Source organism: Achromobacter sp. 2789STDY5608615 (genome assembly GCF_001298995.1).
Taxonomy (GTDB): domain Bacteria; phylum Pseudomonadota; class Gammaproteobacteria; order Burkholderiales; family Burkholderiaceae_B; genus Achromobacter; species Achromobacter insuavis.
In genome coordinates, this window is the sequence record NZ_CYTY01000004.1 from 1 (window position 1) to 54,228 (window position 54,228).

Here is a 54,228-nt window from a genome sequence, read left to right on the forward strand (position 1 = left end):
CCCGGACACGATTGCGCCCTCGTGGCCGGCCACTTGCAACTCGAACTTACCGACATCGACCCCAATAAAGCAGCCAGATATTTGCATGATGGCTCTCCCTGCGATACGTTTAGTCCGCTGGGGTAGCCTCGCCTCGGGCGTTACCTTGCGATCAATCGGCGGTCCTAGGCCGCTAGATTCCTTATCGACGCTGTGAGGCGGGGTGGGATGCTCTCGTTGTGGCAGTCCGGGTGCTACCGGCTGATGGTTGAGCACGTCCCTACCCCAGCACCCTCCCACTGCGGAAGGTGCACCCACACCATACAAGGTTGAGTACGGGGAAGTCCGGAGCGAACGCTCCGGACCGCAATCGTAGGCGCGCCCACCCGTGCGCCCACCGCCCCGGGCGGCCTACGAAGAAAAAAATCAGCTCTTGACCGACCGATGCCGACTAATGCTCATCATGATCCCAAACGCAATCCCCATGGTGAACAAGGCTGTCCCCCCATAGCTCATGAACGGCAATGGCACCCCGACCACAGGCAGAATCCCCGTCACCATGCCCACGTTCACAAATACATAGATGAACAGCATCATCGTCAACGCCCCGGACAGCAGCCGCCCGAACTGCGATGATGCGCGCGAAGCGATGGTCAGGCCGCGGGCCATCATCAGGCCGTACAGCACCAGGATGGCGATGCCGCCGTACAGGCCGAATTCCTCGGCGTAGACGGCGAAGATGAAGTCCGTGGTGCGCTCGGGGATGAAGTCCAGGTGGGTCTGCGTGCCCTTCATGTAGCCCTTGCCGTAGACGCCGCCCGAGCCCACCGCGATCATCGACTGGATCGTGTGGAAGCCCTTGCCGAGCGGGTCGGAGCTGGGGTTGAGCAGCGTGCAGACGCGGTGCTTCTGGTAGTCGTGCAACACCACCCAGTTGACGTCCGGCTCGCACAGCTGGTCTTCGTAGTAGACCAGCGTGCCGATGCCGATGATGCCGGCCAGCATGACCGGGACCAGCAGCTTGAACGACAGACCGGCGAAGTAGATGACGAAGAAGCCGGCGCCGAACACCAGCAGCGCGGTGCCCAGGTCGGGCTGCAGCACGATCAGGCCGAAGGGGGCCGCCAGCATCGCGGCGGCGGCCAGGAAGTCGCGGATGCGGACCGCGCCCTCGTGGCGCTGGAAGTACCAGGCCAGCATCATGGGCACGGCGATCTTCATCATCTCGGACGGCTGGATTCGGGTCACGCCCAGGTTGAGCCAGCGCGTCGCGCCCTTGCTGGTCTCGCCGAAGAATTCCACGCCCAGCAGCAGCACCACGCCGACCACGTAGAACGGCAGCGCCAGCTTCATCAGCCACTTGGGCGGAATCAGCGCCATGGTCCACATGGCGAAGAAAGCGATGATGAAATTGCGCGACTGCTCGGCAAAACGCCAGTCGGTGCCGCCCACCGCCGAATGCATGACGGTCAGGCCGAGCGCGGCGAACATCATCAGGATCGCCAGCAGCGGCCAGTCGAAGGCCGTGAAGACGCGCAGCAGGATCAGGCCGAGACGCTTCATTGTTGGCGCACCAGGTCGGAGGTGATGTTTTCGACCGAGGCCGTCGATGCGTTGCGCTCAGGGCGCTGGATCTTGTCCTGGCGATCCTTGGCCAGCCAGTAGTCGAACACCTTGCGCGCCACCGGCGCGGCCACGCTGGCGCCCCAGCCGGCGTTCTCGACGATCAGCGCCACGGCGATGCGCGGGTGTTCGAGCGGCGCGAAGCCCATGAACAGCGCGTGGTCGCGCAGGCGTTCGTCGATGGCGCTGGCGCGGTAGTGGCCGCCGCGCAGGCTGAACACCTGGGCCGTGCCGGTCTTGCCGGCGGCCTGGTAGGGCGCGTTGGCGAAGGCGCGGCGCGCGGTGCCGGCGCGCACCACGTCGGCCATGGCGTTCTTGATGACGTCGACGTTGGCCTGCTTGAGCGGAATGCGGTAGTCGGGCGCGGACTCGGTGGGCTTGGCCACGCCCGAGCGCGGATCCCGCACCGCGTGCACCAAGTGCGGCCGGCGATACAGGCCGTCGTTGGCCAGGGTCGAAGTGCCCTGCGCCAGCTGCAGCAGGGTAAAGGCGTTGTAGCCCTGGCCCACGGCGACGGAGATGGTCTCGCCGGCGTACCAGCGCTGGCGTTCCTTGTCCTTGTAGGCCGAACGCTTCCAGTCGGTGGACGGCAGCACGCCGCGCTTTTCGCCCTCGAGGTCGATGCCGGTGATCTGGCCGAAGCCGAACTGCTTGGTGAAATCGTGCAGCGCGTTCACGCCGATCTCGGGGCCGAGCGAATAGAAATACGTGTCCGACGACACCACGATGGCCTTGTGCATGTCGGTCATGCCGTAGGCGGCGCCGCCGGCGTTGCGGAATTTCTGGCCGCCGAACTCGAAGTAGCCGGGATCGGAAATGCGGTCGGTGGCGCGGCGCTTGCCCAGCTCCAGGGCCGCCAGGCCGACGAAGGGCTTGTAGGTCGAGCCGATCGGATAGGTGCCGTACAGCGGGCGGTTGATCAGCGGGTGGTCCGGCGACTCGTTCAGCATGCGCCAGTTGTCCACGTCGATGCCGTCGACGAACAGGTTCGGGTCGAACGAGGGCTGCGACACGAACGCCAGCACCTCGCCGGTGTCGGGGTCGATCGCCACCAACGCGCCGCGCTGGCCCACGAAGGCTTCCTCGGCCACTTTCTGCAGGCCCAGGTCGATCGACAGCATGATGTCCGAGCCCGGCACCGGGTCGATGCGGCGCAACGTGCGCATGGGACGGCCGCCCGCGGTCACCTCGACCTCTTCCAGGCCGGTGCGGCCATGCAGCGCTTCTTCCCAGGTCTTCTCGATGCCCTTCTTGCCGATGACGTCGGTGCCGCGGTAGTTGCCCAATTGGCCGGCGCGCTCGAGTTCCTCGATGTCGCCCTCGGCGATACGGCCGATGTAGCCGACCACGTGGGCGGCGGACTGGCCTTGCGGATACTCGCGCACCCAGCGCGCGCGCAGCTCGACGCCCGGGAACTGGAAGGCGTGGGCGGCGAACCAGGCGGCTTCGGTCTCGTTGAGGTTGTTGCGCAGCTGCAGGCTGGCGTAGCGGCTGGATTCGGCCGCGCGGCGCTTGAAGCGGCGCTGATCGGCCGGGCTGATGTACACCACCTGCGTCAGCCGCTCGAACAGCGCGTTCATGTTGCCGGCCTGGGCCGGCACCACTTCAAGCGTGTAGGTGCGGTAGTTGCGCGCCAGCACCTCGCCGTTGCGGTCGAGGATCTCGCCGCGGCGCGGCGGGATCGGCACCACGGCGATGCGATTGCGGTCGGCGCGCTCGGACAGGCCCTCGTAGCGGTCGACCTGCAGGTACCAGAACCGGCCCACCAGCACGCCGAAGCAGGCCAGCGCGAACACGCCGCCCACCCAGGCGCGCAGGCGGAAGCGCTGCTTTTGCTGCTGGCCGGTTTTCTTGAATTCGAACATGTGACGCGGCGCCGCCGTCAGGCGGAGGAAGATTCGGCGTCATCGGCACCGCGCTGCGGCAAGTGCAGCACCCAGCCCGCCAGCGGCCACAGGGCGGCGGTGATGGCCACGCTGATGCCCCAGTCCCAGCCCGGCCACTTGCCGGCCAGCCAGGCGTGGATGATCTGGGTGAGGAAGCGGGCGATCAGGAACACAGGCAGCATGTGCATGGCCTGGCTCCAGAGGTCGAAACGTTGCAGGCGGCGGTGCAGCACCACGGCGCCGTAGGCGACCAGGGTGTAGGACAACGCATGCTCGCCGAGCAGGCCGGCGTCGTGCACGTCCATCAGCAGGCCGAAGCAGAAGGCGGTGAACAGGCCGACGCGGCGCGGCTCGTGCACGCACCAGAAGGCGATGATCAGGATCAGGACGTCGGGCGCGCCCTGCCACAGGCGCCAAGGCAGCAGCGATACCAGCCAGACCAGCAGGATGGTGCCCCAGACGAAGACCCCGTGCGCGGGGCCCGACAGGCGTTCCGGGTGCACGTTGCTGGGCGTGCCCAGCCGGCGCCGCGGTTGCCCGGATGATTGTTGATTAGTCCGATCCACCGGAATCGACCTCCTGACGGTTGGACTCGGCACGTTCCACGTCCACCTGCAGGACCAGGAAGTGGCGATAACGTTCAGGGTGGGCCAGCGGTTCGCAGACGGCTCGCGCGAAGCCGGAAGCGGTATCGCGCTCGACCGAGGTTACCTTGGCCACCGGCAGGCCGGCGGGAAACAGCCCGCCGACGCCACTGGTGACGATAGTATCGCCTTCCTTGATGTCGGCATTGGCCGCGAGGTAACGGACCTCCATCTTGCCGGGAGAGTTCCCGCCAAAGGCGATCAGTCGCAAACCATTGCGCAGCAGCTGCACCGGGATGGACACCTGCTCATCGGTGACCAGCGCGGCTTCGGCCGTCATGGGCGTCACGCGCACGATCTGGCCGACCACGCCGCCTTCGTCGATCACGGGCATGCCCGGCGCCAGGCCGGCCTTGCTGCCCTTGTTGAACACCAGCCGCTGGTTGAAGGCGTTGGTGGGCTCGTACAGCACTTCCACCACCACGGCCGACTGCGCCACGGTATCGGTCACGCCGAGCAGGCGGCGCAATTGCGCGTTTTCGGCGGCCAGCTGCGCCGCATGCGTGGCCACCTGGGCCAGCTCGATGCGCTGGCGCTGCAAGGCTTCGTTTTCAGTGCGGATGAGGTTGGCGGCGTTGACCCACTCGTTGACCTGTTGGACCAGATCGCGCGGCGCCATGACGGCGCGCTGGAAGGGATACAGCGCCACGGACATCGCGCGGCGCGCCGGTTCCAGCATGCGCCACTGCGAATCCATGATGATCAAAGCCAGTGCCAGGACGACCAGGATGACCAGCCGCACCTCCGCCGGAGGGCCGCGCCTGAATAGGGGGGGAGTCCCTTGTCGTTGCATGAATCTCAGCCCGGGCGCCCGCGCCCGCAGCCCCCCGCAGCGGCCGGAGCCGTGAAAAAGCGGGGCTCCGGGCTGGCGGGCAGGATTAGTCGTTGATGAAGATCGCGCCCAGTTTCTCAAGGTGTTCCAGCGCCTCGCCGCAACCGCGCACGACGCAGGTCAGGGGATCATCGGCGACCACCACCGGCAGGCCGGTTTCTTCCTGCAGCAGGCGGTCGAGGTCGCGCAGCAGCGCGCCACCGCCGGTCAGGGCGATGCCCTTGTCGGTGATGTCGGCGCCGAGTTCGGGCGGGGTCTGTTCCAGGGCGATCTTGACGGCCGAGACGATCTGGTTGAGCGGGTCGGTCAGCGATTCCAGGATCTCGTTGGACGAGACCGTGAAGCTGCGCGGCACGCCTTCGGCCAGGTTGCGACCCTTGACCTCGATCTCGCGGACTTCGGAACCCGGGAACGCCGAGCCGATTTCCTTCTTGATGAGTTCGGCGGTGGGTTCGCCGATCAGCATGCCGTAGTTGCGGCGGATGTAGTTGACGATGGCCTCGTCGAACTTGTCGCCGCCGACGCGCACCGAACCCTTGTAGACCATGCCGCCCAGCGAGATGACCGCCACTTCGGTGGTGCCGCCGCCGATGTCGACGACCATGGAGCCGCTGGCGTCGGAGACGGCCAGGCCGGCGCCGATGGCCGCGGCCATGGGTTCTTCGATCAGGAACACGTGCGAGGCGCCGGCGCCGAGGGCCGATTCGCGGATGGCGCGGCGTTCAACCTGGGTGGAGCCGCAGGGCACGCACACGATGATGCGCGGGCTGGGCGCCAGCATGTTGCGGGGGTGCACCATGCGGATGAACTGCTTGAGCATCTGCTCGGTGACCGTGAAGTCGGCGATGACGCCGTCCTTCATGGGCCGGATGGCCTCGATGTTGCCGGGCACGCGGCCGAGCATCTGCTTGGCCTCCTGGCCGACGGCCTGGATGATTTTCTTGCCGTGAGGCCCGCCTTCATGACGGATAGCGACCACGGAGGGCTCATCGAGCACGATGCCCTTGCCGCGGACGTAGATCAGCGTATTGGCGGTACCGAGGTCGATCGCCATATCGCTGGAAAAATAACTGCGCAGGAATCCGAACATGGGAGCTCAGCTAAATTCTGGGGGGAATTGGGGTCATGCCGCGGGGCGTACGGCCCAGGAAAGCCTGGGTGCGCCTGTCATCACGGCGATTAAACCGTGAATCATAACTTATAATTTCCCCGGAAATAGCGCATAAATGCAGGCTATTCAAGCTTTGTAACGGGTTTGGCATGTGCATACTGCCCAGTCCCGCCCCTCGGCCTCCGCTTCTCGATATTTGCAATCCCCATGGCGCTCAATGACACAGATGTGGCCCGCATTGCCAAGCTGGCCAGAATCGAACTGACCCCGGACCAGCGCGAACACGCGCAGGCCGAGCTCAATGGCATCCTCCACCTGATCGAACGGCTGCAGGCCGTCGACACCCAGGGCGTCGAACCCCTGGCCCACCCGCTGTCGGCCCACGAAGACATCGTGCTGCGCCTGCGCCAGGACGCCGTGACCGAAACCGCCTCGGAGGCCCGCCGCGCAGAGCTGCTGGCCAATGCCCCCGACGCCCAGGACGGTCTTTTCCTGGTCCCCAAGGTTCTCGACTAAGCCATGACCCAACCCGCCCTGCACACCCAATTCGAGGGGATCGCCGCCCTGCGCGCGGCCCTCGCCCAACGCCAGGTCAGCGCCGTCGAGCTGGCGCAAAGCTCGCTGGCGGCCGCCGACGCGGCCAGCGGCCTGAACGCCTTCTTACATATTGACGCCGAATTGACGCTGGCCCAGGCCCGCGCCGCCGACGCCGCGCTGGCCGCCGGCAATGCCGGCCCGCTGGCCGGCGTGCCCATCGCCCACAAGGACGCCTTCGTCACCCGCGGCTGGCGCACCACCGCCGGCAGCAAGATGCTGGACGGCTACGTCAGCCCGTTCGACGCCACCGTGGTCGAACGCCTGCAGGCCGCCGGCGCCGTGTCGCTGGGCAAGCTCAACTGCGACGAATTCGCCATGGGCTCGGGCAACGAAAACTCGGCCTACGGCGTGGTCCGCAACCCCTGGGATCCGGCCGCCGTGCCTGGCGGTTCCTCGGGCGGTTCGGCCGCCGCCGTCGCCGCCCGCCTGGTGGCCGCCACCACCGGCACCGACACCGGCGGCTCGGTGCGCCAGCCCGCCGCGCTGTGCGGCGTCAGCGGCATCAAGCCGACCTACGGCACCGTCTCGCGCTACGGCATGGTCGCCTTCGGCTCCAGCCTGGACCAGGCCGGCCCGCTGGCCCCCAGCAGCCGCGACCTGCTCGAACTGCTGGACGTCATCAGCGGCTTCGACCCGCGCGACGCCACCAGCCTGGAAAAATGCGACGCCGCCGTCAACGAACCGGGCCGCGTGCGGCGCGATTTCGATGCCGCGCAAGGCAAGTTCGACGCCGCCGGCAGCCAGCCCCTGAAGGGCCTGCGCATCGGCGTGCCCGAGGAATACTTCGGCGCCGGCCTGGCGCCGGACGTGGCCGCCGCGGTGCAGGCCGCCCTGGCCCAGTTCGAGGCCCTGGGCGCGGTGCGCGTGCCGGTGTCGCTGCCGCGCACCGAGCTGGCCATCCCCGCCTACTACGTCATCGCCCCCGCCGAAGCGTCCAGCAACCTGGCGCGCTACGACGGCGTGCGCTACGGCCACCGCGCCGCGCAGTATGGCGACCTGAACGAGATGATCAGCCGCTCGCGCGCCGAAGGCTTCGGCGACGAGGTCAAGCGCCGCATCCTGATCGGCACCTACGTGCTGTCGCACGGCTACTACGACGCCTACTACCTGCAGGCCCAGCGTCTGCGCCGCATGATCGCCCAGGACTTCCAGCGCGCCTTCGCCGGCCAGTGCGACGTCATCATGGGTCCGGTGACCCCGACGGTGGCCAAGAACATCGGCGACAACCGCGACGACCCCACCGCCGACTGGCTGGCCGACGTCTACACGCTGGGCGTCAGCCTGGCGGGCCTGCCCGCGATGTCGGTTCCGTGCGGATTCGGCGCCGGCGCAGGAAAGACGCCCCCACGCTCGCCAGGCTCGCTGCCCCCCGAGGGGGCTGCCAGCGCCTTGGGGCGGCCCGGCGGCGCTGGCCGTCCCGTCGGCCTGCAGATCATCGGCAACTACTTCGACGAAGGCCGCCTCCTGGCCATCGCCGACCGCTACCAACAAGTCACGACGTGGCACAAGGCCACGCCGGCCCAGCAGGACGCCTAAGCATGAACTGGGAAATCGTCATCGGCCTGGAAACGCACACCCAGCTTTCCACCGACTCCAAGATCTTTTCGGGCAGCAGCACCGAGTTCGGCGCCGCGCCCAACACCCACGCCAATGAAGTCGACCTGGCGCTGCCGGGCAGCCTGCCGGTCATGAACCGCGGCGCCGCCGAACGCGCCATCCGCTTCGGCCTGGCGGTCGGCGCCGAGATCGCGCCGCGCTCGGTGTTCGCGCGCAAGAACTACTTCTACCCCGACCTGCCCAAGGGCTACCAGATCAGCCAGTACGAGCTGCCGGTGGTGGTGGGCGGCTCGCTGTCGTTCTTCGTCGGCGAGGAAGAGAAGACCGTCAACCTGACGCGCGCCCACCTGGAAGAGGACGCGGGCAAGTCGTCGCACGACAACTTCGCCCTGGCCAACGGCGCGCCGGCCAGCGGCATCGACCTGAACCGCGCCGGCACGCCGCTGCTGGAAATCGTCACCGAACCGGAAATGCGCTCGGCCGCCGAGGCCGTGTCCTATGCCCGCGCCCTGCACAGCCTGGTGGTGTGGCTCGGCATCTGCGACGGCAACATGCAGGAAGGCTCGTTCCGCTGCGACGCCAACGTCTCGGTGCGCCCGGTCGGCCAGAAGGAATTCGGCACCCGCACCGAGATCAAGAACGTCAACTCGTTCCGCTTCCTGGAACGCGCCATCACCTATGAGGCGCGGCGCCAGATCGAGCTGATCGAGGACGGCGGCACCGTGGTCCAGGAAACCCGCCTGTACGACGCCGACCGCGACGAGACCCGCAGCATGCGCAGCAAGGAAGACGCGCACGACTACCGCTACTTCCCCGATCCCGACCTGCCCACGCTGGTGATCTCGCGCGAGTGGGTGGACCAGGTCCGCGCCGCCATGCCCGAGCTGCCGGCCGCCCAGCGCGCCCGCTTCGAATCCGAATACGGCCTGCCGGCCTACGACGCCGCCCAGCTGACCGTCAGCCGCGACCTGGCCGCCTACTTCGAAGCCGTGGCGCACGCGCTGCCGGCCGGCCAGGCCAAGCTGGCCGCCAACTGGATCATGGGCGAAGTGGCCGCCACCCTGAACAAGGAAGAAAAGGCCATCGCCGCGGCGCCGGTGCAGGCGCCGGCCCTGGCCGCGCTGATCAACCGCATCATCGACGGCACCATCTCCAACAAGATCGCGCGTGAAGTGTTCGGCGCCATGTGGGCCGGCGAAAACGGCGGCCAGCCCGACGCCATCATCGATGCCCGCGGCCTCAAGCAGATCAGCGACACCGGCGCCATCGGCGCCATGATCGACGAGGTGCTGGCGGCCAATCCGGCCATCGTCGAGGAATATCGCGCCGGCAAGCAGAAGGCGTTCAACTCGCTGGTCGGCCAGATCATGAAGGCCGCGCGCGGCAAGGCCAATCCGCAGCAGGTCAACGACCTGCTCAAGCAGAAGCTGGACAGCTGATCTCCCTGCGCCGTCCCGACCTCGGGGCGGCGTGCAAGATCAGACCCCTCCTAGGGCCGCGGCATCTTGTCGCGGCCTTTTGTTTGGCCAAGAATGATCCGGTCGATTTCGACTGGAGATTTGGCCATGAACGCCCCCTACCTATCCATCCCACGCGAACAAGTTGCGGACCGGCTCGACGAAATGATCCAGGCCGCAAACGATGGCGTGTTCGTTGTCATCACCCAGGACGGTCTGGCGCAAGCGCAGCTCAGGCGGGTCAATCCCCTGATGACCGAGGCGGGTCACAATGCGATAGAAGAACTGAAACGGTTCCCGGGCATCCCGTACACCGACGAAGCCACCTGGTGGTATGCCGTCAAAGGGATCCGCGAATGAAGCTCGTGCTCGATGCCTCGGTCGCGTTGAGCTGGCTGCGATTGCCCAGCCAAACCTGCAGCGAACAGGCGTTTGCCATCCTGGACGACCTGAACGGCGAAGCCGTCCTGGTCCCGCAGATCTGGCCAATGGAAGTGGCTCAAGGCGCCTTGCGCGTCGAGCGGCAGCAGCAGGCCACGGCAGCCACACTGGCCAAATTCTCTGCCGTGCTGAACAGCGTGCCCGTCGTCAACGAATCGCGCCCTTCTACCGCCTGGCTGCCTCAATGCGAGCAGCTCGCCCGCGAACACGGGCTTACCATCTATGACGCCTCGTACCTGGAACTCGCGCTATGGCGCGGCGCCGCGCTGGCCACGTTCGACAAACGTCTGGCGCAGGCGGCCCAGGCGAGCGGCGTGTTGGTCGTCGGGCATGAACCAGCCCACAGGCTCGAAGAACCTGTCCTGCGATGCGGCGGCCGGCACTGCCTTGCCGGACTCGCGCTTACTTCACCCCGTACTTCGTCCGGTAGGCCTGCACCGCATCGCGGTGTTCGGCAAACGCGGCGTCGTCCTGCAGCAGCGCCATGATGTCCGCCAGCGAGGCAATCGCCACCACCGGGATGCCGTAGGTCTTGGCCACGTCCTGCACCGCCGAGTGCGCCGACAGCGCGTCGTCGGCACCCGCGCGTTCCATGCGGTCCATGGCGATCAGCACGGCCGCCGGCTCGGCGCCGGCGTTGCGGATGATCTCCACCGACTCACGCACCGAGGTGCCCGCGGTGATCACGTCGTCGATGATGACGACCTTGCCCTTGAGCGGCGCGCCCACCAGGGTGCCGCCTTCGCCGTGGTCCTTGGCTTCCTTGCGGTTGTAGGCGAACGGCACGTCGCTGCGGCCCTGCATCGCCGGATGGCCGGCCAGCGCGACGGCGGTGGCCGTCGCCAGGGGAATGCCCTTGTAGGCCGGGCCGAACAGCATGTCGAAGGCCACGCCCGAGTCCAGCAGCGCCTGGGCGTAGAAGCCCGCCAGCTTGCCGACCGAACCACCGCTGTTGAACAGGCCCGCGTTAAAGAAATAGGGACTGATACGGCCGGACTTGACCTTGAAGCTGCCGAAGCGCAGCACGCCTTCGTTCAGGGCGAAGCGGACAAAATCAAGCGAGGTGGCGGAGGCGGCGTGGGCGGCAGACATGCGAGGAGGATCCGAGAGGTGGCAAACCCCGGCATTTTATCCGTTGTCGGGGCTATTCCCGGGCAACGTCGTCGAGTCGGTTAAATTCCTGGCATTGTTCCGGCCGTTTCCGGCCGCTCTACAGGAGTCCCGCTTTGCTGCGCATCACGTCGATCAACCTCAATGGCATCCGGTCCGCCTTCCGCAAGGGCCTGCAACCCTGGATGGAGAAGCACGCCGCCGACGTGCTGTGCCTGCAGGAAATCAAGGTGTCGGACGAGGACCTGACTGAAGACCTGCGCCACCCTCCCGGCTACACCGGCCACTTCCACCACGCCGTTAAAAAGGGCTACAGCGGCGTCGGCATCTACCTGCGCGACGCGGCCGAGCGCGTCAACATCGGCCTGGGTTGCGAAGAATTCGACCCCGAAGGCCGCGTCATCCGCGCCGACTGGAAGAACCTGTCCGTCATCAGCGCCTACCTGCCGTCGGGCTCCAGCGGCGACGAACGCCAGCAGGCCAAATACCGCTTCCTGGACCGTTTCGGCCCGTGGATCGACGAGCTGATGCACGAACACAAGAAGACCGGCCGCGAATTCATCATCTGCGGCGACTGGAACATCGCCCACAAGGAAATCGACCTCAAGAACTGGAAGGGCAACCTGAAGAACTCCGGTTTCCTGCCCGAGGAACGCGCCTGGCTGACCGACGTGTTCGACAAGCGCGGCTTCGTCGACGTGTTCCGCACCATCGACGACCGTCCCGACCAATACACCTGGTGGAGCAACCGCGGCCAGGCCTGGGCCAAGAACGTCGGGTGGCGCATCGACTACCAGATCGCCACGCCGGGCATCGCCGCCCGCGCGCGCAGCGTCGCCATCTACAAGGACGAACGCTTTTCCGACCACGCGCCGCTGACCATCGACTACGACGCGACGCTCTGAAGACGCGGGCGGCGGAAGTCGGATTCCGCCGCCCGAGCATGATCCGGCTCAAAATATAATTAGGGACGCATAAAGAGAATCTGGCCCCGCAAGATGAGGACCATATCCCGCCAAAAGGCTGGATTTCCCTATGAGGCGGCGATTCCGCACCGCCCCCCCCCAGATTCCAATAATATTGGGGGCATATCTATTTTCCCTGTGAATTCAATGCCTCATGGCTTCTCCTATGAAGCCTCGGGTTCTCCGCCCACTCGCCAAGGCCAAATACGTCCCCAATAAAACAGGAAAAAAGTGCTTTGATATCAAGGTGATGGCGGAATTTTCGGCTTTGCGCAGGGCAACAAATTGGCCCTACAATCTCGCACCAAGCCGGTGCGCCTTGCACCAATTCGGAGAGCCGACGCCCCAAAACAGCGCATCTCCGCACTCATTCGAAGCACCCCCAAGGAGATCATGTTGAAAGTGCAGCGTCTGGACGACTTCCTGCGTAGCGTCGCCGCGCGCGATCCGCAGCAACCGGAATTCATGCAAGCCGTCCAGGAGGTGATGCTGAGCCTGTGGCCTTTCATCGAAAAGCACCCCCACTACGCCGAGCACGCCCTGCTCGAGCGCCTGGTGGAGCCGGAACGCGTGATCCAGTTCCGCGTGTGCTGGACTGACGACAAGGGTCAGGCGCAGGTCAACCGCGCTTTCCGCATCCAGCACAGCTCGGCCATCGGCCCGTTCAAGGGCGGCATGCGTTTCCACCCCTCGGTGAACCTGTCGATCCTGAAGTTCCTGGCGTTCGAGCAGACCCTGAAGAACTCGCTGACCACGCTGCCCATGGGCGGCGGCAAGGGCGGTTCCGACTTCGACCCCAAGGGCAAGTCCGACGCCGAAGTCATGCGCTTCTGCCAGGCCCTGATGATCGAGTTGTACCGTCACCTGGGTCCGGACACCGACGTGCCGGCCGGCGACATCGGCGTGGGCGCGCGTGAAGTCGGCTTCATGGCCGGCATGATGAAGAAGCTGTCGAACTCCACCGCCAGCGTCTTCACCGGCAAGGGCCTGACCTTCGGCGGCAGCCTGATCCGCCCCGAAGCCACCGGCTACGGCACCGTCTACTTCGCCGAGGAAATGCTCAAGCGCGTCGGCAAGTCGTTCGACGGCCTGCGCGTGTCGGTCTCGGGCTCGGGCAACGTGGCCCAGTACGCCATCGAGAAGGCCATGGCGCTGGGCGCCAAGGTCGTGACGGTGTCCGACTCGAACGGCACGGTGGTCGACGAAGCCGGCTTCAACCATGAGAAGCTGGTGGCGCTGATGCACGTCAAGAACGACCTGCGCGGCCGCCTGGACACCTACGCCCGCCAATTCGGCCTGGTCTATGAACCCGGCAAGCGCCCCTGGCACGTGCCGGTCGATGTGGCACTGCCCTGCGCCACCCAGAACGAACTGGAACTGGCAGACGCCCAGACGCTGATCAAGAACGGCGTGCAGTGCGTGGCCGAAGGCGCCAACATGCCCGCCACCCTGGACGCCGCCAAGGCCTTCATCGCCGCCCGCGTGCTGTACGCTCCGGGCAAGGCCAGCAACGCCGGCGGCGTGGCCGTGTCGGGCCTGGAAATGGCCCAGAACTCGGCCCGCCTGGCCTGGACCCGCGAGGAAGTGGACGCGCGCCTGCACGCCATCATGCGCGACATCCACGAGAACTGCGTGCGCCACGGCCACAGCGAGCGCGAATACGTGAACTACCTGGACGGCGCCAACATCGCCGGCTTCGTCAAGGTCGCGGACGCGATGCGCCAGCAAGGGCTGTACTGATCGACAAGCCGGCGCCCCGTGCGCCGGCTGGCGGCAAAAGCAAGGCGGCAGGCTCGAACAGCCTGCCGCCTTGCTTTATTCCGGACCGCCTGGCGGGATCAGTGCTTCATCGCGCCGTGATCGTGGCTCATGCCGGGATTGTGCGAAGCCGGCTTGACCTTGAACTGCACCGCCGCCTCGCCCGCCTTCTCGAACTTCAGCGTGGCCGGCACCGTGGCGCCCTCGGCGAACGGCGCCTTCAGCTTGATGAACATGACGTGGTAGCCGCCCGGGGACAGCTTGACCTCGCCGTTGGCCGGCAGCGCGATGCCGCCCTCGACCTGGCGCATCTTGGCCACGCCGTTGGCGGTTTCGACCGTATGCAGCTCGACGCGCTCGGCGGCGTCGGAAGAGATCGACAGCAGGCGGTCGGCCGTCTTGGCCTCGTTGTCGATGTCCATGTAGCCGGCGCCGTTGGACTGGCCCGGGGCGGACGCGCGCACCCAGAGATCATCGATCTCGACCTCGCCGACCTTGTAGTCCTTGGCCCAGGCCGAACCGGCCGCGCACAGGCCCAGGACGGCGACAGCGGCGAACTTGCGGATGTTCATGGGGTGTTCTCCTATGGGGTTAACGCCGCCGGACCAGGCTGCGGGCGGCTGACAGGACCGAATCCGTCAAGGCTTCCATCGCTTCGGAGTTTACCCGCCAATGCTGCCAATACAGCGGCACGTCCTCCCAGGCGCGCCCCCGCAGCAGCACCAGATGACCTGCGTCAAGGTGCTCCTGCACCAGCGGCAGCGGATTCATGGTCCAGCCCAGCCCGCCCAACGTCGCCTGCACGAAGGCGCGGGTGGACGGCACCCACCAGACCGGCGGTTGCCACGGCGCGGGGTCGGAGATCTTGTGGGCGAAGCGGGCCTGCAGCGCGTCCTTGCGGTTGAACACCAGCACCGGCGCCTGCGCCAGCGTCTGCGCGTTCACGCCCTGCGCGAAATAGCGTTTGTGGAAGGCCGGCGTGCACGTCGCCACATAGCGCATGCTGCCCAGCGCATGAATGCGGCAGCCCTGCACCGGGTCGGCCAGCGTCGTCACCGCGCCCAGCACCGAGCCGTTGCGCAGCAGCGCGGCGGTGTGGTCCTGGTCTTCGGACTGCATGTCGAGCGTGGCGCGGGTGCGGCTGGAGAACTGCAGCGCCGCGTCGACGAACCAGGTCTCAAGGCTGTCGTGGTTGACCGCGATGGGGATGCTGGCGTGCGGTACGTCGTCGTCCGCCACGCCCAGCCGGTTCAGCGCGTCGTGCTCCAGCAGCGCGGTCTGCTCGGCCAGCTGCACCAGCACCTGGCCATCGCCGGTGGCCGCGGCCGGCACGGTGCGCTGGACCAGCAGCCGGCCCATGCGGTCTTCGAGCGCCTTGATCCGCTGCGACACCGCCGACGGCGTCACGCTCAACGCCAGCGCGGCCCGTTCGAAACTGCCTTCGCGCACCACCGCGGCCAGGGCGCGCAGGTTGCCATGATCGATCTTCATATGATTAGTTTTACTTAAGATAGTGAAGGAAAATTAGCTGTATTTCATATTGGCGGCAAGCGAAAATGTTGCATTGCCGGTATGCGCGACGCTGCCGGCCCGGTATCCCAAGCGCCACCACAAGGCGTTGCAGTCAAAAGGTTCGCGTCATGTTCGCCACGTTGTCATCCCCCCTCTTCCTCACCGCCTGGGCCAGCGGCACGGCCACCGGGCTGGGCCTGTTCGCCGTCGTCGGCGCGCAAAGCGCGTTCATCCTGCGCCAGGGATTGATGCGCGCGCACCTGCTGTCCGTGGTCGCCATCTGCGCGCTGATCGACGCCATCTTCATCTTCGCCAGCGTCTCGGGCCTGCAGGCCCTGACCGCCTGGTTCCCGCGGCTGACCACCGCGGTGCTGTGGTTCGGCGTGGCGTTCCTGTCGTGGTACGCGCTGCAGTCGGCGCGCCGCGCCTGGACCGCCACCGGCGGTCTGGCCGCCGCGCGCGACGTGGTGCCCTCGCGCCGCGCCGCGATGCTGGGCGCGCTGGGCTTTTCGCTGCTGAACCCGCATTTCTGGCTCGACATGGTGGTGGTGGGCTCGCTGGCCCACGGCTTCGACGACGCCCGCATGGCGTTCGCCGCCGGCGCCTTCACCGCCAGCCTGCTGTGGCTGGCCGTGCTGGGCATCGGGTCGCGCCTGTTCGCGCGCTTCTTCGCCAGCGCCTCGGCCTGGCGCGTGCTGGACGGCGTCATCGCCGTGGTCATGGCCGGCCTGGCGATCAGCCTGGCGGTCAAGGGCGTCTGACGGCCATGCCCGACGCCGCCTGTCCGGCCGGCCCCGCCCACGCGGGGCCGGCGCGCTACACCGCCACCTTCATCTTCGCCAAGAAGCAGTTCGACGACGACTTCCACCGCCTCGACCAGGCCATCGCCACGGCGGCGCGGACCACCCCGGGCTACCTGGGCGAGGAAGCCTGGGAAGATCCCGCGCGCGGCCTGTACGCCAATGTCTACTACTGGGAATCGCTTGAAGCCCTGGAAGCCCTGATCCGCCACCCTGCCCACCAGCAGGCCAAGGCCGCGCAGTCGCGCTGGCTGGACGGCTACCGGGTGGTCATCGCCCAGGTGCTAAGGGAATACGGGGACGGACTGCCGAGCCCAGCACTTTTATAATCGCCGGGTTGCCACTCTTTCGTCGGGCGCATGGCCGGCCCGCCAGACGATCATGCGCGGACCCTCTCCCTCCAAAGACGTGCGCCTGCCGCCGCTGGCCGCCATCCAGGCCTTCGAGGCGGCCGCCCGGCTCGGCTCGTTCGAGCGCGCCAGCGAAGAACTGTTCGTTACCGCCAGCGCCATCGGCAAGCGCATCGCCGCGCTGGAGGCACAACTGGATGTCACCCTGTTCATCCGCAGCAGCCGCGGCGCCACCCTGAGCGCCGCCGGGCGCGAATACCTGGAACAGGTGCGCACGGCGCTCGACCTGCTGTCGGACGCCTCGCTGCACAAGCGCGGCGAACCCAAGCTGGAACCCCTGCGGGTCGTGTCCACGCCCACCTTCGCCCGCCAGGTGCTGATCCCCGCCCTGCCCGGCTTCACCGCCGCCCATCCGGACGTCGAGCTGGAGATCATGCTGTCCATTCCCTACCTGGACATCATGCCACCCAACGCCGATGTCTGGATCCGTTTCGGCAGCGGCAAGTACCCCGGCCTGCATGCCCGCCCCCTGACCAGCGACCCCGTGTTCGCCGTGTGCTCGCCGGCCTATCGCGACGCCCATGGCCCGTTCGAACGCCCCCAGGACCTGGCGCGCGCCGCGCTGCTGCGCTGCCCGATGGAGCCCTGGCGCCCGTGGCTGGGCGCGGCGGGACTGGACTGGCCCGAGCCCGCCCGCGGCGTCTGGCTGGTCGACCTGGGCATGATGCTGGCGGCGGCCCGCGCCGGCCAGGGCATCGCCCTGACCCGCCGCACGCTCGCCGCCGAATGGCTCGACGAGGGCAAATTGCTGCGCGTGCTCGACATCGAGACCCCGGGTGAATCGCAGTACCACCTGTGCACCGAAATCTCGCGCCCGCCCGGCGGCGCGGCCCAAGCGTTTTCCCTATGGCTGGCCGAGGTCTGCGAACGCGCATCCCAATGGCCACGCGGCCTGCCGGCCAAGCCGGAATAAATTTCCAGCCCCGGGCGGAAGGAAATTCCGCGCACCATGGCGCATCGCTGGCTAGGATGCGCCGAACATGGCCGCGCCCGGCACGCAACTCGTGCGCCCGTACTAGGTATTTACGCGGAAAAACCCCGCGCGGTCAGATTCGCGTAAGCGATTAAGCAGACAGTCACAACACGCAACACAGGAGCGCGCCACCAACCTCTTTCCTCGCCGCCTGGCGCCGGCACACGGTTTTCCACGCAGTTCTACTAATTACAACGGAGACATCCATGGATTTTCGTTTGAAGCTGCTTGCAGGAACCCTTGCTTTTGCCGTATCGGCCGCGGGCTACGCCGCCGACCCCATCAAGATCGGCGTGGCCGGTCCCTACACCGGGGGCTCGTCCTCCATGGGCGTCAGCATGCGCGACGGCGTGCGCCTGGCCATCGAGGAAATCAACAAGGGCGGCGGCGTGCTCGGCCGGCAACTGGTCGCGGTGGAGCGTGACGACGAAGCCAAGAACGAGCGCGGCGTGCAGATCGCCCAGGAGCTGATCAACAAGGAACAGGTCACGGCCACGGTCGGCTACATCAACACCGGCGTGGCGCTGGCCTCGCAGCGCTTCTACCAGGACGCCAAGATCCCGGTGTTCAACAACGTCGCCACCGGCAGCGTCATCACGCACCAGTTCAAGGCGCCGGAATACCCGGACAACTACGTGTTCCGCAACGCGGCGCACGACAGCATCCAGGCGCCGATGATCGTCGAAGAGGCCGTGACCCGCCGCGGCTTCAAGAAGGTCGCGATCCTGGCCGACTCCACCAACTACGGCCAGCTCGGCCGCGAGGACCTGGAAAAGGCCCTGGACGCCAAGGGCATCAAGCCGGTGGCCGTCGAGAAATTCAACATCAAGGACGTCGACATGACGGCCCAGCTGCTCAAGGCCAAGGCCGCGGGCGCCGAAGCCGTGCTGACCTACGGCATCGGCCCCGAACTGGCGCAGATCGCCAACGGCATGGCCAAGCTGGGCTGGAAGGTGCCGATCATCGGCAGCTGGACGCTGTCGATGGCCAACTACATCGACAACTCCGGCGCCAACGGCGAAGGCGCGCGCATGCCGCAGACCTTCATCCAGGACCCGGACACGCCCAAGCGCAAGGCCTTCATCGACGCCTACCTGGCCAAGTTCAAGCCCAAGAACAACCGCATCGACTCGCCGGTGTCGGCGGCCCAGGGCTATGACTCGATCTTCCTGCTGGCCGCGACCATCAAGCAGGCCAACTCCACGGACGGCCCGAAGATCCGTGAAGCGCTCGAGAACCTGCAGACGCCCGTCGAAGGCGTGGTGATGACCTACAACAAGCCCTTCACCCACGACAACCACGACGCCATCAGCGCGAAGGAAGTGGTCATCGGCGAGGTCAAGGGCGGCCGCGTGGTCAAGGCCAACTAAGTTCGTCCGCAGCAATGCGGCGGCGGCTGCCCGGCCGCCGCCGCCGGCGTTCCCGCGCGCGGGGACGCCGGCATGCAGTCGCCTGACAACAGCGTTCTGCCCAAGGGGGTTGGGACGGAACACAGCGCCTCACGACACATACCATGATTCTTCTACAGCTTATCTATAGCGGTATCGCGCTAGGCATGATCTATGCCGTCATCGCGTTCGGGTACCAGCTCACCTTCGCCACATCCGGCACCCTGAACTTCGGCCAGGGCGAAGCCCTGATGCTGGGCGCGCTGGTCGGGCTCACGCTGGTCGGACTGGGCGTGAACTACTGGGTCATGATCCCCATCGTCTGCATCTTCGGCTTCGCGCAAGGCGTGCTGGTCGAGCGGGTCGGCGTGCGGCCGGCCATCAAGACCCGGTCGGAATTCGGCTGGATCATGGCCACCATCGCGCTGGGCATCATCTTCAAGAACGTGGCCGAGAACATCTGGGGCCGCGACGACCTGCGCTTTCCCTCGCCGCTGCCCGAGGCGCCGATCGAGGTGCTGGGCGCCAACGTGCTGCCGATGGAACTGCTGGTGGTGTTCGGCGCGCTGGCCATGATGCTGCTGGTGGAAGTGTTCAACCGCAAGTCCATCTACGGCAAGGCCTTCGTCGCCACGTCCAATGACCGCGACGCCGCCGGCCTGATGGGCATCAACACCGGCATGGTGATCACGTTTTCGTATGCCCTGTCGTCGCTGACCGCCGCCTTCGCGGGCGTGCTGGTGGCGCCGCTGACGCTGACCGGCGCCACCATGGGCGCGGTGCTGGGCCTGAAGGCCTTCGCGGTCGCCATCATCGGCGGCCTGTCCAGCGGCATGGGCGTGGTGGTGGGCGGGCTGATCCTGGGGATCGCCGAAACCACGACCGGCTTCTATCTTTCGACGGGGTACAAAGACGTGCCGGGACTGGTCCTGCTGCTGCTCGTACTGACCTTCAAGCCCGCCGGCCTGTTCGGCAAGACCGCGATCAAGAAGGTGTAAGCGATGAAACCCCTGCACCTTCTGCTATCCATCGTGGCCGTGGCCTGCCTGGCCGCCGTGCCGCTGGGCGTGACCAACACGTATTACCTGCACCTGATCGAAACCATCATGATCTATTCGATCCTGCTGTTCGGGCTCGATATCGTGGTGGGCTATACCGGCCAGGTGTCGCTGGGCCACGCCGGCCTGTTCGGCATCGGCTCCTACGCGGCCGGCGTGCTGTTCTTCCATCTGCAGATGCCGATCTGGGTAACGCTGCCGGCGGCCATCCTGATCGCGGCGGCATTCGGCGCGGTGCTGGCGTTGCCGGCGCTGCGGGTCACCGGGCCGTACCTGGCGATGGTGACGCTGGCGTTCGGCACCATCATCCAGATCCTGATCAACGAGATGACCTTCATGACCGAAGGCCCGCTCGGCATCAAGATCCCCAAGCCGTCGATCGGCGGGCACATCCTGACCAAGAGCGAATACTTCTGGCTGGTGGCGGCGTTGCTGGTGCTGTCGCTGATCGTGGTGCACCGTATCCTCAAGTCGCACCTGGGCCGCTCGTTCGAGGCCCTGCGCGACAGCCCGATCGCGTCGGACTGCATGGGCGTGTCGGTCTACCGGCACAAGGTATTCGCCTTCGTCATCAGCGCCGGCTTCGCCGGCCTGGCGGGCGCGCTGTACTCGTATTCCGAGCAGTACATCTCGCCCAACACCTACAACTTCGAACTGACCATCCTGTTCCTGCTGGCCATCATCATGGGCGGACGCAAGAGCCGCACCGGCGCGCTGCTGGGCGCGTCGATCATCGTGCTGCTGCCCAAGATGCTGGACGACATCGGCACCTTCCGCCTGATCGCGCTGGGCGTGGCGATCCTGGTGACGGTGGGCAGCGCCATCGCCATCTCCAAGGGCCGCACCGAGGCCCGCCGGGTGGCGGTGCCGGTGGTCGGCACCATCCTGCTGGCGATCTTCTCGTACTGGCTGGACGCGGTGACCGACTGGCGCCTGACGATCTTCGGCGCCATGATCCTGTTCGTCGTGTACTACCTGCCCGACGGCATCGTCGGCTTCGTGCGCAACCTGTTCTTCTCGACCCGCCGCGCGGCGCTGTCGGTCAAGAAGGACCTGGTCAAGGAGCAGGAGGCGGTCGTGCCTGAAAGCGCCCAAGGCCAGGGCGAAACCCTGCTGACGGCCAAACAGGTGCTGATGCAGTTCGGCGGCCTGAAGGCGCTGAACCAGGTCGACCTGACCGTCAAGCGCGGCACCATCCACGGGCTGATCGGGCCGAACGGCTCGGGCAAGAGCACCATGATGAACGTGCTGACCGGCATCTACGTGCCGACGGCCGGCTCGGTGGAATTCTCGGGCAAGTCGCTGGTGGGCCTGGCGCCGGCCGACATCGCCGCCTCGGGCATCGCCCGCACGTTCCAGAACGTGCAGCTGTTCGGCGAGATGACGGCGCTGGAGAACGTGCTGGTGGGCCTGCACCACACCTTCACCACCGGCCTGGCGGGCATCGCGCTGCGCACGCCGAAGTGGAAGGGCGAGGAACAAGGCGCCCGCGCCCGCGCGCTGGCGCTGCTGGAGTTCGTCGGCCTGGAAGGCATGGCGAACGAGGAGGCGCGCAACCTGCCCTACGGCAAGCAGCGCCTGCTGGAGATCGCCCGCGCGCTGGCGCTGGATCCGCAGCTGCTGTTGCTGGACGAACCGGCGGCCGGCCTGACGGCGCCCGACATCGTCGAGCTGCTGGCCATCATCCGCAAGGTGCGCGACCACGGCATCACGCTGATCCTGATCGAGCACCACATGGATGTGGTGATGGGAGTGTGCGACACCGTGTCGGTGCTGGACTTCGGCCAGAAGATCGCCGAGGGGCTGCCCAACGAAGTGCAGAGCAACGCCAAGGTTATCGAGGCGTATCTGGGCGGCGCGCCCGCCTGACGCCAAGGACGACAACATGCTATCGATCAAGAATCTGGAAGCGGGCTACGGGAAGGTGAAGGTGCTGCACGGCATCAGCATGGAGGTCCCGAAGGCCAAGGTGGTGACGTTGATCGGCTCGAACGGAGCCGGCAAGACGACGACGATGCGGGCGCTGTCGGGGATGATCCGACCGACGGCGGGCGAGGTCACGCTGGGGGGCAAGCGCATCGACGGATTGGAGTCGCATCGGATCGCGCGGCTGGGGTTGGCGCATTCGCCGGAAGGACGGCGGGTGTTTCCGACGCTGTCGGTGACCGACAACCTGCTGCTGGGCGCGTTTCCGCGCCTGACGGGGAGCCGGCCCAAGGGCGACGTGCAGGCGGATCTGGGGCGGGCGATGGATCTGTTTCCTCGCCTGAAGGAGCGGCGCGATCAGCTGGCCGGGACGCTGTCGGGCGGCGAGCAGCAGATGCTGGCGATGGCGCGGGCAGTGATGCTGAATCCGGAGCTGGTGCTGCTGGATGAGCCGTCGATGGGGTTGGCGCCGATTCTGGTGGAGGAGGTTTTCCGGATCATTGCGCGGCTCAAGGACGAAGGGGTGACGATGTTGCTGGTCGAGCAGTTTGCGGCGGCGGCGTTGAATGTCGCGGATTATGGGTATGTGTTGGAGAACGGGCGAATTTCTGTGCATGGAAGTGCGGAGAAGTTGAAGCATGATCCGGCTGTGGTGGCGGCTTATCTTGGGGGGTCGCACTGAGTTTTTTTGCTGGCGGGGGTGAGTTCTTGAGACGCACGGCGGGGCGGCGGCCGGTGGCGGGCGGGGCTACGATTGCGGTCCGGAGCGTTCGCTCCGGACTGCCCCGTTGTCATCCTCGTACGCCTTCGGCTCCCTACGGATTCCCTCGGGCGCATCTACACGCCCCGCCCGCCACCGGCCGCCGCCCCGCCGTGCTCGCGATTACATTGGTGCCTGCGTTGCTGGGGCGGGTTGTGTGCTTGGCGTTCAGTTAACGCGCTGGCTTGACGCCAAGGATATTGCGGGGCCCGCCCAAAGGCGGCCGCGCGGGCGGCCTTTTTGGGCTTACAGGGTGTTTGTGCGTTGGCGGATGACGCTGCGCGCCGATGGAGAGCGGGGTGGTGGGTCGCCTACTCTTGGAGTGATGCGGATGAAATAAAGGCAGGATTGCACTGGGCGCAATCCTGCCTTTGTTTTTTTGCGCGCGGAACGCGCGCTTTGCTTAGACGGTGATGGTCAGGGTGACGTCGATGTTGCCGCGGGTGGCGTTCGAGTAGGGGCAGACGATGTGGGCGGCGGCGACGAGCTTTTCGGCTTCGGCGCGGTCCATGCCGGGCAGCGAGATCTTCAGTTCGGCTTCGATGCCGAAACCGGTGGGGATGGGGCCGATGCCGACCGAGCCGTCGATGGTGGCGTTGGCGGGCATGGCGATCTTGTCGCGGCCGGCGACGAACTTCATGGCGCCCATGAAGCAGGCGGAGTAGCCGACGGCGAACAGTTGCTCGGGGTTGGTGCCAGCCGCGCCGGCGCCGCCCAGTTCCTTCGGGGTGGTCAGCTTGACGTTCAGGTTGCCGTCGTCGGAGACGCCGGTGCCTTCACGGCCGCCGGTGACGTGGGCGTGGGCGCGGTACAGGACTTTTTCGATGGACATGGTGCGTTCCTTTTGGATGAAGGTGGGACTGCCAGGCTGGCGGGACCCTTCCCGCTACGGCCCTTACTAATCAAATAGCGTGCTATTTCATAGCGCACTATCTTTAACCGGGGATGACAGCAGTTGCCATCATCCGCCTCAAAGACTGCGAATCAAAGACTGTTGACCAACTTTTCCCGCAATTCGTGCAACGACTTCATGGTGCCCTGCGCCTCTTCCAGCGAGCACTGGGCCGCGGCGGCGATGGCGTGAGGCACGGCTTCGGCCTGGTTGCGCAGGTCGCGGCCTTGCCGGGTCAGGGTGACGATGACCTGGCGTTCGTCATCCTGCGCGCGGGTCCGGGTGACCAGGCCCGCCGCCTCCAGCCGCTTGAGCAGGGGCGTCAGGGTGGCCGAGTCCAGGAACAGGCGTTCGCCGATGTCGGTGACCGTGATTTCGTCGCGTTCCCACAGCACCAGCATGACCAGGTATTGCGGGTAGGTCAGATCCAGGCCACGCAGCAGCTTGCGGTACACCTTGTTCATCGCCAGCGAGGTCGAGTACAGGGCGAAACACAATTGGCTGCCTAGCAGCAGCGGGTTGAAGGCGCCTTTCGGCTGGGATCTGGATTTCATTGCGCAATATTAAATAGCGCACTATTTATCGTCAAGCTTTTTTTGGCTTTTGCTGTTCAGGGCTTGGGGCGGGCCGGCTTCAGGCGGACAGCTTGGCGGCTTCGGCGTCGCGGCCGGGGGGCAGGCCAAACATGCGGCGGTATTCGCGGGTGAACTGCTGCACGCTTTCATAGCCCACGGCAAAGGCGGCGCTGCTGGCCGACAGGCCTTCGGCGGTCATCAGGCGGCGGGCTTCGATCAAGCGCAGTTGTTTCTGGAATTGCAGGGGCGACAGCGAGGTGGCCGCGCGAAAGTGCTGATAGAACGAGGACGGGCTCATGCCGGCGGCCTCGGCGAGGCGTTCGATCGGCAAGGGTTGGGCGAAGGCGGTGCGCAGCAAGGTGACGGCGCGGGCGACACGCTGGGCATGGGCCTGCGGGCGGGCCAGATGGCGCAAGGCGGGGCCGTGGCGGCCGGCCAGCAGCCAGTAGTGCATTTCGCGCACAAGCTGGCGGTGCAGTACCGGCAAGGCGGCCGGGCGTTCGAGCAGGCGCATGAGGCGCAGCGCGGCGTCGGCCACTTCGGTGTCGGTGGGCTCCACCCGCACGCGCAGCCCCGGGGCGGCGGGCACGGGCGCCATGGCCAATGCCAGTTCGGCGAGCAGCGGCAGGTCCAGGTCCAGCACGAGGGACAGGTAGGGCTGGTCGGGGCTGGCGTGGGTGATCTGGCTGATGGTGGGAACGTCGGCGGTGATCAGCAGGGAGTCGCCCGCGGAAAAGGCGACGGCATCCGTCCCCGTCATGACGTGTTTGCTTCCTTGCAGCACCAGGCACGCCAACGGGCGCGACATGGCGTAGTCCAGGCCGCTGGGGGATGTGGCCCGGATGGTGGTCAGGCCGGGCACGGGCGTCAGCGCCACGCCCAAGGGGCCGGCATGGGCGTGGACGTAGCGGCGCACGCTATCGAGCAAGGCGTCGTTCATGCGATTCGGGCGGAAATCCGTGGCACCCGGCCATCGTAGCGGCAATCGGGTGCGCCGTCGGCGCAGTGGCAGCGGCATTGGGGAAATAGGCAAACAACGCCGCGATTCGGGCAAAGGCTTGCAACGGCCCCGGCGGCAGAATGCCCTCACCCTGTCATTCGCTTCCAAGGAGCCCCGCATGACCACGATTTCCCTCGTTACCGGCGCCAGCCGCGGCCTGGGCCGCAACACGGCCTTGAACATCGCCCGCAAAGGCGGCGACGTCATCATCACCTACCAGCAGCGCGAGGCCGAGGCGCGCGCGGTGGTCGCCGAGATTGTGGCGCTGGGCCGCCGGGCGGTGGCCTTGCAGCTGGATGCGGGCGCGACGGCCACCTTCGTGGACTTCGCGGCGCGCCTGCGTGCGGCGCTGCAGCAGACCTGGCAGCGCGAGCAGTTCGACCACCTGGTCAATAACGCCGGGCACGGCGACGTGGCGCCCATCGCCGACATGCGCGAGGACGCGTTCGACAAGCTGGTCGACGTGCACTTCAAGGGCGTGTTCTTCCTGACGCAGGCGTTGCTGCCGCTGCTAGCCGACGGCGGCCGTATCGTGAACCTGTCCAGCGGACTGACCCGCGTGTCGGCCGAGGGCTGGGCGGCCTATGCGGCGGTCAAGGGGGCCGTCGAAGTGTTGACGGTCTACCTGGCCAAGGAACTGGGTAGCCGCAAGATTGCGGTGAATGTGGTGGCGCCGGGCGCCATCGAAACCGACTTCTTTGGCGGCGCCGTGCGCGACACGCCTGCGTTCAACCGCCATTTCGCAGAGATGACTGCGCTGGGCCGGGTTGGCGTGGCGGACGATGTGGGGCCGATGATCGCCAGTCTGCTGTCGGACGATAACCGGTGGGTCAATGCGCAGCGGATCGAGGTGTCGGGCGGCCAGGGAATCTGACCGCCGCGTGGGCGGCAGGCGCCACGGCCCTGCCGCCTAGGCGACGTGCTCGCCTTCCACTGCGCTGCGGTCCGAGCCGTATTGTTTCAGGCCGTCCAGGTCCAGCACCCGCACGGCGCCGTATTCGACGTTCAACAGGCCCGCCTCTTCCAGCTTGCGCAGCGCCTGGTTGGCCCGTTGGCGCGAGACGCGGGCCAGGTAGCCGACTTCTTCCTGGGTGATGGTCAGGCGCATGCCCATACCGGGATACAGCAGCGGGTTGAAGAGTTCGGCCAGGCAGCGCGCCACGCGGGCGTCGGGGTCGAGCAGGCGGTCGTATTCGGCCTTGCCGATGAATTGCGCGACACGCTCGTTCAGCTGGTGCAGCAGGTAGCGGTTGAAGGGGATGCTGGTGTCCAGCAGCCAGTCGAAGGTGGCGGCTGGCAGGCGCGCGACGACGGAATCGCGCAGCGCCACGATGTCGTACTTGCGGACTTCGCGCTTGAGCAGCGAGCCCTCGCCGATCCAGCCGCCGGCGGGCACGCCCGTCAGCGACGCGACCTTGCCCTCGGCATTGCCCACCGACACCTTCACCAGGCCGGCCAGGACGCCGATCCACGCCTGGGCGAGTTCGCCTTTGCGCTCTATGATCGACCCGGCGGCGGCCTGCTGCACGGACAGGTCTCGCTCGACGCGCGCTTGCTGCTCGCCGTCGAGCACGCGAAACCAGGCCGCGGCAAGTTGCAGGGAGTCGGATAGCTGCATCGGGAATACCCTAAAAGTTCCTTGAATGTCGCGATGGTGACAGTTGGTAGCAACCCAACCTTATACCTTAACTCCTGCCGTAAATCTAAAACCAACTGGTCAAGCGCAACCGCTCGTGCGCCACGTCTCGTGGCTGCGGGTCCGCTGTGCCCAAACCGGAGGAGACAACGTGGCACATTCATCGCCCGCATCCGCACAGATGCCGGCGGCGCTGGATACTTTTCCGGCGCTGCTGTTCGCGCATGCCGACGTACGCGGGTCGCGGCCCGCGATACGTGAGAAAGACCTGGGTATCTGGCAGACCCTTACCTGGTCCGATGTGGCGGAGCACGTGCGCCAGGTCGCCCACGGGCTCGCGTCATTGGGCATCCAGCCCGGCATGCACGTGGCCGTGATCGGCGAAAACCGGCCGCGCCTGTACATGGCCATGATGGCCGCGCAATCGCTCGGCGCCATTCCCGTTCCGCTCTACCAGGACGCCGTGGCCCAGGAAATGGTCTACGTGCTGCAGGACGCCGAAATCAGCGTCGCCGTGGTCGAGGACCAGGAACAGGTCGACAAGATGCTGGAAGTGCGCGAGCAATGCCCCGCGCTCAAGCACGTGGTCTACGACGACCCGCGCGGCCTGCGCCACTACACCGATGCGATGCTGCTGTCGTATGACCAGCTCGAGGAAATCGGCCGCGACTACGCCGCGCAGCATCCCGACTTCTTTGCCCGCGCCGTGGCCGCGGTGCAGCCGCATGACGCGGCCGCGATGTTCTATACCTCGGGCACCACCGGCAAGCCCAAGGGCGTGGTGCTGACGCACCATGCGCTGATCGATCGCGCCCGCGCCGTGTCCGAGATGGAGAACCTGACCGACCGCGAGGACGTGCTGGCCTACCTGCCGCCGGCCTGGATCGGGCAGAACATGTTCTCGTACACGCAGCTGCTGGTCACGGGCTTCACCGTGAACCATCCGGAGTCGCCCGATACCGTGTCGATCGACATGCGCGACATCGGCCCCACCTACTACTTCGCGCCGCCGCGCGTGCTGGAAGGCCTGTTGACCCATGTGATGATCCGCATGGAAGACGCCGGCTATATCAAGCGCAAGCTGTTCCATGCCTGCATGAAGCTGGCGCGCCGCGTCGGCACCCGCATCCTGGGCGGCGAATCGGTCAACGCCTGGGACCGCCTGCGCTACGCGCTGGGCAATGTGCTGATCTACGGTCCGCTGCGCAATGCGCTGGGCATGAGCCGCGTGCGCGTGGCCTACACCGCCGGCGAGGCCATCGGCCCCGACCTGTTCGTGTTCTACCGCTCCATCGGCATCAACCTCAAGCAGCTCTACGGCTCGACCGAGACCTCGGTGTTCGTCTGCGTGCAGCCGGACGGCCAGGTGCGCGACGACACGGTCGGCCCGCCCGTGCCCGGCGTGGAGATCCGCGTGGCCGACAACGGCGAGATCCTGGTCAAGAGCCCGGGCCTGTTCAAGGAGTATTACCGCAACCCCGACGCCACCCAGGAAGCGCGCAGCGCCGACGGCTGGTTCCACACGGGCGACGCGGGCTACCTGGACACCGACGGCCAGCTCAAGATCATCGACCGCGCCAAGGACGTCGGCAAGCTGGCCGACGGCAGCCTGTTCGCGCCCAAGTACCTTGAGAACAAGCTCAAGTTCTTCCCGCACATCAAGGAAGCGGTGGCGTTCGGCGCCGGCCGCCAGGACGTGTGCGCCTTCATCAACATCGACCTGGAAGCCGTGGGCAACTGGGCCGAGCGCCGCGGCCTGCCCTACGCCGGCTATACCGACCTGGCGGGCAAGGACGAGGTCTACCAGCTCATCGCCGACTGCGTCGAGCAGGTCAATGCCGACCTGGCCACCGATCCCAAGCTGTCGGCCTCGCAGATCGGCCGCTTCCTGATCCTGCACAAGGAACTGGATCCCGATGACGACGAACTGACGCGCACCCGCAAGGTGCGGCGCGCCTTCATCGCGCAGAAGTACGGCGTGCTGATCGACGCCCTGTTCGAAGGCAAGCAGTCCCAGTACATCGAAACCGAAGTGAAGTTCGAGGACGGCCGCACCGGCAAGATCGCCGCCGACCTGAAGATCCGCCCGGTCAAGACGTTCCCCGCCATCACCGCCCGAGCCGCGTAGAGACCATGAGCAACAACGACCGCGACCAGCGCATCGGCGACGTGATGCTGGACATGCAGAACATCTCGCTGTCCTTCGGCGGCGTCAAGGCGCTGACGGACATTTCCTTCAATGTGCGCGAGCACGAGATCCGCGCCATCATCGGCCCCAACGGCGCGGGCAAGAGCTCGATGCTGAACGTCATCAACGGCGTCTACACCCCGCAGCAGGGCGGCATCGCCTTTCGCGGCGAGCGCTTCTCGCGCATGAATCCGCGCCGCGCCGCCGAAATGGGCATCGCCCGCACCTTCCAGAACCTCGCCCTGTTCAAGGGCATGAGCGTGCTGGACAACATCATGACGGGCCGCAACCTGCGCATGAAGTGCGGGCTGCTGGCGCAGGCCTTCCGCCTGGGCGCCGCCGAACGCGAAGAGATCGAGCACCGCCAGTTCGTCGAGAACATCATCGACTTCCTCGAGATCCAGGCGTATCGCAAGACGCCCGTGGGGCGTCTGCCCTACGGCCTGCAAAAGCGCGTCGACCTGGGCCGCGCGCTCGCCATGGAGCCGCGCCTGCTGCTGCTGGACGAGCCGATGGCCGGCATGAACATCGAAGAGAAGCAGGATATGAGCCGCTTCATCCTCGACGTGAACGACGAATTCGGCACCACCATCGTGCTGATCGAGCACGACATGGGCGTGGTCATGGACATCTCCGACCGCGTGGTGGTGCTGGACTACGGCAAGAAGATCGGCGACGGCAAGCCCGATGAGGTGCGCGCCAACGAAGACGTAATCAGAGCCTATCTGGGCGTGTCGCACTAAGGCGGACGAGACATGGGATTTTTTCTGGAAACCTTATTCGGCGGCCTGATGAGCGGCATGCTGTACGCCCTGATCGGCCTGGGCTTCGTGCTGATCTTCAAGGCGTCGGGCGTGTTCAACTTCGCGCAGGGCGCCATGGTGCTGGTGGCGGCGCTGTCGATGGCGCGCTTCTCGGAGTGGATACCGCGCTGGTTCGGCTTCGAAAACATGATCCTGGCCAACGTGCTGGCTTTCATCGTCAGCGCCATCATCATGTTCCTGCTGGCCGTGGCGATCGAGCGCTTCGTGCTGCGCCACCTGGTCAACCAGGAGGCCACCACCCTGCTCATGGCCACGCTGGGCATCAGCTATTTCCTCGATGGCCTGGGCCAGATCTCGTTCGGCAGCTCGGTCTATTCCATCAACGTCGGCATGCCGAAGGATCCGTTGATGATCCTGGACTCGGTGTTCGAAGGCGGCCTGCTCATCAACCTCGAAGACCTGACCGCCGCGGTCATCGCCGCATTGCTGGTGGCCGCGCTGGCGCTGTTCTTCCAGTTCACCTCCACCGGCCGTGCGCTGCGCGCCGTGGCGGATGACCACCAGGCGGCGCAGTCCATCGGCATTCCGCTGAACCGCATCTGGGTCATCGTCTGGAGCGTCGCCGGCCTGGTGGCGCTGGTGGCCGGCATCATCTGGGGCTCCAAGTTCGGCGTGCAGTTCACGCTCTCGACCGCGGCGCTACGGGCGCTGCCGGTGGTGATCCTGGGCGGCCTGACCTCGGTGCCGGGCGCCATTCTCGGCGGCCTGATCATCGGCGTGGGCGAAAAGCTGTCCGAGGTCTACCTGGGGTCGCTGGTGGGCGGCGGCATCGAAATCTGGTTCGCCTATGTGCTGGCGCTGGTGTTCCTGCTGTTCCGTCCGCAAGGGCTGTTCGGCGAGAAGATCATCGACCGCGTCTGACCACGGCCTTCTAGGATAAAAACATGTTCTATCGCGAAAACGGCCAATTCAAGACCAGCTATCGCGCCGACCAGCAGATCTTCCCGATCCGCCAGGACCGCGTCTTCATCTGGCTGCTGCTGGCGGTGGCGTTCATCGCCATCCCGGCGCTGTCCAGCGACTACCTGCTGCGCGCCATCCTGATCCCGTTCCTGATCCTGTCGCTGGCCGCCGTCGGCCTGAACATCCTGGTGGGCTATTGCGGCCAGATCTCGCTGGGCACGGGCGCCTTCATGGCGGTGGGCGCGTATGCCGCCTGGAACTTCGGCGTGCGCTTTCCCGGCATGCCGCTGATCGTCCAGATCCTGCTGGGCGGCTGCTTCGCCACCATCGTCGGCGTTATCTTCGGCATTCCCAGCCTGCGCATCCGCGGCCTGTACCTGGCCGTGGCCACGCTGGCGGCGCAGTTCTTCGTCGACTGGGCGTTCCTGCGCATCCCGTTCTTCACCAATTACTCGTCGTCGGGCAACGTCTCGGTGCCGCCGCTGACCGCCTTCGGCCTGCCGGTGCAGAGCGCGCTGGAAAAGTACCTGTTCGTGCTGATCCTGGTGGTGGTCTTCAGCCTGCTGGCCAAGAACCTGGTGCGCGGCGCCATCGGCCGCCAATGGATGGCGATCCGCGACATGGACGTGGCCGCCTCGGTCATCGGCATCCGCCCGATGTACGCCAAGCTCACCGCGTTCGCGGTCAGCTCGTTCATCGTCGGCGTGGCCGGCGCGCTGTGGGGCTACATCCACCTGGGTTCGTGGGAACCGCTGGCCTTCGACCTGACGCGTTCATTCCAGCTGCTGTTCATGGTCATCATCGGTGGCCTGGGCTCCATCATCGGCAGCTTCTTCGGCGCGGCCTTCATCGTGCTGGTGCCGGTGGCGCTGACCAACGTGCCGCACATGCTGGGCCTGTCGCTGTCGGTGGATACCGCCGCGCACGTCGAGCACATGGTGTTCGGCGCGCTGATCGTGTTCTTCCTGATCGCCGAGCCGCACGGGCTGGCGCGGTTGTGGAGCATCGGCAAGGAGAAGCTCCGCATCTGGCCCTTCCCTCACTGATTTCGCATTGATTTCTGCGGGCCCCGGCGGCACGAGCGCCGTGGCCCACATCCTGAATACCCGGCTCAAGACCGGGCCAACCCCGGTGTCCGAGGGTTTATGACCCAAACACCACGCAGGAGGTAAATGGAGATGAAGCGTCTTAACCTGAAGTTGGCGGCAGCCTTGGTGGCCGCAGCCGGCGCCGTGGGCGCCGTGGCCACGCCGGCAATGGCGGCGGAAGAGCAGTTCGTTCCGTTGCTGGTGTACCGGACCGGGTCGTTCGCGCCGCTGGGCATTCCCTGGGCCGACGGCAAGCTGGATTACCTGAAGCTGGTCAACGAACGCGACGGCGGCGTCAACGGCGTCAAGATCACCTACGAGGAATGCGAAACCGCCTACGCCACCGACCGCGGCGTGGAGTGCTACGAGCGCCTGAAGGGCAAGGGCACCGGCGCCTCGGGCTTCGACACGCAATCGACCGGCATCACCTTCGCGGTCAGCGACAAGGCCATGGTCGACAAGGTGCCGGTCGAGACGATGGGCTACGGCCTGTCGCAATCGGTCGACGGCAGCGTGTTCGAGTGGAACTTCCCGCTGCTGGGCACCTACTGGACCGCCGCCGACGTGATGATCCAGGACATCGCCAAGAAAGAAGGCGGCATGGACAAGCTCAAGGGCAAGAAGATCGCCCTGGTCTACCATGACTCGCCCTACGGCAAGGAACCGATCCCGCTGCTGCAGAAGCGCGCCGCCAAGGAAGGCTTCGAGCTGCTGCTGTATCCGGTGACCGCCCCCGGCGTGGAACAGAAGTCCACCTGGCTGCAGATCCGCCAGGCCCGCCCGGCCTATGTGCTGCTGTGGAGCGCGGGCATCATGACGCCCACCGCCATCCGCGAAGCGCAGGCCAGCGGCTACCCGCGCGACAAGATGTACGCGATCTGGTGGGCCGGCTCGGAAGGCGACGTCAAGGACCTGGGCGATGTCGCCAAGGGCTACAACGCCATCACCATCCACAACAGCGGCGCCGACCACGACAAGGTCTATGACGATCTGAAGAAGTACGTCTACGACAAGGGCCAGGGCTCGGACAAGACGGGCAAGACCACGCTCGGCACCATCGCCCACACCCGCGGCATGATGATCTCGATGCTGCAGGTCGAGGCGATCCGCACCGCGCAGGAAAAGTTCGGCAAGGGCAAGGCGCTCACGCCCGAACAGGTGCGCTGGGGCTTCGAGAACCTGAACCTGACGCAGGAACGCCTGAACCAGCTGGGCTTCGGCCAGATCATGCGTCCGGTCAAGACCTCGTGCAGCAACCACAAGGGTGACGACTGGGCCCGCATCGTGCAGTGGGACGGCGCCAAGTTCAAGGTCGCCTCGGACTGGTACCAGGCCGACAAGACCCTGCTGGACCCGATGGTGAAGGAAGCCGCGGCGAAGTACGCCAAGGAAAAGAACATCACGCCCCGCACTTGCGAGAACTGATGTGAACCGGCGGCCGGCGCCCCCGGGCGTCGGCCGCCACCATGCCGCAGGAACCGCCATGACCGCAGCAACGACTACCGCTACTACCGCCGACACCCCCAAGGTGCTGCTCGATGTGAACGGCATCGAGGTGATCTACAACCACGTCATCCTGGTGCTCAAGGGCGTTTCCCTGCAGGTGCCGGAAGGCCGGATCGTGGCCCTGCTGGGCGCCAACGGCGCCGGCAAGACCACCACGTTGCGCGCCATCTCGAACCTGCTCAAGGGCGAGCGCGGCGACGTCACCAAGGGCCACATCCAGTACCGCGACCAGCGCATCGAGAAGCTGTCGCCGGCCGAGCTGGTCGAGCGCGGCGTGGTGCAGGTGATGGAGGGCCGCCATTGCTTCGCCCACCTCACCATCGAAGAGAACCTGCTGACGGGCGCCTATACCCGCGACCTCGGCCGCGGCGACACCAGCGCGGCGCTGGAGCGCGTCTACCAGTATTTCCCCCGCCTGAAGCAGCGCCGCGCCAGCCAGGCCGGCTACACCTCGGGCGGCGAGCAACAGATGACCGCCATCGGCCGCGCGCTGATGGCCAACCCCAACATGATCCTGCTGGACGAGCCGTCCATGGGCCTGGCGCCGCAGATCGTCGAAGAGATCTTCGAGATCGTGCGCGACCTGAACCAGCGCGAGCGCGTCAGCTTCCTGCTGGCCGAGCAGAACACCAACATCGCGCTGCGCTATGCCGACTACGGCTACATCCTGGAGAACGGCCGCGTGATGATGGACGGCGCCGCGAAGGACCTGGCCCAGAACGAGGACGTGAAAGAGTTCTACCTGGGCATTTCCAGCGGCGAGCGCAAGAGTTTCCGCGACAACAAGTTCTACCGCCGCCGCAAACGCTGGCTGGCCTGATCCCTGGAGCGGCGACGCCGGCGCGGTCCGGTGCGCCGCCGGCAACGACACCGCAGTACGGCACACGAGAGGGTGCGATCCCATGTCCGAGTTTTTCGATGTCCTGGAAACCCGAGCGCCCGAGCAACGCGAGCGCGAGCTGATGGCGGCCCTGCCCGGCGCCATCGCCCGCGCCATCGCCCGAGCGCCGGCCATTGCCGAGCAGCTGCGCGGCATCGACCCCGCCACGGTCACCTCGCGCGCCGCGCTGGCGCACCTGCCAGTGCTGCGCAAGCACGAGCTGCTGGAGCGCCAGCAGCACAGCCGCGAGCAGGCCGCGCAACCGGCCGGCCCGCAGAAGGCCTTCGGCGGCTTCTCGGCCATCGGCTGGGGCGAAGCCATGCGCGTGTTCGCCTCGCCCGGCCCGATCTATGAACCCGAAAGCGCGCGCGCCGACTACTGGCGCTTTGCCCGCGCGCTGTACGCCGCGGGCTTTCGCGCCGGCGAGCTGGCCTATAACTGCTTTTCCTATCACTTCACGCCGGCCGGCTCGATGATGGAGACCGCCGCGCACGCCGTCGGCTGCACCGTGTTCCCCGGCGGCACCGGCCAGACGGAGCAGCAGGTGCGCGCGATCCAGGACCTGGCGCCCAGCGGCTACACCGGCACGCCCAGCTTCCTGAAAATCATCCTGGAAAAGGCCGACGAGCTCGGCGTGAAACTGGATTCGCTGCGCCGCGCGCTGGTCTCCGGCGAAGCCTTCCCGCCGTCGCTGCGCGACTGGCTGGCGGCGCGCGGCATCGAGGGCTACCAAGCCTACGGCAGCGCCGACCTCGGCATGATCGCGTTCGAGACGCCGGCCCGCCAGGGCCTGGTGTTGGGCGAGGACATCATCGTCGAGATCGTGCGTCCCGGCACCGGCGAACCGGTGCCCGACGGCGAGGTCGGCGAAGTCGTGGTCACCACGCTCAATCCCGACTACCCGCTGGTGCGCTTCGGCACCGGCGACCTGTCGGCGGTCATGCCCGGCATCTCGCCCTGCGGCCGCACCAACACCCGCATCAAGGGCTGGATGGGGCGCGCCGACCAGACCACCAAGGTGCGCGGCATGTTCGTGCATCCCTCGCAGGTGGCCGACGTGGTGCGCCGCCATCCCGAGATCCTGCGGGCGCGGCTGGTCATCAGCGGCACCACGGGGTCGGACAAGATGGTGCTGCGGGTGGAGTCGCGCGTGCGCGGCGAAGACCTGGGCGCGCGCATCGCCGAATCGGTGCGCGACGTGACCAAGCTGCGCAGCGACGTGGAATGGGCCGAGGCCGGCGCCCTGCCGAACGACGGCAAGGTCATCGACGACATCCGCACCTACGAATAACAAGCAAGGCGCGCGCCCGGGACCGGCAAAGCCCGGGCGCGACAGCGCCTTCCACGCGGCAACGGCGGCTTCAGTTGCCCAGCGGACGGGCCAGCCATTCGCGGCCCTTGAGCATGCCGTTCCAGTAGATCCACGGCAGCATCGTCGCCTTGAGGAACCAGGCGCTCTTGCGCGGCACCGTCGGATCCAGCGGGAACGTCGGCAGCAGCTTGCCGCCATAGCCGAACTCGGCCAGCACGATGCGGCCGCGTTCGACCGTCAGCGGGCACGAACCGTAGCCGTCATACGTGACCGGCAGCGCATGCCCTTCGCGCACCGCCAGCAGGTTCTCGGCCACCGTGACGATCTGCTTGCGCGCCGCCGCCGCGGTCTTGGCGTTGGTGGTGCTGATGCCGTCGCCCAGCCCGAAGATGTTGTCGTAGCGCACATGGCGCAGCGTGGCCGGATCGACCTCGCACCAGCCCGCCGCGTCCGCCAGCGCGCTCTGGCGCAGAAAGTCGTGCGGCACCTGCGGCGGCACCGCGTGCAGCATGTCGAACGACTTTTCCACACGAGTGACCGCGCCCTCGGCGTCCTTGACGTCGAACCAGGCCTTGCGCGCCGGGCCGTCCACCGCCACCAGCGCCGAATTGAAGGCCAGCGAGATGCCGTAGCTCTCCACATAGCGCATCAGCGGCGGCACGAAGGTCGGCACCCCGAACAGCACCGCGCCGGCCAGGTCGAATTCGACCTCGATGCGATCCAGCACGCCGCCGCGGCGCCAGTGGTCGCAGGCCAGGTACATGGCCTTCTGCGGCGCGCCGGCGCACTTGATCGGCATCGCCGGCTGCGTGAACAGCGCCTTGCCGCCCTTCAGGCCGCGCACCAGTTCCCAGGTGTACGGCGCCAGGTCGAATCGGTAGTTGGAACTGACGCCGTTGCGGCCCAACGTGTCCGACAGCCCTTCCACCCTGTCCCAGGCCAGGCGCAGGCCCGGGCATACGATCAATTGCTGGTAGCTGACCGCGCTGCCATCGGCCAGCCGCACCTGGTTGGCCTCGGGCTCGAAACCTGCCGCCGCGGCCTGCAGCCAGGTGGCGCGGCCCGGCATCACCGAGCGGGTCGGCCGCACCGTCTTGGCGATGTCGAACGCGCCCCCGCCCACCAGCGTCCAGGCCGGCTGGTAGTAGTGCTTGTCGCTGGGCTCGATGACCGCGATGCGCAGGTCCGGACGGCGGCGCAGCAGGCTGGCGGTCACGCCGATGCCGGCCGAACCGCCTCCCACCACCACCACGTCGAAATCGCGCTGCGCCTGTGCTGCCGTCTGCATGCTTGTCTCCCGGTTATGAACCGGTCCGCGGGGGCCGGCGATTGAAATGCTGGATGATCGAAAACAGCGCCATGCCCGCCGCCATCGCGGCCACGAAGATCAGGGCCTCGCGCACGCCGGCCGCGGCCGCCACCAGCGCCGGCCCCGGGCAGAACGCCGCCAGGCCCCAGCCCGCGCCGAACGTCAGGCTGCCCAGCGCCAGGCGCGGATCGACGCGCGTCGCGGCGGGCCATTGCAGCGGGCCGCCGGACAGGCTGGCGCGGCGCCGCCGCAACCAGGCGAAGCCCACGGCCGTCACCGCCAGCGCGCCGCCCATCACCAACGCGAGCGACGGGTCCCACGGCCCCGCCAGGTCCAGAAAGCCCAGCACCTTGGCGGGGTTGGCCATGCCGGAGACGATCAGGCCCAGGCCGAATACCAGCCCCGCGACGAAAGCGAACGCGATGACCATGTCAGGCTCCGATCACGTGGCGCACGAGATAGACCATGACGAACCCCGCGGCCATGAACAACGCGGTCGCCGCCAGCGAGCGGCGCGAACCGCGCGCCAGGCCGCAGACGCCATGGCCGCTGGTGCAGCCCGAGGCGTAGCGCGTGCCGATCCCCACCAGCAGGCCCGCGGCGATCAGCCGGCCCGTGCCCGCCTCCACCACGATGGGCGGCAGCGTCGCGGCCCACTGATAGAGCCACGGCGCCAGGCCCAGGCCGACCACGAACGCCAGCCGCCAGCCGCTGTGGCGGTCCGGCGGCAGCAGGCCGCCCAGGATGCCGCTGATGCCCGCGATGCGGCCCGCCCCCAGCATCAGCAACACGGCGGCCGCGCCGATCAGCGCGCCGCCGGCAACCGCGCTCCCGGGCGTGAAAGCGGGCCAGTCGATCATGATGCGAGCGCCGCCATCGCGCGGCCGCAATACAGGCTGGACAGGGTTTTCATGACCTGGTTGACCTCGAAACTGGCCAGTTGGTAGTACACGTACTTGCCCTGGCGCCGCGTGCTCACCAGGCCCTCGTCGCGCAGCACGCCCAGCTGCTGCGACAGGGTCGGCTGGCGGATGCCGGTCAGGGATTCCAGTTCACCGACGTTGCGCTCGCCCTGCACCAGTTGGCACAGCAGCAGCAGCCGGTCTTCGTTGGCCAGCGCGTTGAGCAGCGCGCAGGCCTGGGAGGCGGATTCGCGCAGCGCGGCGACTTCGCATTCGTTCAGGGCAGTCAGCATTTGATGAGGATCAATCGGCCGGAAAGGACTTGATCATTATATTGACGGATAAACTATCCAACAATATTATTCAAATACATATATTGTTTCGTGCGCGCCGCCGCCGCACGCCCGAGGCCGCCGCCCATGACCCCGCAGATCCAAGCCTTTTTCGACCCGGCCACCGCCACCGTCACCTACGTGGTGCACGAGCCCGCGCCCGGCGGCGCCTGTGCCATCATCGACTCGGTGCTGGACTACGACCCCAAGTCCGGCCGCACCAGCACCGCCAGCGCCGACCGGGTCGCCGCCTACGTCCGCGAACACGGCCTGCGCACCGAATGGCTGCTCGAGACCCACGCGCATGCCGATCACCTGTCGGCCGCCCCCTACCTGCAGCGCGCGCTGGGCGGCGTCATCGCCATCGGCCAGAGCATCCGCACGGTGCAGGGCGTGTTCAAGAAAATCTTCAACCTCGAGCCGCAGTTCCAGCTCGACGGCTCGCAGTTCGGCCGCCTGTTCGCCGACGGCGAAACGTTCTCGATCGGCGCGCTCACGGCCAGCGCCATGCACGTGCCCGGCCACACCCCCGCCGACATGGCCTACCGCATCGGCGACGCGGTCTTCGTCGGCGACACCCTGTTCATGCCCGACGTCGGCACCGCGCGCTGCGACTTTCCCGGCGGCGACGCCCACCAGTTGTTCCGCTCCATCCGGCATCTGCTGAGCCTGCCCGACGACACCCGCCTCTACGTGTGCCACGACTATCCGCCGGCTGGCCGCGAGGCCGCGTGGCAGACCACCGTGGCCGAGCAGCGCCGCGCCAACATCCACGTGCGCGACGGCGTCACCGAAGACGACTTCGTCGCCATGCGCACGCGGCGCGACGCCACCTTGTCCATGCCCACGCTGATCCTGCCGGCCATCCAGGTCAACATCCGCGCCGGCCACTTCCCGCCGCCGGAAGACAACGGCGTGCGCTACCTGAAGATCCCGGTCGACGCCCTCTAGCCGGCGTCCACAAGGGTTCCGCCGGCCGCGCACTTGCGCGCCGCCGGGATATCCCGCAAGATCGGCCGGTCACAAGATCGCCGATCCCACGGAATCCCTCATGTTCGCCGAAGCCGAAGCCGACCCAGTCCTGTCCAAGGAAGCCTTCAAACCGCTGGAGGCCAAGCTGCGCGTCGCGCTGCTGAACGCCCAATACCAGCGCCTGCAGAAGGCCGAGAAATCCCTGCTGGTGGTGGTGGCCGGCATCGACGGCGCCGGCAAGGGCGCCACGGTCAACCTGCTCAACGAGTGGATGGACCCGCGCCACATCAAGACGCTGGCCTATGGTCCCCCGGAAGGCGACGAACTCGAACGCCCGCCCATGTGGCGCTACTGGAAAGACCTGCCGCCCAAGGGCAGCACCGGCATCGTCTTCGGCTCCTGGTACACGCCGCTGATCCGCGAAGCCGCGCGCAAGCATCCCAACCAGGACAGCATCGAGGCGCAGTCCGTCGCCATCCGCCGCTTCGAGGCCATGCTGGCCGCCGAAGGCGTGCAGATCCTCAAGCTCTGGTTCCACCTGTCATCGGACGCCCAGCGGGCGCGGGCCAAGCGCCTGCTGGCCAGTCCCGAGACCTCCTGGCAGGTCAGCCCGATCGACCTCAAGGTGCACAAGAAATACGACCGCATCCGCAACAGCGGCCAGGTCGTCATCAACCACACCGACAGTGGCCACGCGCCCTGGGTGGTGATCCCCAGCGCCGACGAGAACATGCGCGCCGCGCGCACCGCCGAAGCCGTGCTGGCCGCCATGCGCCAGAACCGCGTGCCGCGCATCCCGGCCTCGTTCGTGGCCCATACCGGCCCCGCCCGCATCCTTGACCGGCTCGGCCAGCTGGACTACGACGCCAAGCTCGACCGCGAAGATTACGAATCCGAACTGGGCCTGCTGCAGGGCCGGCTGGCGCGCGCCGCCCGCTCCAGGAAATTCCAGGAACGCTCGCTGGTGCTGGTGTTCGAAGGCCAGGACGCCGCCGGCAAGGGCGGCGCCATCCGGCGCATCACGCATGCGCTGGACGCGCGCCAGTTCGACATCACCCCGGTGGCCGCGCCCAACAGCTACGAGCTGTCGCGCCCCTACCTGTGGCGCTTCTGGCGCCACGTGCCGCGCCAGGGCCGCATCGCCATCTTCGACCGCTCCTGGTACGGCCGGGTACTGGTCGAGCGCGTCGAGAAAATCACCCCGCCCGCCCACTGGCGCCGCGCCTACGCCGAGATCAACGACTTCGAGGCGCAACTGGCCGGCAGCGGCGCGCTGGTGCTGAAGTTCTGGCTGGCGGTCACCGCCGACGTGCAGCTCGAACGCTTCAAGGACCGCGAGAAATCGCCCTTCAAGAACTTCAAGATCACGCCCGACGACTGGCGCAACCGCGACAAGTGGAAGGAATACGCCGCGGCCACCAACGAAATGCTGGCGCGCACCGATGTCCAGCATGCGCCGTGGCATCTGGTCTCGGCCAACGACAAGCGCTACGCTCGCCTTCAGGTGCTGCGGCATATCGTCGAAGCCCTGGAAAACCAACTCTGACCCGCAGGAGACCTTCCCCATGAGCTCGGCTGAAATCCGCCCCGTCGTCGCCGCCGATTTTGATGTCTGGCTGCCGCTCTGGAAGGGCTACCAGGACTTCTACCGCGTCGACATCGCCGACGCCGTCACCCGCAACACCTGGGCCCGCTTCCTCGACCCGGCCGAGCCGGTCAACGCCGCGCTGGCCTACGACAGCGGCCGCGCGGTCGGCATGGTCCACTGGATCTTCCACCGCTCGACCTGGACGGCGGGCGACTATTGCTACCTGCAGGACCTGTATGTGGATCCCGAGACGCGCGGCACCGGCGCCGGCCGCAAGCTGATCGAGCACGTCTACGCGCAGGCGGCCGCGGCCAACTGCGCTCGCGTCTACTGGCTGACCCACGAAACCAACGCCACCGCCATGCAGCTGTACGACCGCATCGCCGACCGTTCCGGCTTCATCCAATACCGCAAGGTGCTGCCTTGAGCGCGCGCGACCCCGACTGTCCGCTGTGCCAGACCGACGGCGGCACGCTGCTGTGGCGCGGGCCGCACCTGCGCCTGATCGAGGTCGACGACCCCGACTACCCCGGCTTCACCCGCGTCATCTGGAACGCCCACCTGGCCGAGATGACCAGCCTGTCGACCCACGGCCGCGACCTGCTGATGCGCGCCGTGTACGTGGTCGAGGAAGCGCAGCAATCGATCCTGGCGCCCGACAAGATCAATCTGGCATCGCTCGGCAACATGGTGCCGCACCTGCACTGGCACGTGATTCCGCGCTGGCGCGGCGACCGCCATTTCCCCGACCCGATCTGGGCGCCGCCGCGCATCGCCGCCGGCGCCGAACCGGCCGAATGGACCGACCGCCAGGCCCGCGTGCGGGCGCTGCTGCCGCGCTATCGCAACCGGCTGGTCGAGGCCATGAACGCGTTGCTGTGGCATTGATCCCGAAAGGCCAAATCCTATAGAAATCAAGGCCTTCCATCCGGCGGGGCATGCTTAATTCAGGTAAAATTCAGGTTTTACGCTGTACGCAGCACCCAAGGAGTGAATCTTGACCCTGCAGGCCTCGCCCCCGTCCCGGCCCGTCTCTTTCCTGCAGGCGTTCCTGCGTTCCGAAGCCCTCGGCGGCTACGTCCTCATGCTGGCGGCGGTGGTCGCCCTGATCGTCGCCAATAGTCCCCTGGCGGCCGGATATTTCAACATCCTCGGCACCAAGCTGGGCTTCCAGGTCGGGCCGGTGATGCTCAAGGAATCGGTGCTGCACTGGATCAACGACGGCCTGATGGCGGTGTTCTTCCTGCTGGTCGGCCTGGAGATCAAGCGCGAGGTGCTGGACGGCCAGCTGCGCGGCGTCGCCCGCATCGTGCTGCCGGGCATCGCCGCCGTGGGCGGCATGGCCATGCCGGCGCTGATCTACGTGCTGCTCAACCTGGGCAGCCCCGAGACCCTGCGCGGCTGGGCCATTCCCGCCGCCACCGACATCGCCTTCGCGCTGGGCATCCTGGCCCTGCTGGGCAGCCGCGTGCCGACCTCGCTGAAGGTGTTCCTGACGGCGCTGGCGATCCTGGACGACCTGGGCGCCATCGTCATCATTGCGCTGTTCTATACCTCTGAGCTGAACCTGTTCGCGCTGGCCATGGCCGGCGCGCTGCTGGCCTGCCTGTTCTGCCTGAACCGGGCCGGCGTGCTGCGCCTGACGCCCTACCTGCTGATCGGCGCGGTGCTGTGGTACTTCGTGCTGAAGTCCGGCGTGCATGCCACGCTCGCGGGCGTGGCGCTGGCGCTGACCATTCCGCTGCGCCCCCAGAACCAGGGCCGCGCGGGCGAGCATTCGCCGCTGCATGCGCTGGAACATGCGCTGCACAAGCCCGTGGCGCTGCTGATCGTGCCGCTGTTCGGCTTCGCCAACGCCGGCGTGTCGTTCGCCGGCATGGGCCTGTCGAGCCTGGCGCAGCCCGTGCCGCTGGGCGTGGCGCTGGGCCTGTTCCTGGGCAAGCAGCTGGGCGTGTTCGGCTTCGCCTGGCTCGCCATCCGCACCGGCGTGGCCAGCCTGCCGCGCCACGCCAGCTTCACGCAGCTGTACGGCGTGGCCCTGCTGTGCGGCATCGGCTTCACCATGAGCCTGTTCATCGGCGCGCTGGCCTTCACCGACCCGGCGGCGGTCGACGCCACCAAGATCGGCGTCCTGACCGGCTCGCTGGCCTCGGCGGTGGTGGGTTTCCTGCTGTTGCGCGCCAGCGGCGCGGCCGAGCCGGCCAAGGCCGCCGCCTGACCCGTCGCGCCGGAATGCGTCCCGGAGTCGCCGGTCGGCGGCGGTAGGATGCCGGGCGGGAGTAGACTGGGGCGGTCCGTCACAGGAGCCGCTCTCCCATGAAACCGTCCGCCATCTCCGTGCAGCGTGTCTATGAAGGCCTCGGCCCCGACGGCAGTTATCGGGCGCTGGTGGACCGCATGTGGCCGCGCGGCCTGCGCCGCGCCGACCTGGGGCTGGATGAATGGGCCAAGGACATCGCCCCCAGCGCCGAACTATGCAAATGGTTCAGTCACCAGGACGAACGCTGGGATGCGTTCCGGGAAAAATACCTGGCCGAGCTGGCCGACCCGGCGCAACAGGCCCGCATGGCCGCGTTGCTGGAAGCCGCCGGCGCGCGCCCGTTGACGTTGCTGTATGGCGCGCGCAATACCGCGCACAACCAGGCGGTGGTGCTGCGCGACGCGTTGCAGGACTACGCCAGGCGCCACCGCAAGCGCCTGGCCCGGGCCGCCGACGACGACCCGGCCTGATACGGCTCGGCTCGGCTCGGCGCGCCCCGACTAGCGCCCGGCGCCCTTCGGGTCGGACAGCGGGAAAGACGGATCGGTCAGGCAGGCCTTGAGCCAGTCGTTGTCATCCTCGTCGTGGACTTCGCCATCCACCTTGGGCAACGGCGTGGATGAATAGTCCACCTTGTGCACCTCGGGGCCGGTGTTCCAGTGGGCGTCATCCGAAATCCCGCCCGGGCAGTTGGCGTCGACGCCATTGAATGAGCACGAGGCCACCGGCACCGGCTTGTTATCCACCACCTTGGCCACATAGCGCTGCACATAGACCGAACCGGTGGCCCAGTATTCCTCCGCGCTGCAGAGGCGATCGTTGTTCTGGTAGTGGCGGATCGCGAAGCAGCCGTAGTACTTGTAGTCGCGCGGCAGCAGGTCGCAGGACACATCAAAGCCGGCGTAGGGGCCGCCGGTGAACTGCTTGTTGAACTCCCGCTGGCGCAGCGCCGTGGCGATCATGGCGGGCAGCTTGTCGCCCTTCCGGATCTCCTTGAGCTGGGCGATGCGGTTCAGGATCAGGTCGGCCGCCAGCTGCCCCGGCGTCTTGTCGTCCTGCAACGCGTCGGAATCGTCGGTCAGCCCGTCCAGCACCTGGTCGCGGGCCTTGAGCCAGCGCCGCTGGCTGTCCACCAGCATCTTGTGGATCTCCTCGTCGGGCGCCTGCTTCAGCACCGCCGCATAGGCGCGGTTCAGCTCGCCATCGGCGGCCACCGCCTTGCGATCCGAACAGATCAGCTTCTCGGGGACCGTGCTGGCCTTCTGGCAGTTGATCGCCAACGCCGGCGCGGCCAGCACGCCCAACCCCACCAGGCACAGCAGCCGCGCCGCGCGATTCCTCAAACTCATTGCAGTTCTCCCTGGCATCGGCCCGCTGCGTCAGCGGCTGATGACCTCGCTGTCTTCCATGACGATGCGGTAGCGGTTGCGCAGGTCAAGGACGTAAGTGAAATTCGACGTGCCGGTCGCGGTCTTGCCGCGCTCCGGGCTGGATACCTTGTAGTCGTAGAGGCCCTTGACCATGCACATCTGGTCCTGGCACTTGGCTCGCAGCGAATTCTGGTCGACCACGAAACGACGCACCGGCCAGCGCGCGAAGTACGCCTCCTTGTCCGCCAGGATCTCGGATTTCGGCCGCTGCTTCTTGAAGTAGTCGACCGTATCGGCGTAGAACTCGCGCGTGAACTTCAGCGCCTCTTCATTGGTGCCGCTGCCCGCCTGGATCATCAGGGCCGCGGCGTTGATTGCCTTCTGCTCATCCGTGATCGCCGCCGGCGCGGTCTCCTTCGGCATGTACGGATTGGCCACGGGGCCGGCCGGCGCCGGCGCAGCATCGGGCGACGCCGGCTTGCGCGGCGGCAGCTTGGCATCCCCCGGCGACTGCGCCTGCGGCGCCGGCGCCGCGGCGGGCGCGGGGGCCGCACGCTGGCCGGTGCCCGGCTGCACGTCATTGCTGGCCGTCCTGACGTTGCCGGTGCGGTTGATGCCGTACCTGATGATCTCCTGCGGCGAGAAGAAATACATCTCCTTGGACGGCGTGCTGAACATGATCCCCAGCACGTCCGCCGACACGCCGTACTTCGGCAGGGTCGCGACAATGTCCGACACGCCGAACTGCGCCTGCTCGCCCGTCATCTCGGGCGCCGAGATCTGGTGCACGCCCAGGCGGCCTTCCGCCAGGCGCTGGCGGCCGGCGAAGAACACGAACGAACACGCCGACGCGCAATAGCTGTCCTTCGGGATATAGGTGTTCAGACCCCGCTCGTAGACCTCTTCGGCCACCACCAGCCCGATGTGGACCAGGCCGCCGCCGTTGTTCTGCAGGATCAGGGTGGAGATGGTCGGGTGCTCGCGCAGCGCCTTCTTCAGGTTGAGCATGTCGTTGGCGCCCACCGCGCCCACGTAGACCAGCAGGTTGGGCTGGCTGGGCAGGAAGAAGAACGGGCCGTAGCGTTCGGGCTCCTCCTGCTGCTGCGCCGGCGCCTGCGTCTGCGCCACCGCGACGGACAGCCCGGTCATCGACAGCGCCAGGGACGCGGCCAACATCGTCAGTTTTCTTTTCAGCATCATCAGTCCTTGTTCTCGGAACGCTCGCCACGGCCGGGATCGCCCCCGCCCTGCGCAACCGCGTCGTCCGGGCGCGGCGGCCCACTATACGAATGCCGGATTTTATCCATCCCTTGCGATTTCATCCCGCCTCCGCCCGCTGGCCCCCAACGCCGCGCTAGCGCCGCTGGCAGGCGTGCGTGCCGTCCGCGATCGCCCGCGCCAGGCGCTGAATGGTCTCTGGCCGCGCCAGGCGCGCCTCTTCGTCGGGATTCACGATCACGCCGGCCTCCACCAGCACCGCCGGCATGGCCGCGGTCTTGAGCACCGCCAGCCCATCGTAGCGATGCACGCCCAGGCGGCGATCGAGCAATGGCCGGTTCTCGCCCGCGATGGGCTCGGCGTGGTACAGCGACGGCTTTTCGCCCGCCGCCACCAGCGCCTCGCCGATGGCCTTGGCGCACCGCAGGCTGTCCTCGTAGCGGGGATTGAGCTGCGAGACAAAGATGGCGAAGCCCGCGAACTCCCGCTGGCGGCCGGCATCGATGTACTTCTGCTGCATCGAATCGTGGTGGATCGAGATGAAGAAGTCCGCGTCCGGCGCCGTCCGCGCGCGCCGGCCCAGCGCAATCTCGGCGCCATCGGCCGACACGCGCGTCACGCGGTCGCCCAGCGCCAGCAGATCCGTGGCCACCGCGCCGCTCAGGTCCAGGTTGTACTGGTACTCCACCCGGCCGCTGGCGCCCGTGGCGCCCGGCTGCTTGGGCGTATGGCCGGTGTCCACCACCACATAGGCCGCCTGCGCCGACAGCGCCGCCACCCCCAACACGGCCGCCGCGACGCCACGCGCCCAACCCGCCGCCACCCGCTTGCCCGCCCGACCGTCCATGACTGATGACACGCTAGTCTTCGCTCTGTAGGAAACAAGGATCCCGCCACAATCAGGGCGGGACCGAATCCGGCGGATTCTCGCGCAGCCCGGCGCAACCGGCAATGGCCGAATGCGGCGCGCGGGCGGGCTTGGTAACAAAGCCCGCCCGGCCCCGTTCCTGGCGCGGCCTGCCGCCCATGGCGCCCGCCCCGAGAACCGCGAGCGCGCCCCCCGCCTCGGCCTGACATGCGGCGGAAGCAAATGACATAGAAAGTTACCCTGGCTGTGGCATTCAGGCTGCGCTCATCCTGGAGCGCTACCATCAAGCCATGCCCCTCGCATCCGCGGGCGCACCCCGGCCCGCGGCATCCTTACCCGGAGGTTCCCCAGCATGAGCAATCTGAACGGAAAAGTGGCCGTCGTCACCGGCGCGGCCAGCGGCATCGGCAAGGAAATCGCGCTGACCCTGTCGCGCGCAGGCGCCGCGGTCGCCATCGCCGACCTGAACCAGGCCGGCGCCGATGCCGTCGCCCGCGAAATCGAACAGGCCGGCGGCAAGGCCATGGGCGTGGCCATGGACGTCACCAACGAAGACGCCGTCAACCAGGGCATCGACCGCGTCGCCGCCGCCTACGGCAGCATCGACATCCTGATCTCGAACGCCGGCATCCAGATCGTCAACCCCATCGAGAACTTCGCCTTTGCCGACTGGAAGAAAATGCAGGCCATCCATGTCGATGGCGCCTTCCTCACCACCAAGGCCGCGCTCAAGCACATGTACAAGGATGATCGCGGCGGCGTCGTGATCTACATGGGCTCGGTGCACTCGCACGAAGCCTCGCCACTCAAGTCCGCCTACGTCGCCGCCAAGCACGCGCTGCTGGGCCTGGCGCGCGTGCTGGCCAAGGAAGGCGCCAAGCACAACGTGCGTTCGCACGTCATCTGCCCCGGCTTCGTGCGCACCCCGCTGGTTGAGAAGCAGATTCCCGAACAGGCCAAGGAACTGGGCATCAGCGAAGAAGACGTGGTCAAGAAGGTGATGCTGGGCGATACCGTCGACGGCGTTTTCACCACGGTCGACGACGTGGCGCAGACGGCGCTGTTCCTGTCGACCTTCCCCAGCGCGGCGTTCACGGGGCAGTCGTTCGTGGTCAGCCATGGGTGGTACATGCAATAGGCCTTGCGCCGCCGCGAATGCGGCGCGCGCGGCTGGCCGTGCGCCGCTTCGAATCTCGACAATCGACAGGGAGCCTTCCGGACTGGCCGCCGGCCCGGAGGTTTTTTTCCGAGCACGCCTCCGCCTGCCCGACCCGTGGCTTAAGATAGGCGCGCTTTGGCTGCTGATGCCATAACCGGATGCAAGGAAGTGCATGGCCTTCGACTATAAAAACGCGCCGCCCGAGGAATTGAAGGCGCGCTACAACGCCATCGCCAAGGAGATGGGCGATGACCAGTTCTTCACCAAGAAGGAACTGAACCACCTGCCCCACGTGCTGCACGACGGCGAAGAGGTGCTGGCCTTCACCAGCGGCATGATGAACAACAACACCTGGCTCATCACGCTGACCGACCGGCGCATCATCTTCCTCGACAAAGGCCTGGTCTACGGCCTGCGCCAGACCGCGATCGACCTGGACAAGGTCAATGCCGTTTCCGGTGAAACCGGCATCATGTTCGGCAATATCTCCATCCAGGACAGCGCCGGTAGCTACCAGATACGCAACGTCTGGAAGAAAACCGTCATGCGATTCACCAACCGCGTGCAGGAGGCCATCGAAGCGCGCAAATCCCGCTTCATGCGGCAACCCGCCGCCGGCAAGGCCGCCGGTCCGGATGACGACGTCATCGCCAAACTGGAGCGACTGGCCAGCCTGCGCGACCGCGGCGTGCTGACAGACGCCGAATTCGCCGAGCAGAAAGCCCGCATCCTGGCGGCATAGCTGTCATGGAATTCCTGATCGTCATTGCCATCATCGTGGCGCTGATCGTCGGTTATTTCTGCCTGGGCATGCTGCTGAAGTTGCTGCTGCAATGGTGGCTGCCACTGGTCTGCGCGGGGCCGCTGCTGATACTGGCGTTCGGCTTCGGCTGGATGGGCGCCATCGGCGCGGTCGTCGGCGCGCTGCTGCTGATCGGCTTCACCCAGAACTGGCAGGAATCGCCCACCTATCTCGCGCTTGAAGCGAAGATCGACAAGGCGTTCTATTTCGACGACGTCTAGCCCTCGCCCGAACGCCGTCGGACGAACTCCCCCCCGACGATGAGGCCGCCACGGCTGACTGCGCCATCGCCGTCGCGATGCGCAGCCAGCCATGCCGCTAGAACTGATAGCGTGTCGTCAGCAGGAAACTACGCGGCGTACCGTAGTAGTTGCCTCCATTGTTACCCTGCATCGACTCGAAATAGCGCTTGTCGAACAGGTTGTTGACGTTGAACTGGATATCCAGCTGCCGGTTCACCTTGTAGCCGGCCACCAGATCCACCACCGTGAACGGCGACTGCTTGACCACGTAGCCCTCCGCGCTCGTCAACGATTGCGTCGAGGTCTTGCTCTGTGCCCGCACCGCGCCGCCGATACGCCATTTCTCGTACGCCCCCGGCAGGTGATACATGGCGGCGACTTTCAACTGGTGCTGCGGGACATAGCTGGCATAGGGCTGGCCCGCGGCGCCATCGATGCCGCCCGAAGACACCTTGGCGCGCGTGTAGGAATAACCGATGCCCACGTTCAGGCGTGGCAGCAGCTCGCCATTGATGTCGATCTCCACGCCTTCGCTCTTGACCTCGCCCACCGCCCGATAGCAATTGGTGGCGACGAAGCACGACGAGATGTCGGTCACCGCCTGCGGCAGGTTGGACTGCGTCGTCGAGAACACCGCGATGGCGGCGTTGATACGCTCGTCCAGATAGCTGCCCTTCAGGCCGATTTCGTAGTTGGTGCCCTCCACCGGCTTGAGCACCGTACCCGACGTGTCCAGGTAGTACTGCGGTTTGAAGATGCTGGAATAGCTGGCGTAGACCGAGTGGTTGTCGTTCAGATCATAGGTCAGCGCGGCATACGGCGTGAAGTGCTTGTCTTCGCTGAACTTGCGATGACTGCTCCATGCGCCTTGATACTGCTTGTTGTCGAAGTCGAACCAATCCAGCCGCGCGCCCAGAATCATGCTGAGCGGGTCCGCCAGGCGGAAACGGCCGGTGGCGTAGGCCGACGTCAGTGCCGAGCGCTGGTCGCGGCTCCAGAGCGTGTCCTTCACGAAGTCGGAACGGCGAATCGAATCCGGGTCCCACGTGTACGGATTGACGCCGCCCAGCATGTAATAGCCGGTCGGCGAATCCAGGTAGCTGTAGCCATCGTCGCGCCACGTATCCTTGCGGTAGCTCGCCCCGAACGCAATGTCGTGGAAACGGCCGAACAGCTTGACCGGCCCTTGCGCCGACACGTCGAAGCTCTGCTGCTTCTTATCGTAGTCATAGCGGCCGCCCATCACGTCGTAAAGCATATTGCCCTGCGCATCATAGCTGCCACTGACGAAATAGGCGCCGTCCAGCGCCGACGACGCATTGACGGAGCGGGCGGCGGCCTTGGCCACCCAGCCGCTGTCGAACTTGTGCTTGAGCTCGGCGAACAGGCTCGATTCCTTCTTGTCCCAATAGCTCCATGATGGCGAAAACCGCCGTGACCGCCGGATATCCAGCGGCGAACCGTCGGGGGCCGTGGGAACCCCCATCCATTCGGACCCCGGATTGTCCTCGGTGTTGGAATGGCCGCCCAGGCTCAGCGTGGTGCGCGAGGTCAGATCGATATCGACGACGCCGTAGTACAGGTGCTTGCGGCTGCTGTAGCCATCCGTGAAATACTGCCGCGACTGCTGCGACGTGACGAAGCGCCCCCCGGATCGAGCCGCTGTCATTCAACGGGCCGCTCGCATCGAATTCGCCCGAGAAATTATCCCAGTTGCCCGCGCGCGCGGTGGCGATGAACTGCGCCACGTCGGTCGGCTGCTTGCGCACGAAGTTGATGGCGCCCGATGGATCGCCCATGCCCGTCATCAGGCCGGTCGGTCCTCGCACCACCTCCACGTGGTCGTACATCGCCGTGGTGCTGTAGGTGGACGTGTCCGTCTCGTAGGTCACCGGCATCCCGTCCAGCAGGAATGTATTGATCGTGAAGCCCCGGGAAAAATAACGCGAGCGATCATTGCTCCAGTGGTTCACCGTCACGCCGGTGGTGCTGTTGGCGACGTCATCGATGGTCTGCATCGCGAAGTCATCCAGCTTCTGGCGTGTCACCACGCTGACGGACTGCGGCGTTTCCTGGATGGTCAGCGGCAGCTTGGTCGCCGTGTTCATCGCGCCGGTAGTGTACGAGCCGGTGCCTTCCGTGAACTCATTACCCTTGCCCACGACCGTGATGCTCTGCATCACCACACTGGCATCGCCGGCACCGCGCGACAGGGCAACCCGGTTGCCCGTTCTTTCAAACACCAGGCCAGAGCCCGCCAGCAAGGCGCGCAACGCCTCGTCCGGCGTCAGCCGGCCCGACACGGCCGGCGCACGCAGATTACGCACGGCATCCGGCGAATACGCCAGATCCCACGAGGCCCGCGTGGCCAGGTCGACCAGCGCGCTTTCCAGCGATTGCGCCGGCATGTTGAGCTGCAGCGCCGCTTCCTGCGCCTGCGCGACGGTCGGCGACAACGCCACCCCCAGCAGCAACGACAAAGCCAGCGCACCCAGGCCTTGGGCAGACGCCAGCCTGCGCGGCGATGAATGGAATCCAATGGTTGAACGGTTCACGGAACGAGCTTTCCTGATGATTTTCCCGGGATCGGCAGCAGCGGGCCTGAGCAGCCCGCGAACGTGGCGATATGAAGCGGCGCTGATCGGCACGCCTATCCCCAGGACGCCGTGGCGCGCCCAATCCCTGATGAAAAATCATCGATTATTTGAAACTAAATGCAACGCGTCGCGGACGGCATTTTCCGGACCGACCAGCGGCGCAAGCTGTCGTGCCAGCCAGATCAACGTGCCTGGATCGTCGCGACGCCATCGGCCGCGGTCTGCACCCGCACCGGTGCGATCGCGGGCAGGAGATCGAGAAACGCTTGCGGGTTGTCCACGCTGAACACCCCGGAAATATGGATGCGCCCGACGGCCACGTCCGCGACGCGCATGTCCATGCGGCCATAGCGGTTCATCTCGGCCACGGCATCCGCCAACGCCTGGTCGCGGAACACCACCCGTCCCGCATGCCAGGCCAGCAAGTCCGACACCGCCACCTTTTCCGACGGCGACAACCCGCCCTGCGCCAGCGTGCGCGTGCCCTGGCCGCCAGTCAGCAACACCTGGCTGCGATTCCACCAGTGGCCGGATTGCACGGCCACGGTGCCCGAATCCACCGCCACCCGCACCTGTTCGCCATCGCGGCGCACATTGAAGCGCGTGCCCGTGACGCGGACGGTGGTCGCGCCCGTCTCCACGTAGAAAGGCCGCTGCGGATCCGGCGTCACCGTGAAAGTGGCCTCGCCCGCCTGGAGTTCGACAACGCGGCGATCCTCGAACAGGCGCACCGACAATCGCGTCGCGGTGTTCAGGTCCACCACGGAGGCGTCCGGCAGCGATGCCTGCATACGCTGACCCGGTTGCGTTGCGTACTGCTGGCTGAACGCCGGCGTTCCCATGAACCACTGCGGCAGCGCCACGCCGGCAACGACCACGGCACACGCCAGTCCCAGGCCAACCCCCAAAGGCTTGCGCGAGCGGGAACCCCGCCCGGAGCGCGGCGCCGGTTCGGCCGCCAGCGCCCGCAACCTGGCCGGATCCACCAACGCAAACCCATTCCAGAGGCCGCAGGCCCGTTGGTATTCCCGCTCATGCGCCGGGTCCGCCTGCCGCCAGGCGTCGAAGCGCTGTTGCTGCGCGGCATCCATCCGCCCCGAACGGACGCGCGCGAACCAGTACGCGGCGGCATCGCGCGGGTCACGCAGGGTGTCGGGGTCGGGGGAGTCAGTCATCGCGCGGCGGGTCAATCCGGGCAGAAACGTTCGAGCTGTTCGCGCATTTCCCGGGTGGCGTCCATGATATAGCGTTCAACCGTATTGAGCGCCAGGCCCATGCGCTGCGCGATTTCCGGCTGCGAATAGCCTTCCAGCCTGTGCCACACATAGGCCTGCCGCTTCTTCAGCGGCAGGCTCGCCAATGCCTGTTCCAGCGCCTCGGCCAACTGCCGCGCGCGCACGCCCGCTTCGGGATCGTGCAGCAGCGGATGGTCTTCGGCCGCCAGCATCTCCAGCGAAGTCTGCGGGTGGCGTTCCTGCCGCCGGATCTCGCTGATCAGCCGATTCTGCGTCGCCCGGTACAGATAGGACTTGGGTGCAACCGCCGCCACGTTGCCATCGCTCAACAGATGCGCCATCACATCCTGCGCCGCATCCTCCGCGTCGCAAGGACGCGAATTGCGCTTGGCCCACGAACCCACCAGCTCGCCGTAATAGGCGAGCCAACCTTTCAGGGGGTTAATGGGGCGGGGCATTGGGCCGAACGTCGCGTCAAGGCAAAAAGGACGGCCATATTAACAATGATTCTCAATTAATGAATACACTGGGCGCTGCCAGTCCGCGCCATGCTTGCCTGCGCGCCCGTCTTGATACCCTTGGGTCCACCACCACGGCGCGCCCTGGCGCACCGTTCGACCCTGCCTTGAGGATTGCCATGTCTTTCAGCACCGACGCCTGGGCGCGCAACGCCGCGCTGTACGAAAAAACGCGCACCATGCCGTTCAACCAGGAACTGGCCAGCGGCCAGCTCAGCGAACAGGCGTTCCGCCGCTACATGATCCAGGACGCCCACTACCTGCTGGCCTTCGGCCGCGCCCTGGCGGTCGCCGCCGCCAAGGCCGACCATGCCGACGGCGTGGTGCAGTTCGCCGACGCCGCCAAGAACGCCGTGGTGGTCGAACGCAGCCTGCACGAAGGCTTCATGAAGCAGTTCGGCATCGATGGCGACACGTTCGCCAGCACCCCGCTGTCGCCGGCCAGCCATCACTACACCAGCTTCCTCATCGCCACCGCGTGGAGCGCGCCTTATCCCGTGGCGCTGGCGGCGTTGCTGCCGTGCTTCTGGATCTATGCCGAGATCGGGCGCGACATCCACTCGCGCGCGACGCGTCCCAATCCCTATGGCGCGTGGATCGATACCTACGCCGGAGAAGAATTCCACACCCTGGTGCGCGAAGTGATCGCATCGGTGGACCAGGCGGCGGACAAGGCGTCGGCACAGACGCGGGATGAGATGCACCGCGCCTATACACATGCGGCGCAGTTGGAATGGATGTTCTGGGATTCGGCGTATCGGTTGGGGGAATGGCCGGTGTGAAGCAAGACGCGGCGCCGGCCGTGCGGCAGGCGCCGCGTCGCACCCCCTACAGGTGCCGCTTGAACGCGATGATGGCCGCGCCCACCGCGCTGGAAGCCTGGGAATACGGCGTGCCCGTGCCCATCTCCTTTTCCGCCAACGCGTACTGATTGCTGTTGATCAGCCGGGCGATCTTGCCCGCCTCGGCATGAAACACCTTGTGCTTCTGGATGATTGCGCCAAACTCGGGTTTGGCGCTGTATTTCAGCTTCCCTTCACCATATAGCCAGACCCCAAGCTGGCAACAATTGTCCTTGCCGATGGTTTCCGCATCCATCTGTTCCTTTCTGCTGATGGCGGAACGGACCTTCAACTTCCATTCGGCGTGCTTTTGAATTGACTCAAGTAGCAGCTTCTCGGAAGCCGAAGGCTTGCCGGTTGAGAAACAGGACATATCCTGCTATTAAACGACGGACGGGCAAAACGGGGGCCGAGCCGACAAGG

At 66.7% G+C, this 54,228-nt stretch carries 55 protein-coding genes and 1 pseudogene; 32 read left to right on the forward strand and 24 right to left on the reverse strand.

Going from position 1 to position 54,228, the window contains the following annotated elements; genetic code table 11:
- Positions 1 to 405: 405 nt before the first annotated feature.
- From rodA to AOZ49_RS04335, 5 genes are all read right to left on the reverse strand, one after another.
- Positions 406 to 1,542, reverse strand: a complete 1,137-nt coding sequence (rodA, locus tag AOZ49_RS04315; protein ID WP_049076918.1) for a rod shape-determining protein RodA — start codon at positions 1,540 to 1,542, stop codon at positions 406 to 408.
- Positions 1,539 to 3,467, reverse strand: a complete 1,929-nt coding sequence (gene mrdA, locus AOZ49_RS04320) for a penicillin-binding protein 2 (RefSeq protein ID WP_054430698.1) — start codon at positions 3,465 to 3,467, stop codon at positions 1,539 to 1,541. The genes rodA and mrdA overlap by 4 nt, the downstream gene beginning before the upstream one ends.
- A gap of 17 nt (positions 3,468 to 3,484) precedes the next feature.
- The gene (mreD, locus tag AOZ49_RS04325; protein ID WP_054430699.1) at positions 3,485 to 4,054 is read right to left on the reverse strand and encodes a rod shape-determining protein MreD; all 570 of its coding nucleotides are present in this window, start codon (positions 4,052 to 4,054) and stop codon (positions 3,485 to 3,487) included.
- The gene (gene mreC / locus AOZ49_RS04330) at positions 4,041 to 4,925 is read right to left on the reverse strand and encodes a rod shape-determining protein MreC (protein ID WP_049076925.1); all 885 of its coding nucleotides are present in this window, start codon (positions 4,923 to 4,925) and stop codon (positions 4,041 to 4,043) included. The genes mreD and mreC overlap by 14 nt, the downstream gene beginning before the upstream one ends.
- An 85-nt stretch (positions 4,926 to 5,010) precedes the next feature.
- Complete coding sequence (locus tag AOZ49_RS04335) at positions 5,011 to 6,054, reverse strand: rod shape-determining protein (protein WP_006391829.1); 1,044 nt, start codon at positions 6,052 to 6,054, stop codon at positions 5,011 to 5,013.
- Positions 6,055 to 6,282: 228 nt separating this feature from the next.
- On the opposite strand from AOZ49_RS04335, the gene gatC reads away from it, so the two are divergent.
- From gatC to AOZ49_RS31615, 5 genes are all read left to right on the forward strand, one after another.
- A complete protein-coding gene (gene gatC / locus AOZ49_RS04340) occupies positions 6,283 to 6,591 on the forward strand; it encodes an Asp-tRNA(Asn)/Glu-tRNA(Gln) amidotransferase subunit GatC (protein ID WP_054430700.1) in 309 nt (102 codons plus the stop codon).
- Positions 6,592 to 6,594: 3 nt separating this feature from the next.
- The gene (gene gatA, locus AOZ49_RS04345) at positions 6,595 to 8,208 is read left to right on the forward strand and encodes an Asp-tRNA(Asn)/Glu-tRNA(Gln) amidotransferase subunit GatA (protein WP_054474465.1); all 1,614 of its coding nucleotides are present in this window, start codon (positions 6,595 to 6,597) and stop codon (positions 8,206 to 8,208) included.
- Between the two features lie 2 nt (positions 8,209 to 8,210).
- Positions 8,211 to 9,668, forward strand: coding sequence for an Asp-tRNA(Asn)/Glu-tRNA(Gln) amidotransferase subunit GatB (gene gatB / locus AOZ49_RS04350; RefSeq protein ID WP_054474466.1), 1,458 nt, complete (start codon positions 8,211 to 8,213; stop codon positions 9,666 to 9,668).
- A 126-nt stretch (positions 9,669 to 9,794) separates the two neighbouring features.
- Positions 9,795 to 10,046: a hypothetical protein gene (locus tag AOZ49_RS04355; protein ID WP_054430703.1), complete on the forward strand. Its 252-nt coding sequence runs from the start codon at positions 9,795 to 9,797 to the stop codon at positions 10,044 to 10,046.
- Complete coding sequence (locus tag AOZ49_RS31615) at positions 10,043 to 10,615, forward strand: type II toxin-antitoxin system VapC family toxin (protein WP_082380316.1); 573 nt, start codon at positions 10,043 to 10,045, stop codon at positions 10,613 to 10,615. The genes AOZ49_RS04355 and AOZ49_RS31615 overlap by 4 nt, the downstream gene beginning before the upstream one ends.
- On the opposite strand, the gene pyrE is transcribed toward AOZ49_RS31615, so the two are convergent.
- Positions 10,530 to 11,219 (reverse strand): orotate phosphoribosyltransferase, encoded by a 690-nt coding sequence (gene pyrE / locus AOZ49_RS04360; protein WP_054430704.1) that lies wholly within the window; start codon positions 11,217 to 11,219, stop codon positions 10,530 to 10,532. The two genes, AOZ49_RS31615 and pyrE, sit on opposite strands and share 86 nt — an antisense overlap.
- A gap of 134 nt (positions 11,220 to 11,353) precedes the next feature.
- On the opposite strand from pyrE, the gene AOZ49_RS04365 reads away from it, so the two are divergent.
- Both AOZ49_RS04365 and gdhA read left to right on the forward strand, forming a co-directional pair.
- The gene (locus AOZ49_RS04365; protein WP_054430705.1) at positions 11,354 to 12,142 is read left to right on the forward strand and encodes an exodeoxyribonuclease III; all 789 of its coding nucleotides are present in this window, start codon (positions 11,354 to 11,356) and stop codon (positions 12,140 to 12,142) included.
- 453 nt (positions 12,143 to 12,595) lie between these two features.
- Positions 12,596 to 13,942 carry an NADP-specific glutamate dehydrogenase gene (gene gdhA / locus AOZ49_RS04370; RefSeq protein ID WP_054430706.1) on the forward strand — a complete coding sequence of 449 codons (1,347 nt, stop codon included), beginning with the start codon at positions 12,596 to 12,598 and terminating at the stop codon, positions 13,940 to 13,942.
- A 98-nt stretch (positions 13,943 to 14,040) separates the two neighbouring features.
- Here the strand turns inward: gdhA and AOZ49_RS04375 are convergent, their stop codons facing one another.
- Positions 14,041 to 14,532, reverse strand: coding sequence for a copper chaperone PCu(A)C (locus AOZ49_RS04375; protein WP_054474467.1), 492 nt, complete (start codon positions 14,530 to 14,532; stop codon positions 14,041 to 14,043).
- Between the two features lie 19 nt (positions 14,533 to 14,551).
- Complete coding sequence (locus tag AOZ49_RS04380; RefSeq protein ID WP_006391839.1) at positions 14,552 to 15,451, reverse strand: LysR family transcriptional regulator ArgP; 900 nt, start codon at positions 15,449 to 15,451, stop codon at positions 14,552 to 14,554.
- Positions 15,452 to 15,600: 149 nt separating this feature from the next.
- Here AOZ49_RS04380 and AOZ49_RS04385 point away from each other — a divergent pair, with 149 nt between their 5' ends.
- From AOZ49_RS04385 to AOZ49_RS04415, 7 genes are all read left to right on the forward strand, one after another.
- The gene (locus tag AOZ49_RS04385) at positions 15,601 to 16,233 is read left to right on the forward strand and encodes a LysE/ArgO family amino acid transporter (protein ID WP_054474468.1); all 633 of its coding nucleotides are present in this window, start codon (positions 15,601 to 15,603) and stop codon (positions 16,231 to 16,233) included.
- A gap of 5 nt (positions 16,234 to 16,238) precedes the next feature.
- The gene (locus tag AOZ49_RS04390) at positions 16,239 to 16,601 is read left to right on the forward strand and encodes an antibiotic biosynthesis monooxygenase family protein (RefSeq protein WP_054474469.1); all 363 of its coding nucleotides are present in this window, start codon (positions 16,239 to 16,241) and stop codon (positions 16,599 to 16,601) included.
- Between the two features lie 52 nt (positions 16,602 to 16,653).
- Positions 16,654 to 17,595, forward strand: coding sequence for a LysR substrate-binding domain-containing protein (locus AOZ49_RS04395; protein WP_054430709.1), 942 nt, complete (start codon positions 16,654 to 16,656; stop codon positions 17,593 to 17,595).
- A gap of 266 nt (positions 17,596 to 17,861) precedes the next feature.
- On the forward strand, positions 17,862 to 19,025 hold the full coding sequence (locus AOZ49_RS04400) for an ABC transporter substrate-binding protein (protein ID WP_054474470.1): 1,164 nt from the start codon (positions 17,862 to 17,864) through the stop codon (positions 19,023 to 19,025).
- 143 nt (positions 19,026 to 19,168) lie between these two features.
- Positions 19,169 to 20,041, forward strand: coding sequence for a branched-chain amino acid ABC transporter permease (locus AOZ49_RS04405; protein WP_054430711.1), 873 nt, complete (start codon positions 19,169 to 19,171; stop codon positions 20,039 to 20,041).
- Positions 20,042 to 20,044: 3 nt separating this feature from the next.
- The gene (locus AOZ49_RS04410; RefSeq protein ID WP_054474471.1) at positions 20,045 to 21,970 is read left to right on the forward strand and encodes a branched-chain amino acid ABC transporter ATP-binding protein/permease; all 1,926 of its coding nucleotides are present in this window, start codon (positions 20,045 to 20,047) and stop codon (positions 21,968 to 21,970) included.
- 16 nt (positions 21,971 to 21,986) lie between these two features.
- Positions 21,987 to 22,709 (forward strand): ABC transporter ATP-binding protein, encoded by a 723-nt coding sequence (locus AOZ49_RS04415; RefSeq protein ID WP_054430713.1) that lies wholly within the window; start codon positions 21,987 to 21,989, stop codon positions 22,707 to 22,709.
- A gap of 481 nt (positions 22,710 to 23,190) precedes the next feature.
- On the opposite strand, the gene AOZ49_RS04420 is transcribed toward AOZ49_RS04415, so the two are convergent.
- The 3 genes from AOZ49_RS04420 to AOZ49_RS04430 all read right to left on the reverse strand — a co-directional run bounded on the left by AOZ49_RS04420 (position 23,191) and on the right by AOZ49_RS04430 (position 25,194).
- On the reverse strand, positions 23,191 to 23,619 hold the full coding sequence (locus tag AOZ49_RS04420) for an organic hydroperoxide resistance protein (protein ID WP_054430714.1): 429 nt from the start codon (positions 23,617 to 23,619) through the stop codon (positions 23,191 to 23,193).
- A gap of 152 nt (positions 23,620 to 23,771) precedes the next feature.
- Positions 23,772 to 24,233, reverse strand: a complete 462-nt coding sequence (locus AOZ49_RS04425; protein ID WP_054474472.1) for a MarR family winged helix-turn-helix transcriptional regulator — start codon at positions 24,231 to 24,233, stop codon at positions 23,772 to 23,774.
- A 79-nt stretch (positions 24,234 to 24,312) separates the two neighbouring features.
- Entirely contained in the window at positions 24,313 to 25,194 is an 882-nt protein-coding gene (locus tag AOZ49_RS04430) for an AraC family transcriptional regulator (protein ID WP_054430716.1), read from the reverse strand.
- 178 nt (positions 25,195 to 25,372) lie between these two features.
- Between AOZ49_RS04430 and AOZ49_RS04435 the strand changes: the two genes are divergently transcribed.
- Positions 25,373 to 26,128, forward strand: a complete 756-nt coding sequence (locus AOZ49_RS04435; protein WP_054430717.1) for an SDR family NAD(P)-dependent oxidoreductase — start codon at positions 25,373 to 25,375, stop codon at positions 26,126 to 26,128.
- Between the two features lie 36 nt (positions 26,129 to 26,164).
- Here the strand turns inward: AOZ49_RS04435 and AOZ49_RS04440 are convergent, their stop codons facing one another.
- Entirely contained in the window at positions 26,165 to 26,872 is a 708-nt protein-coding gene (locus AOZ49_RS04440; RefSeq protein ID WP_054430718.1) for a Crp/Fnr family transcriptional regulator, read from the reverse strand.
- A gap of 169 nt (positions 26,873 to 27,041) precedes the next feature.
- Here AOZ49_RS04440 and AOZ49_RS04445 point away from each other — a divergent pair, with 169 nt between their 5' ends.
- From AOZ49_RS04445 to AOZ49_RS04475, 7 genes are all read left to right on the forward strand, one after another.
- Complete coding sequence (locus AOZ49_RS04445) at positions 27,042 to 29,018, forward strand: AMP-dependent synthetase/ligase (RefSeq protein ID WP_054474473.1); 1,977 nt, start codon at positions 27,042 to 27,044, stop codon at positions 29,016 to 29,018.
- A gap of 5 nt (positions 29,019 to 29,023) precedes the next feature.
- Positions 29,024 to 29,821, forward strand: coding sequence for an ABC transporter ATP-binding protein (locus AOZ49_RS04450; protein ID WP_054474474.1), 798 nt, complete (start codon positions 29,024 to 29,026; stop codon positions 29,819 to 29,821).
- A 12-nt stretch (positions 29,822 to 29,833) separates the two neighbouring features.
- Positions 29,834 to 30,763, forward strand: coding sequence for a branched-chain amino acid ABC transporter permease (locus AOZ49_RS04455; RefSeq protein WP_054431090.1), 930 nt, complete (start codon positions 29,834 to 29,836; stop codon positions 30,761 to 30,763).
- A gap of 23 nt (positions 30,764 to 30,786) precedes the next feature.
- Positions 30,787 to 31,851: a branched-chain amino acid ABC transporter permease gene (locus AOZ49_RS04460; RefSeq protein WP_006389832.1), complete on the forward strand. Its 1,065-nt coding sequence runs from the start codon at positions 30,787 to 30,789 to the stop codon at positions 31,849 to 31,851.
- 126 nt (positions 31,852 to 31,977) lie between these two features.
- Complete coding sequence (locus tag AOZ49_RS04465; protein ID WP_082380318.1) at positions 31,978 to 33,318, forward strand: ABC transporter substrate-binding protein; 1,341 nt, start codon at positions 31,978 to 31,980, stop codon at positions 33,316 to 33,318.
- Between the two features lie 58 nt (positions 33,319 to 33,376).
- Positions 33,377 to 34,219: an ABC transporter ATP-binding protein gene (locus AOZ49_RS04470; protein WP_054474475.1), complete on the forward strand. Its 843-nt coding sequence runs from the start codon at positions 33,377 to 33,379 to the stop codon at positions 34,217 to 34,219.
- Between the two features lie 82 nt (positions 34,220 to 34,301).
- Positions 34,302 to 35,570: a phenylacetate--CoA ligase family protein gene (locus AOZ49_RS04475; RefSeq protein ID WP_054474476.1), complete on the forward strand. Its 1,269-nt coding sequence runs from the start codon at positions 34,302 to 34,304 to the stop codon at positions 35,568 to 35,570.
- 70 nt (positions 35,571 to 35,640) lie between these two features.
- On the opposite strand, the gene AOZ49_RS04480 is transcribed toward AOZ49_RS04475, so the two are convergent.
- Genes AOZ49_RS04480 through AOZ49_RS04495 form a run of 4 tightly spaced genes read right to left on the reverse strand, consistent with a single transcriptional unit; the run spans position 35,641 to position 38,095 of the window.
- On the reverse strand, positions 35,641 to 36,879 hold the full coding sequence (locus AOZ49_RS04480; RefSeq protein ID WP_054430723.1) for an NAD(P)/FAD-dependent oxidoreductase: 1,239 nt from the start codon (positions 36,877 to 36,879) through the stop codon (positions 35,641 to 35,643).
- A gap of 13 nt (positions 36,880 to 36,892) precedes the next feature.
- Complete coding sequence (locus AOZ49_RS04485; protein ID WP_054474477.1) at positions 36,893 to 37,330, reverse strand: YeeE/YedE family protein; 438 nt, start codon at positions 37,328 to 37,330, stop codon at positions 36,893 to 36,895.
- A 1-nt stretch (position 37,331) separates the two neighbouring features.
- Positions 37,332 to 37,763 carry a YeeE/YedE family protein gene (locus tag AOZ49_RS04490; protein ID WP_054431092.1) on the reverse strand — a complete coding sequence of 144 codons (432 nt, stop codon included), beginning with the start codon at positions 37,761 to 37,763 and terminating at the stop codon, positions 37,332 to 37,334.
- The gene (locus AOZ49_RS04495; protein ID WP_054474478.1) at positions 37,757 to 38,095 is read right to left on the reverse strand and encodes an ArsR/SmtB family transcription factor; all 339 of its coding nucleotides are present in this window, start codon (positions 38,093 to 38,095) and stop codon (positions 37,757 to 37,759) included. The genes AOZ49_RS04490 and AOZ49_RS04495 overlap by 7 nt, the downstream gene beginning before the upstream one ends.
- 126 nt (positions 38,096 to 38,221) lie before the next feature.
- On the opposite strand from AOZ49_RS04495, the gene AOZ49_RS04500 reads away from it, so the two are divergent.
- From AOZ49_RS04500 to AOZ49_RS04525, 6 genes are all read left to right on the forward strand, one after another.
- A complete protein-coding gene (locus tag AOZ49_RS04500; RefSeq protein WP_054474479.1) occupies positions 38,222 to 39,085 on the forward strand; it encodes an MBL fold metallo-hydrolase in 864 nt (287 codons plus the stop codon).
- 100 nt (positions 39,086 to 39,185) lie between these two features.
- Complete coding sequence (pap, locus tag AOZ49_RS04505) at positions 39,186 to 40,652, forward strand: polyphosphate:AMP phosphotransferase (protein ID WP_054474480.1); 1,467 nt, start codon at positions 39,186 to 39,188, stop codon at positions 40,650 to 40,652.
- A 19-nt stretch (positions 40,653 to 40,671) separates the two neighbouring features.
- The gene (locus AOZ49_RS04510) at positions 40,672 to 41,121 is read left to right on the forward strand and encodes a GNAT family N-acetyltransferase (protein ID WP_054430727.1); all 450 of its coding nucleotides are present in this window, start codon (positions 40,672 to 40,674) and stop codon (positions 41,119 to 41,121) included.
- Complete coding sequence (locus tag AOZ49_RS04515; protein WP_054474481.1) at positions 41,118 to 41,582, forward strand: HIT family protein; 465 nt, start codon at positions 41,118 to 41,120, stop codon at positions 41,580 to 41,582. Before AOZ49_RS04510 ends, AOZ49_RS04515 begins: the two co-directional genes overlap by 4 nt.
- Positions 41,583 to 41,691: 109 nt before the next feature.
- Positions 41,692 to 42,912, forward strand: a complete 1,221-nt coding sequence (nhaA, locus tag AOZ49_RS04520; protein WP_054474482.1) for a Na+/H+ antiporter NhaA — start codon at positions 41,692 to 41,694, stop codon at positions 42,910 to 42,912.
- 98 nt (positions 42,913 to 43,010) lie between these two features.
- The gene (locus tag AOZ49_RS04525; protein ID WP_054474483.1) at positions 43,011 to 43,424 is read left to right on the forward strand and encodes a DUF488 domain-containing protein; all 414 of its coding nucleotides are present in this window, start codon (positions 43,011 to 43,013) and stop codon (positions 43,422 to 43,424) included.
- 30 nt (positions 43,425 to 43,454) lie between these two features.
- Here AOZ49_RS04525 and AOZ49_RS04530 read toward each other — a convergent pair whose 3' ends face one another.
- The 3 genes from AOZ49_RS04530 to AOZ49_RS04540 all read right to left on the reverse strand — a co-directional run bounded on the left by AOZ49_RS04530 (position 43,455) and on the right by AOZ49_RS04540 (position 46,389).
- Positions 43,455 to 44,303, reverse strand: a complete 849-nt coding sequence (locus tag AOZ49_RS04530; RefSeq protein WP_054474484.1) for a lysozyme inhibitor LprI family protein — start codon at positions 44,301 to 44,303, stop codon at positions 43,455 to 43,457.
- Positions 44,304 to 44,333: 30 nt separating this feature from the next.
- On the reverse strand, positions 44,334 to 45,500 hold the full coding sequence (locus AOZ49_RS04535; protein WP_054430732.1) for a COG3904 family protein: 1,167 nt from the start codon (positions 45,498 to 45,500) through the stop codon (positions 44,334 to 44,336).
- Positions 45,501 to 45,678: 178 nt separating this feature from the next.
- Positions 45,679 to 46,389, reverse strand: coding sequence for an N-acetylmuramoyl-L-alanine amidase family protein (locus tag AOZ49_RS04540; RefSeq protein ID WP_082380319.1), 711 nt, complete (start codon positions 46,387 to 46,389; stop codon positions 45,679 to 45,681).
- Positions 46,390 to 46,762: 373 nt separating this feature from the next.
- Here AOZ49_RS04540 and AOZ49_RS04545 point away from each other — a divergent pair, with 373 nt between their 5' ends.
- From AOZ49_RS04545 to AOZ49_RS04555, 3 genes are all read left to right on the forward strand, one after another.
- Positions 46,763 to 47,548: a 3-hydroxybutyrate dehydrogenase gene (locus AOZ49_RS04545; RefSeq protein WP_054430733.1), complete on the forward strand. Its 786-nt coding sequence runs from the start codon at positions 46,763 to 46,765 to the stop codon at positions 47,546 to 47,548.
- A gap of 193 nt (positions 47,549 to 47,741) precedes the next feature.
- Complete coding sequence (locus AOZ49_RS04550) at positions 47,742 to 48,311, forward strand: PH domain-containing protein (RefSeq protein WP_054430734.1); 570 nt, start codon at positions 47,742 to 47,744, stop codon at positions 48,309 to 48,311.
- A gap of 5 nt (positions 48,312 to 48,316) precedes the next feature.
- Complete coding sequence (locus AOZ49_RS04555) at positions 48,317 to 48,592, forward strand: hypothetical protein (RefSeq protein ID WP_054474485.1); 276 nt, start codon at positions 48,317 to 48,319, stop codon at positions 48,590 to 48,592.
- Positions 48,593 to 48,689: 97 nt separating this feature from the next.
- Here AOZ49_RS04555 and AOZ49_RS04560 read toward each other — a convergent pair whose 3' ends face one another.
- The 4 genes and pseudogenes from AOZ49_RS04560 to AOZ49_RS04570 form a co-directional block, all read right to left on the reverse strand.
- Complete coding sequence (locus AOZ49_RS04560; RefSeq protein ID WP_231690242.1) at positions 48,690 to 50,282, reverse strand: TonB-dependent siderophore receptor; 1,593 nt, start codon at positions 50,280 to 50,282, stop codon at positions 48,690 to 48,692.
- Between the two features lie 169 nt (positions 50,283 to 50,451).
- A pseudogene (locus tag AOZ49_RS33325) lies at positions 50,452 to 51,021 on the reverse strand (secretin and TonB N-terminal domain-containing protein); the annotation flags it as partial.
- Positions 51,022 to 51,392: 371 nt separating this feature from the next.
- Positions 51,393 to 52,385: a FecR family protein gene (locus AOZ49_RS04565; protein WP_054474486.1), complete on the reverse strand. Its 993-nt coding sequence runs from the start codon at positions 52,383 to 52,385 to the stop codon at positions 51,393 to 51,395.
- Between the two features lie 11 nt (positions 52,386 to 52,396).
- Positions 52,397 to 52,903, reverse strand: coding sequence for an RNA polymerase sigma factor (locus AOZ49_RS04570; RefSeq protein ID WP_054430737.1), 507 nt, complete (start codon positions 52,901 to 52,903; stop codon positions 52,397 to 52,399).
- Positions 52,904 to 53,082: 179 nt separating this feature from the next.
- On the opposite strand from AOZ49_RS04570, the gene tenA reads away from it, so the two are divergent.
- Positions 53,083 to 53,745 carry a thiaminase II gene (tenA, locus tag AOZ49_RS04575; protein WP_054474487.1) on the forward strand — a complete coding sequence of 221 codons (663 nt, stop codon included), beginning with the start codon at positions 53,083 to 53,085 and terminating at the stop codon, positions 53,743 to 53,745.
- 46 nt (positions 53,746 to 53,791) lie between these two features.
- Here the strand turns inward: tenA and AOZ49_RS04580 are convergent, their stop codons facing one another.
- On the reverse strand, positions 53,792 to 54,178 hold the full coding sequence (locus AOZ49_RS04580) for a CZB domain-containing protein (RefSeq protein WP_054474488.1): 387 nt from the start codon (positions 54,176 to 54,178) through the stop codon (positions 53,792 to 53,794).
- Between the last annotated feature and the right edge of the window lie 50 nt (positions 54,179 to 54,228).

Excerpts from the sequence above, each read along its gene's own strand:
- rodA (WP_049076918.1), bottom strand. The coding sequence starts at position 1,542 with ATGAAGCGTCTCGGCCTGATCCTGCTGCGCGTCTTCACGGCCTTCGAC.
- mrdA (WP_054430698.1), bottom strand. The coding sequence starts at position 3,467 with ATGTTCGAATTCAAGAAAACCGGCCAGCAGCAAAAGCAGCGCTTCCGC.
- mreC (WP_049076925.1), bottom strand. The coding sequence starts at position 4,925 with ATGCAACGACAAGGGACTCCCCCCCTATTCAGGCGCGGCCCTCCGGCG.
- AOZ49_RS04335 (WP_006391829.1), bottom strand. The coding sequence starts at position 6,054 with ATGTTCGGATTCCTGCGCAGTTATTTTTCCAGCGATATGGCGATCGAC.
- gatC (WP_054430700.1), top strand. The coding sequence starts at position 6,283 with ATGGCGCTCAATGACACAGATGTGGCCCGCATTGCCAAGCTGGCCAGA.
- gatA (WP_054474465.1), top strand. The coding sequence starts at position 6,595 with ATGACCCAACCCGCCCTGCACACCCAATTCGAGGGGATCGCCGCCCTG.
- gatB (WP_054474466.1), top strand. The coding sequence starts at position 8,211 with ATGAACTGGGAAATCGTCATCGGCCTGGAAACGCACACCCAGCTTTCC.
- AOZ49_RS04355 (WP_054430703.1), top strand. The coding sequence starts at position 9,795 with ATGAACGCCCCCTACCTATCCATCCCACGCGAACAAGTTGCGGACCGG.
- AOZ49_RS31615 (WP_082380316.1), top strand. The coding sequence starts at position 10,043 with ATGAAGCTCGTGCTCGATGCCTCGGTCGCGTTGAGCTGGCTGCGATTG.
- pyrE (WP_054430704.1), bottom strand. The coding sequence starts at position 11,219 with ATGTCTGCCGCCCACGCCGCCTCCGCCACCTCGCTTGATTTTGTCCGC.
- gdhA (WP_054430706.1), top strand. The coding sequence starts at position 12,596 with ATGTTGAAAGTGCAGCGTCTGGACGACTTCCTGCGTAGCGTCGCCGCG.
- AOZ49_RS04375 (WP_054474467.1), bottom strand. The coding sequence starts at position 14,532 with ATGAACATCCGCAAGTTCGCCGCTGTCGCCGTCCTGGGCCTGTGCGCG.
- AOZ49_RS04380 (WP_006391839.1), bottom strand. The coding sequence starts at position 15,451 with ATGAAGATCGATCATGGCAACCTGCGCGCCCTGGCCGCGGTGGTGCGC.
- AOZ49_RS04385 (WP_054474468.1), top strand. The coding sequence starts at position 15,601 with ATGTTCGCCACGTTGTCATCCCCCCTCTTCCTCACCGCCTGGGCCAGC.
- AOZ49_RS04390 (WP_054474469.1), top strand. The coding sequence starts at position 16,239 with ATGCCCGACGCCGCCTGTCCGGCCGGCCCCGCCCACGCGGGGCCGGCG.
- AOZ49_RS04395 (WP_054430709.1), top strand. The coding sequence starts at position 16,654 with ATGCGCGGACCCTCTCCCTCCAAAGACGTGCGCCTGCCGCCGCTGGCC.
- AOZ49_RS04400 (WP_054474470.1), top strand. The coding sequence starts at position 17,862 with ATGGATTTTCGTTTGAAGCTGCTTGCAGGAACCCTTGCTTTTGCCGTA.
- AOZ49_RS04405 (WP_054430711.1), top strand. The coding sequence starts at position 19,169 with ATGATTCTTCTACAGCTTATCTATAGCGGTATCGCGCTAGGCATGATC.
- AOZ49_RS04410 (WP_054474471.1), top strand. The coding sequence starts at position 20,045 with ATGAAACCCCTGCACCTTCTGCTATCCATCGTGGCCGTGGCCTGCCTG.
- AOZ49_RS04415 (WP_054430713.1), top strand. The coding sequence starts at position 21,987 with ATGCTATCGATCAAGAATCTGGAAGCGGGCTACGGGAAGGTGAAGGTG.
- AOZ49_RS04420 (WP_054430714.1), bottom strand. The coding sequence starts at position 23,619 with ATGTCCATCGAAAAAGTCCTGTACCGCGCCCACGCCCACGTCACCGGC.
- AOZ49_RS04425 (WP_054474472.1), bottom strand. The coding sequence starts at position 24,233 with ATGAAATCCAGATCCCAGCCGAAAGGCGCCTTCAACCCGCTGCTGCTA.
- AOZ49_RS04430 (WP_054430716.1), bottom strand. The coding sequence starts at position 25,194 with ATGAACGACGCCTTGCTCGATAGCGTGCGCCGCTACGTCCACGCCCAT.
- AOZ49_RS04435 (WP_054430717.1), top strand. The coding sequence starts at position 25,373 with ATGACCACGATTTCCCTCGTTACCGGCGCCAGCCGCGGCCTGGGCCGC.
- AOZ49_RS04440 (WP_054430718.1), bottom strand. The coding sequence starts at position 26,872 with ATGCAGCTATCCGACTCCCTGCAACTTGCCGCGGCCTGGTTTCGCGTG.
- AOZ49_RS04450 (WP_054474474.1), top strand. The coding sequence starts at position 29,024 with ATGAGCAACAACGACCGCGACCAGCGCATCGGCGACGTGATGCTGGAC.
- AOZ49_RS04455 (WP_054431090.1), top strand. The coding sequence starts at position 29,834 with ATGGGATTTTTTCTGGAAACCTTATTCGGCGGCCTGATGAGCGGCATG.
- AOZ49_RS04460 (WP_006389832.1), top strand. The coding sequence starts at position 30,787 with ATGTTCTATCGCGAAAACGGCCAATTCAAGACCAGCTATCGCGCCGAC.
- AOZ49_RS04465 (WP_082380318.1), top strand. The coding sequence starts at position 31,978 with ATGGAGATGAAGCGTCTTAACCTGAAGTTGGCGGCAGCCTTGGTGGCC.
- AOZ49_RS04470 (WP_054474475.1), top strand. The coding sequence starts at position 33,377 with ATGACCGCAGCAACGACTACCGCTACTACCGCCGACACCCCCAAGGTG.
- AOZ49_RS04475 (WP_054474476.1), top strand. The coding sequence starts at position 34,302 with ATGTCCGAGTTTTTCGATGTCCTGGAAACCCGAGCGCCCGAGCAACGC.
- AOZ49_RS04480 (WP_054430723.1), bottom strand. The coding sequence starts at position 36,879 with ATGCAGACGGCAGCACAGGCGCAGCGCGATTTCGACGTGGTGGTGGTG.
- AOZ49_RS04485 (WP_054474477.1), bottom strand. The coding sequence starts at position 37,330 with ATGGTCATCGCGTTCGCTTTCGTCGCGGGGCTGGTATTCGGCCTGGGC.
- AOZ49_RS04495 (WP_054474478.1), bottom strand. The coding sequence starts at position 38,095 with ATGCTGACTGCCCTGAACGAATGCGAAGTCGCCGCGCTGCGCGAATCC.
- AOZ49_RS04500 (WP_054474479.1), top strand. The coding sequence starts at position 38,222 with ATGACCCCGCAGATCCAAGCCTTTTTCGACCCGGCCACCGCCACCGTC.
- pap (WP_054474480.1), top strand. The coding sequence starts at position 39,186 with ATGTTCGCCGAAGCCGAAGCCGACCCAGTCCTGTCCAAGGAAGCCTTC.
- AOZ49_RS04510 (WP_054430727.1), top strand. The coding sequence starts at position 40,672 with ATGAGCTCGGCTGAAATCCGCCCCGTCGTCGCCGCCGATTTTGATGTC.
- AOZ49_RS04525 (WP_054474483.1), top strand. The coding sequence starts at position 43,011 with ATGAAACCGTCCGCCATCTCCGTGCAGCGTGTCTATGAAGGCCTCGGC.
- AOZ49_RS04530 (WP_054474484.1), bottom strand. The coding sequence starts at position 44,303 with ATGAGTTTGAGGAATCGCGCGGCGCGGCTGCTGTGCCTGGTGGGGTTG.
- AOZ49_RS04535 (WP_054430732.1), bottom strand. The coding sequence starts at position 45,500 with ATGTTGGCCGCGTCCCTGGCGCTGTCGATGACCGGGCTGTCCGTCGCG.
- AOZ49_RS04540 (WP_082380319.1), bottom strand. The coding sequence starts at position 46,389 with ATGGACGGTCGGGCGGGCAAGCGGGTGGCGGCGGGTTGGGCGCGTGGC.
- AOZ49_RS04545 (WP_054430733.1), top strand. The coding sequence starts at position 46,763 with ATGAGCAATCTGAACGGAAAAGTGGCCGTCGTCACCGGCGCGGCCAGC.
- AOZ49_RS04550 (WP_054430734.1), top strand. The coding sequence starts at position 47,742 with ATGGCCTTCGACTATAAAAACGCGCCGCCCGAGGAATTGAAGGCGCGC.
- AOZ49_RS04555 (WP_054474485.1), top strand. The coding sequence starts at position 48,317 with ATGGAATTCCTGATCGTCATTGCCATCATCGTGGCGCTGATCGTCGGT.
- AOZ49_RS04560 (WP_231690242.1), bottom strand. The coding sequence starts at position 50,282 with ATGACAGCGGCTCGATCCGGGGGGCGCTTCGTCACGTCGCAGCAGTCG.
- AOZ49_RS04565 (WP_054474486.1), bottom strand. The coding sequence starts at position 52,385 with ATGACTGACTCCCCCGACCCCGACACCCTGCGTGACCCGCGCGATGCC.
- AOZ49_RS04570 (WP_054430737.1), bottom strand. The coding sequence starts at position 52,903 with ATGCCCCGCCCCATTAACCCCCTGAAAGGTTGGCTCGCCTATTACGGC.
- tenA (WP_054474487.1), top strand. The coding sequence starts at position 53,083 with ATGTCTTTCAGCACCGACGCCTGGGCGCGCAACGCCGCGCTGTACGAA.
- AOZ49_RS04580 (WP_054474488.1), bottom strand. The coding sequence starts at position 54,178 with ATGTCCTGTTTCTCAACCGGCAAGCCTTCGGCTTCCGAGAAGCTGCTA.